Genomic DNA, 56,990 nt, shown 5'->3' with positions numbered 1-56,990 from the left:
CGGCGGCCTGTCCCAGGTCTCCCGCGAGGACGTCATCGAGAAGAACCTCGCGCACTTCGCCGCCGCCGACGCGGACTACGGCAAGCGTGTCGAGGAGGCCGTCCGCGCCCTGCGCGAGGACTGACCACCCAGACTGCGTACGGCACCTGACGGGAGGTCGGTGCCGTACGTGGTCCGGATCGCCGGCCCGGATGAGGGGTGGTCGGCGAACCGGACAAGCGTGAGGACCGCGGCGGCTCCGAGCCAGTGCGGTGGTAAGGACGCCGGGCCCCCTTCTTGACCTGAAGGAAGGGGAACCGCCCCGGCGCCCGTCGGTACCGCCGCGGTCCCAACGCCCCCCTTCCGGGGGATCCCACAGACTCCGCCCGGCGACACGAACGTCCTGTCGCGCCAGCCTCGTGCCGTCGGGCGGTCACAACGGGAGAGCGCGGAACCAGGTTTACGGTCCCTGGTTCCGCGCTCTTCTTCGTTTCCACGGCTCCCCGGCTTCTACGCCTCCACAGCGGATCGCTCGCGCGATCCGGCCCCCCTCCGCTCCGCCCGGGCGAGCAGGAACGTCACCGTGAGCGAGGCGAGGGCGAGCAGCACCATCCCCGCTCGGGGTGACGTGTACTGGGCGAGGGTGCCGGCCAGCGCGGCACTCACCCCCTGGAGGGCGAGCATTCCCGAGGTGTGGAGGCCGAGGGCGTGGCCGCTCAGGTTCTCCGGGACCAGGGTCATGAGCCGCTCCTGGTGCAGCAGGCTCGCGCCGTAGCCGACCGCAGACACCGTCACCAGGACGAGCGCGAGCGGGAGCTCGGGGTTGAAGGCGAACACCAGGAACGGCGCCGCGAGCAGTGCCTGCAGGGGGAAGCGGATGCGGTCGCGCAGGCGTGCCGGTACGAAGCGGCCCACGGCGGTGTCGCCCGCCAGCATTCCGAGCGCGCCGCAGGCGAAGAGGAGCCCGGCGTGCTCGGGGGCGTACGGCACGAAGAGGGACTCGCAGCCGACGATCAGGCCGTTCGGCACCCAGAGTGCGAGGTAGGCGCGGCGGCGGGCGGGGACGGACAGGAGGCGGCCGTTGGTGCGCCAGGTCTCGGCGGCCGAGGGTCGCCCGGCCGCGCGGGGCGGGCGGGCCCCGAGGCCGAGGCGGGCGGTCAGGGCGGAGGCGAGGTAGAGACCCGCGCCCACCAGGACCGTGCCGCGGGGCGAGAGCATCGCGACCAGGAGCCCGCCGGTGGCGAAGCCGCCGATCTGGAAGGCGCCGGTGGCCATGTTCATCACGGAGCGTCCGAGGAGGTACTCCTCGCGCGGGAGGATCTCGTTCAGGAGCCCGTAGCGCACCCCGCCGCCCAGCGAGGCCGCGAGCCCCTCCGCGAGCAGGATCACGAAGACCGCCCAGGTCGGCAGGGCGGGGATCGCCAGGACGGCGGTGCCGAGCGCGAAGAAGAGGGCGATGCCGGAGATCGCGGCGCGCGGCGGCAGCCGGTCGGCGGCGGAGAGCAGCGTCGTCGCGCCGAGGAGCTGGGCGAGCGAGGGGCCGAAGAGGGCGAGGGCCGAGAGGAAGGGGGACCCGGTCGCGCGGAAGACGAGCGTGGCGAGACCGAGCCCGGCGACGGTCTGGGCCGCGGTGTGCGCGGCGCCGGTGAGGAAGAGCGGGGTGAACTCGGGCGTGCGGAAGAGAGCGCGGTAGCGGGGCATGCGGGGAGTCTCGGAGAGTACGGCGAGCACCGGTAATGTTTCGCGGGGAGGCGAAACATGGGCTGGTGGCAGATCGGTACGGACACCCTGGCGGCGAGCTCGTTCGTGCTCTCGCCGCTCGCCGAGACCGTCGCCTCGCTCAAGACCCTCCACTCGGCCGCGTCGGCGCATCCGGGCGAGCGGGCCTGGCTCGCCCGGCATCTGCCCGCGTACCGGGAGCGGCTCGCGGCCGAGCCGCTCGACGCCCTGCTCGTACGGGCGGCGATCGGCCCCACCTGGAACGCGGACTTCCTCACCCCGACCCCGCTGGGCGACCGCGAGCGGAGCTTCGAGGAGGAGGTCGAGGCGGTCCGCTCGGCCGAACCCGCCGACGCCGTCGACCAGTTGGCGGTGGCGGTGGGCGGACCGGTCCCGGAGCCGCTGCGCTCGGCACGGGACCTTCCGGACCGGCTCGCCGGCGTGCTCGGCTGGGTGTGGCGGGAGACCGTGCTGCCGGACTGGGCGCGGCGGCGGCGAGTCCTGGAGGCCGATGTGACGGCCCGGACGGCCCTGTTGAGCCGGGGAGGCTGGGCGGCGGCGCTCGACGAGCTGTGCCCGGGGAAGATGCGCTGGCTCGGCGACGGGCGGCTCCAGGTCAACACCCGTGACTATCCTCCGCGTTCGGTCGACCGGGGGCGGCTGCTCTTCGTTCCGGTGACGCCGTCCAACGGCTGGGTGTCCTGGGAGGGTACGGAGCGCTACGCGGTCGTCTACGCCTGCGCGGGAGCCCTCGCGGACGCGGCCGGCCCGACGGTCCCCGAGGCCCTGGGGGCCCTGCTCGGAACGGCCCGCGCGGGAGTGCTCGTACGGCTCGGAACCCCCCTCTCCACCAGCCAGTTGGTGGCGCTCACGGGGCAGGGGCTCGGCTCGGTCGGCCGCCATCTGAAGGTGCTGCTCGACGCCGGGCTCGTACGGCGGGGGCGGTCGGGCCGCTCGGTCCTCTACGAGTGGACGGCGGCGGGCGCGGTGCTCGTACGGGCGCAGGAAGGCCGAGGTCCGCGGGAAAGGGTGAGGCCCCCGCCCCGGTGCTCCTCGGGGCGGGGGCCGTCTCACGGCTCCGTGATCAGACCTGGAGGGCCTTGATCGCGGTCGGCGCGTGGCCGGGCTCGGTGGCCAGGTCCTCGAACTCGGTGACGTCGCTCATGTCGACCGTCTTGCTCATGGCGATGTTGGTGATGCGCTCCAGGATGGCCTCGACGACGACCGGGACCTGGTGCTCGACGGCCAGCTTCTTGGCCTCCTCCAGTGCCTCGCCCAGCTTGTTCGGGTCCTCGACGCGGATCGCCTTGACGCCCAGGCCCTCGGCGACCTTGACGTGGTCGACGCCGTAGACGCCGATCTCCGGGGTGTTGATGTTCTCGAACTCGAGGTTGACCTCGAAGTTGATGCCGAGGCCGCCCTGCGCCTGCCGGATCAGACCGAGGTAGGCGTTGTTCACGAGGACGTGGACGTAGGGGACCTTGTGCTGGGCGGCGACCGCCAGCTCCTCGATCATGAACTGGAAGTCGTAGTCGCCGGAGAGCGCGACGACCGGGGTCTCCGGGTCGGCGGTGGCGGCACCGATCGCGGCCGGGATCGTCCAGCCGAGCGGGCCGGCCTGACCGCAGTTGATCCAGTGGCGCGGCTTGTAGACGTGCAGGAACTGCGCGGCCGCGATCTGGGAGAGACCGATGGTGGTGACGTAGCGGGTCTCCGGACCGAAGGCCTTGTTCATCTCCTCGTAGACGCGCTGCGGCTTGATCGGGACGTTGTCGAAGTGCGTGCGGCGCTGGAGGGTGGCCTTGCGCTCCTGCGCGGAGGCGGCCCAGGCGGAGAAGTCGGGCAGCGTGCCGGCGGCCTTCCACTCCTTGGCGATCTCGACGAAGAGCTCCAGGGCGGCCTTGGCGTCCGAGGCGATGCCGTAGTCCGGGGCGAAGATCTTGCCGAGCTGGGTGGGCTCGATGTCGACGTGGACGAACTTCCGGCCCTTGGTGTACGCCTCCAGGTTGTAGCCCGTGTGGCGGTTGGCCCAGCGGTTGCCGATGCCGAGGACGAAGTCCGACTCCAGGAAGGTCGCGTTGCCGTAGCGGTGCGCGGTCTGGACGCCGACCATGCCGGCGGCGAGCTCGTGGTCGTCCGGGATGGTGCCCCAGCCCATGAGCGTGGAGATGACCGGGACGCCGGTCAGCTCGGCGAACTCGACGAGGAGGTCGGAGGCGTCGGCGTTGATGATGCCGCCGCCGGCGACGATCAGCGGGCGCTCGGACTCCAGGAGGAAGCTCAGCGCCTTCTCGGCCTGGGCGCGGGTCGCGGACGGCTTGTAGACCGGCAGCGGCTCGTAGGTCTCCGGGTCGAACTCGATCTCGGTCAGCTGGACGTCGATCGGCAGGTCGATGAGGACCGGGCCGGGACGGCCGGAGCGCATCAGGTGGAAGGCCTGCTGGAAGACGCCGGGGACCTGCGCGGCCTCCAGGACGGTCGTCGCGGCCTTGGTGACCGGCTTGGCGATCGTGGCGATGTCGACGGCCTGGAAGTCCTCCTTGTGGAGCTTCGAGACCGGGGCCTGGCCGGTGATGCAGAGGATCGGGATGGAGTCGGCGATGGCCGAGTACAGGCCGGTGATCATGTCGGTGCCGGCGGGGCCGGACGTACCGATGCAGACACCGATGTTGCCGGCCTTGGCACGGGTGTAGCCCTCGGCCATGTGGGACGCGCCCTCGACGTGGCGGGCGAGCGTGTGGCCGACGCCGCCGACGTTCTTGAGCTCGCGGTAGAAGGGGTTGATCGCCGCGCCGGGGACGCCGAACGCCTGGGTGACGCCTTCGCGCTTGAGGATCTCAACGGCCGCTGCGGCGGCGGTCATACGAGGCATGGGAGTGCTCCTGCTTCGGCCGGGCGGATCCAGGCGGGCGGCTCGTCTCGGGAGACCGGCCCGACTGTTTCCGTAATGCGGAAATGCTGTTCTGCTATACGGAAGCAATGTAGGTCGGGGTTCGGAGAGCCGTCAAGAGAAGTCCGCCCGCCGGGATCACGGAAGTGGCCGAACACCCTCCCCCGGGCCGTCGGATGGGTGGACGATGGGGCGGAACGACAGGGGGTTGGGCTGTGGGCGAGTCGGTACCGGTGCGCTGTCCGGAATGCCTGCGCACGCAGGCGTACGCGGCACCCGTCTTCCCCTGCGCGTGCGGGAGCCCGGTCGCGGCGCCGGTCGCGGCGGGGGCCGTCGCGGAAGCGATCACGCACCGGAACTGGGCGGACGAATGGGTCACGGTCCGCTGCGGAGCCTGCGGCCGCGACAACGACTGGCCCCACCCGGAACTGGGCTGCCCGTGCGGGACGGTCCTCCGGGTGCCGGTCCACCTGCCGGCCCCGACGCCGGGAGGGGTGGACGTCGCTTCAAACGACCCGGGGGACGGGGTGGCCGGATCGGACGGGGCGGACGGTCGCGGGGCGGTTGGACCTCGTGCGGGCGGGCCCGGGGCGGGTGGCCGCGGTTCGAGCGGATTCGGTACGGGTGCACCCGGCACCGGCGGGCCCGGCACCGGCAGGCCAGGGACGGGCGGTCCCCGTGCGGACGGGATTCGTCCGGGCGAGGTCGATACGGGCGGCGCGGCCACGGGCCGGGGTGGTACGGGGCACGGCCCCGGGACGGACGGGGCCGGGTCCGGCGGGGCGGCCGGGGGTGCATCCGGCTCCCCCTCCGGGGCCGACGGTGACCGGGCCGGCGAGGAACCCGGTAGTGGCCCCGGCGGGGACGCCGGCGGGCGGGGCGGGAGCGAGGGCCCCCGGAACGGGGCTCCCTCCGTATCGAGCGAGGCCGGCTCCCCGTGGTTCGGACCGGGGCCGAAGGCCGGGGGCGATGCCGGGCGCGGCGCGGGCCAGACCGGCCCGACCGGGCTCGGTACCACCGCGACGGGCCCGGCAGGGCGCGGCGCGGACGGTGCCGGCCCCGGGCGGCCCCGGCCCTTCGCCGAGCGGTATCCCGTGCGGGTGTCCCTGCCGCCCGCCGCACCCCGGCCCGTTCCCCTCCGTGAGGTCTTTCGGCCCGTGACGATCCGGACCTCTCGGGACGCCGTCGCGGCGGCGGCCGGGTATCTGCGGTGGCTCGGGTTCCGGGACGTCGTCCAGCCCGAGGAGCGGTCCTCGTCCGGTGTGGATCTGCGGGCTCCGGGGCTCGTCGCCCAGGTCGACCCGAGCACCCGGCCCACCGGGCTGCGAGCCGTCGAGTGCCTCTGGCTCAACGGGCTGAGCAGGGCCACCGTGAGCGTGTTCTTCTCGCTCGCCGGCTACACCCCGGAGGCCCGCTCCCGCGCCGCCGAGGTCGGTCTCCCCCTGTTCGTCCTGGACCTGACCGGTACCCCGCAGGCCGTCAACCACGCCGCGGCCGAACTCGCGGCCGGCGGCGCCTGAGCCTCACAACTCCTCGGCATCCGAAATCGGCCATTCACGCGTGACGATCACGCTCGGCCGGGCACAACACCCTCGGGGGTGGGCGTGATGCCGACGGGGACGTGGTGGTTCATCGGGGCGGTATGGGGCGAACTGCTGCTCGCCGCCCTGCTGTTGAGGAGCGGCGGAACGCGCAGCGGGGAGGGCGGGGCGGCCGCCGTGCCACCGCCCCAGGCGCTCGCGCTGCTGCGCGGCGGGCGCCGCGCGGCCGTCACCGTGGCGCTCGTGGCGCTGCACCAGCGCGGGGCCGTCGCTGCGGGCCGTAAACGTACGATTCGGGCCAACGGCGGTCCGGGCCGCACCCGTGACCCCGTACAGCTCGGAGTGCACGGGGCCCTGCACCGGGCCCTCGCGCTGCGGACGCTCGCGCAGCGCCCCGAGGCCCGGCGGGCCGTGGACGCATTGCGCGGCGAGCTGCGCGGGGCGGGGCTGCTGCGGCCGCTCGCGCGGCTGTGGACGGCCAGGGTGTTGCTGGGGTGCGTGCCGCTGACCGCGCTGGCGGGACCGTTCGCGACCGGGGCCTCCGGGACGGCCCTCGTCGGCGCGCTCGCGGCCGGGGCCCCGGCGGTCCTCGTCGCCGTGGCGCTGCTGCGGCTGCCGGACACGACGACGGCGGCGCGGCGGCTCCTCACCGGTCTGCGGGAGCGGTATCCGCTGCCGGCGCACCGACGCGAGGTGACGGACGGGTGGCTCGTCCAGCTGTACGTGGCACTGTACGGCGACCCCGCCCTGGCCCTGTTCCTGCCGCGGTTCTCGCGCGACGGCGGGCTGCTCGACCGCCCCCAGGAGGACGACGGCGGTCCCGGTAGGAGTGCGGGCGGCGCCCCCTGCTGAGCCCGCGCCATACTGTCCTATGCGCATCAGAGCGGCCGCTCCGGCCGAACTCCCGCTGCTCCAGGACATCGAACGGGCGGCGGGCGAGCCCTTCCGTTCCCTCGGCATGGCGGCCATCGCCGACGACGATCCGCTGCCCCTGGACGTCCTGGAGACGTACCGCTGCGCGGGCCGGGCGTGGGTGGCGGTGGACGCCGCCGACCGCCCGGTCGCGTACCTGCTCACGGACACGGTCGACGGCGCCGCCCACATCGAGCAGGTGTCGGTGCATCCGGACGCCGCCCGCCGGGGCGTCGGCCGGGCGCTGATCGAGCACCTGGCGGCGGCCGCCAGGGAGCAGGGCCTGGCGGCCCTGACCCTGACGACCTTCACCGAGGTCCCGTGGAACGCCCCGTACTACGCCCGCCTCGGCTTCCGCCCGCTCGCCGACTCCGACCCGGCGCTCACGGACGGCCTGCGCGCGATCAGCCTCGCCGAGGCGGCCCACGGCCTGTCGCTCTGGCCGCGCGTCTGCATGCGCCGGGAGGTGGTCTAGCAACCGCCCGGAACCGCCGGGACCCCTACGAACCGTACTTCTGCCGCAGCTCCACCTTCCGTACCTTCCCGCTCACCGTCATCGGGAACTCGGCCAGGATCTCCACCCTCCGCGGGATCTTGTAGTGGGCGAGCCGGTCGCGGCAGAAGGCGGTGATCTCGTCCAGGGTGGGCGGGGCTGCGGGGTCGCGCGGGATCACGCAGGCCAGGATCTCCTCGCCGTACCGCTCGTCGGGTACGCCGACGACCTGGACGTCCGCGATCTTGGGGTGCCCGTAGAGGAACTCCTCGATCTCGCGCGGGTACACGTTCTCCCCGCCCCGGATGATCATGTCCTTGATGCGGCCGACGATCTGCACGTAGCCGTCGTCCCGCATGACCGCGAGGTCCCCGGTGTGCATCCAGCGGCCGGAGTCGATCGCCTCGGCGGTCTTCTCCGGCTCGTCCCAGTAGCCGAGCATCACGCTGTAGCCGCGGGTGCACAGCTCCCCCGCCGTGCCGCGCTCGACGGTCAGCCCGGTCGCCGGGTCGACGACCTTCACCTCGACGTGCGGCATGACCCGGCCGACGGTGCCGGTACGGCGCTCCAGGTCGTCGTCGCGGCGGGTCTGGGTGGAGACGGGCGAGGTCTCGGTCATGCCGTAACAGATCGACACCTCCGCCATGTTCATCTCGGCGACGACCCGCTTCATCACCTCGACCGGGCACGGCGAACCCGCCATGATCCCGGTGCGGAGCGTGGAGAGGTCGTACGAGGCGAAGTCGGGCAGGTTGAGCTCGGCGATGAACATCGTCGGCACCCCGTAGAGGGAGGTGCAGCGCTCCTCCTGGACCGCCCGGAGGGTGGCCGCCGGGTCGAAGGAGGCGGCCGGGATGACCATGCAGGCACCGTGCGAGGTGGCCGCGAGGTTTCCCATGACCATGCCGAAACAGTGATAGAACGGGACGGGAATGCAGATTCTGTCCTGCTCGCTGTAGGCGATCATCTCGCCCACGAAGTAGCCGTTGTTCAGGATGTTGTGGTGGGAGAGCGTGGCGCCCTTCGGGAAGCCCGTCGTCCCCGAGGTGTACTGGATGTTGACGGGCTCGTCGCAGGAGAGCGGTTCCGGGCGGAGCTCCCCCGGCGTCCGGGCGAGCAGCTCGTCCCAGCTCGGGTCGCCGAAGTAGACCGCCTCGTGCAACTCCGGGCACTCGCCCCGCACTTGCTCGACCATCGCGCGGTAATCGCTCGTCTTGTGGGTGAGCGAGGCGAACAGCAGCGAGATGCCGGCCTGCTTGAGTACGTACTCCAACTCGTGCGCGCGGTAGGCCGGGTTGATGTTCACCATGATGGCGCCGATGCGGGCGGTGGCGTACTGGACGAGCACCCACTCGGCGCAGTTCACCGCCCAGATCCCGACCCGGTCGCCCTTGCGGACCCCGCTGCCGAGCAGCGCGGACGCCAACCGGTCGACGTCCGCGCCGAATTCGGCGTACGTCCAGCGGCGCCCGGTGGGGACGTCGACGAGGGCCTCGCGGTCGGGCCAGGTGGCGACGGCGCGGTCGAGGTTGGCGCCGATGGTGTCGCCGAGGAGCGTCGTCCCGGACACCCCGTGCGCGTACGAGACGGTCATCGCAGGTCCCCTTCCACGTACTCCACGCCGCCGCCCTCCGCCGTCAGCCGGCGCAGTTCGACGCGCCGGATCTTCCCGGAGACCGTCTTGGGCAGGTCGGCGAACTCGATGCGGCGGACGCGCTTGTACGGGGCGAGGACCGCGCGCGAGTGGGCGAACAGGGCCTTCGCGGTCTCCTCGCCCGGCTCCCAGCCCGCCGCGAGGACGATGTACGCCTTGGGGACGGCGAGCCGCAGCGGATCGGGGGCGGGGACGACGGCCGCCTCGGCGACGGCCTCGTGCTCCAGGAGCGCGCTCTCCAGCTCGAAGGGGGAGATCTTGTAGTCGCTCGCCTTGAAGACGTCGTCGGCGCGCCCGATGTACGTGATGTAGCCGTCCGCGTCGCGGGAGCCGATGTCGCCGGTGCGGTAGTAGCCGCCCGCCATCGCCTCCGCCGTACGCTCCGGGTCGCCGTGGTAGCCGGCCATCAGGCCCGCCGGGTTGGCGGCGAGGTCGAGGCAGATCTCGCCCTCCTCGACGTCCGGCGTGCCGCTCACCGGGTCGACGAGGGTGACCCGGAAGCCGGGGCTGGGGCGGCCCATGGAGCCTTCCTTGAGCCGCTGGCCGGGGCTGTTGGAGACCTGGACGGCGGTCTCCGTCTGGCCGAAGCCGTCGCGGATGGTGACGCCCCAGGCGCGCCGCACGGACTCGATGACCTCGGGGTTGAGGGGTTCGCCGGCGGCGACGACCTCGCGCGGCGGGGTCTTCAGCTGGCCGAGGTCTGCCTGGATCAGCATCCGCCACACGGTCGGCGGGGCGCAGAAGCTGGTGACGCCGTTGCGCTCCATCTCGTCCATGAGCCGGGCCGGGTCGAAGCGGGTGTAGTTGTGGATGAAGACGGTCGCCTCGGCGTTCCACGGCGCGAAGAGGTTGGACCAGGCGTGCTTGGCCCAGCCCGGCGAGGAGATGTTGAGGTGCACGTCGCCGGGCTTGAGGCCGATCCAGTACATCGTCGAGAGGTGCCCGACGGGGTACGAGGTGTGGGTGTGCTCGACCAGCTTGGGGCGGGCGGTCGTGCCGGAGGTGAAGTACAGCATCAGGGTGTCGTCGGCGAGGGTGACGCCGTCGGGCTCGAAGACGTCCGACTCCTGGGCGGCGAGCTCGTACCCGAGCCAGTTCACCCCGTTGCCGCCGACCGAGATCCGGGTGTAGTCCCCGGGGACGTCGTCGAACTTGGCGGTGTCCTCGGCGCGCACGATGACGTGCCGGGCTCGGCCACGGTCGACGCGGTCGCGCAGGTCGGCGGGGCCGAGGAGCGGGGTGGCGGGGATGAGGACGGCGCGCAGCTTCATCGCGGCGAGCACGGTCTCCCACAGCTCGACCTGGTTGCCGAGCATCAGGATGATCCGGTCGCCGGCGCGGACGCCCTGGGCCCGGAGCCAGTTCGCGACCCGGTTCGAGCGGGCGGACATCTCGGCGAAGGTGACCCGCGTCTCGGAGCCGTCCTCCTCGACGATGTGCAGCGCCGTGCGGTCGTTGTCCCGTGCGATGACGTCGAACCATTCGAGCGCCCAGTTGAAACGGTCGGGCCGGGGCCAGGCGAAGCCCTCGTAGGCCGTCTCGTAGTCCTCGCGATGCTGCAGCAGGAAGTCCCGGGCGGCCCGGAACCTCTCCGTCGCGCCGGTCGCGCTCGTGGGCGTCATGTGTCCTCCTCATTGCGGGACCTGTCCCGGACATCGTGTAATCGGTGACCCAGGTCTCACTACCCCCGTTCGGGGGTGAAGGAGTGTTTCCGTGCCCGAGATGGTGGAAGCGGTGGAGTTGCGTACGGCGCTGCTGCGGCTGAGGCGCGTCAGCGGGCTGCCCGTCGTCTTCGGCGGACTGCTCCAGGAGGGCCGCACGATGCGGATCGCCCAGCTGAGCGGGGCGGTGACGCCCGCGCTGCGGGGCCTGGCGATCTCGGCGGGCTCCGGTCTGGGCGGGAAGTGCCTGGCGCTGTCGCGGCCGTGCGCGGTCACGGACTATCCGACGTCGCGGCACATCACCCACGAGTACGACGTCCCGGTCTCGGCGGAGGGCCTGCGCTCGGTGATCGCCGTCCCCGTCGTCGTACGGCGCAAGGTGCGCGGCGTGCTGTACGGGGCGCTGCGCGAGTCCCTCCCGATCGGCGAGCGGGTCTTCGACGCGGCGATGGCGGCGGCGCGTGACGTCGAGCAGGCCCTCGCGGTACGGGACGAGGTGCGGCAGCTGATGGCCCCGCCGGCGCCCGGCCCGTCCTGGGAGGAGGTCCGCCAGGCGTACGGGGAGCTGCGGGAGCTGGCGCCGAAGGTCCTGGACCCGGAGCTGCGGGCGCGGCTCCTCGCGGTGTGCGGCCGCCTGGAGACGGCCGCCTCCGCCCCGTCGCCGGCGCCGGGCGTGACCCTCACCCCGCGCGAGACGGACGTCCTCGCGGCGGTCGCCTCCGGCGCGACGAACGCGACGGCGGCGGAGCGTCTGGGCCTCCGTCCGGAGACGGTGAAGGGCTACCTCCGCTCGGCCATGCGCAAGCTGGGCGCCCACACCCGCCTGGAGGCGGTGGTGGCGGCCAGGCGGGCGGGGGCGCTGCCGTGAGCGGCGCCCGGCCGTCACACGAAGTGGTCCCGCGCGTCCTGCCGGGGGCCGCGCAGCAGACAGCTGACGGCCTCGTACGCGTCCGCTCCCAGGAACTGGGGGCCGGTGTGGTGCAGGAGGAAGAAGCGTCCGGTGTCGTCGATGAGGACCATCGCCCCGTCGAACGTCTCGTACCCGACGGGGAAGAGCCTCCTCCCCAGGTCCCCGGCGAGTGCGGCGACGTCCTCGCCGCTCTCCTCGTAGATCCAGTGCGGGGTGAATGCGACGGCGTCCGGCGGCCTGCCCGGAATCACCAGGCGCAGCCCGCCGAACTCCCGGACGAAGTCCCGGGCGGCCCGGAACGGCTCGACGGGATGGCCTTCCCCTGCGAAACGCGCGGTCACGAAGCCGAGGAGCCCGGGCAGCCGCGCCCCGACGTCGCGGCCGCGCGACCAGCCGGCCTCGGTCAGGACGGCCTCGACCTCGGCCGTCGTCATCCGCGGCACGTCAGGCCTCCGTGCCCTTCGCGTGCACGATGTCGTACGGGGTGCCGGGAGGTGTCATCAGCCGGAGGGTGCGCTCGGCCTCGGCTTCGAGGGCGGTTCGCGTCGTGCGCGGCAGTGGTGCGAAGGGTTCGATCGTGAGGGTCGTGCGGTCCTTCGCCTCGTCGAGGCGCCAGGTGCCGGCGAGGAAGCCGTCGACGAGGAACGTGCGGTGGGCCTGGTTGCCGGTCCAGGTGCGGCCGTGGTGCTCGGCGGGGATCACGCGGGTGCGGTCGGCGTGCGAGAGGAGCAGGTTGTCGAACTCGGGCAGGAGGCGGGGCGGCGCCGGGGTGTCCCCGTCGGGGCGGGGCGCGTCGGGGAGGTCGAAGAGCTCGGTGCCCCGCTCGTCCTGGAAGACGAGGAGCTCGGGCCGCAGCCGTTCGAAGGCGGGGCGCAGTCGCGTCAGGCCGCACCACGTCTGCATGTCCTTGACGGAGGCGGGGCCGAAGGCGCCGAGGTAGCGCCGTACGGTCTCGTCGACGTCGGCGGCCTCGTCCTCCTGCCCGTCGAACCAGGCGCGGGTGGTGGTGAGCGCGACCTGCCCGCTGCGGCCCCACAGGCCGCGCGGGGTGACCTGCACCATCAGGAGCAGGCAGCGGGCGGCGATGGTCAGCGCCAGCGGGTCGGCCCCCGGCCACTCCTCGCCGAGATGCTCCCGCAGCGCTTTGGGCGTGCGGGGCCGTTCCTCGACGTACGCGGTCGCGAGGGCGGTGAGCCGGTCGAGGTCGACGCCGTCGAGGCCCTTGCGGAACATCTGCAGTTCCCGGTCGATGGCCCCGGCCTGGACGAGCCGGCGCAGGCCGACGGCGTCGCGGGCCGTGTGGGTGTGGACGGTGGACCGGAGCGAGACGATACGGGCGACCCGCCGGGACTCCATCAGGGCGGACAGGTCCTCGGGCCGGAAGCCGTCGAGCCGGGCGGCGAGCGCGTAGTACGGGGGCTTGGTGTTCTGCGCCTGGAGGCCGACGAGGTGGGCGACGGCCTCCTCGACGCCGAGCGGCGCGGGGCGCAGGAGGAGCTGCCGGTCGAGGGTGGCGCGGTTCAGGGCGCGGCGTCCGAGCACGGGGTGGGTCGTCTTGAGGGCCATGACCGGCACGCTACCGATGATCGCGGACAGTTTCTGTCCTATATGCAGGGGCGGATCGGTCCGACAGATCGATTCGGCGGGTCGGTTCGGCAGATCGGTTCGGCGGATCGACGGGCTGATCGGTTCGGCAGACCGGGGCCGCGGACATTCACCCCATATATCCTGCTATCGGCCCCAGACCGAGGAGGAGGTGAGCGACGATGTCCGACCGCCGCCCCCGCGCGGCCCGGCGCCGCCACCCCGAACCGCCGCCCGAGGCCTCGGCCGGACGGCCGCCCTCGGTGGAGCCGAGCGTGGTGCAGTCGACGCTCTACCGGGACGGCCGCCGGGTCTCCTCCCCCGCCACCCTCGCGGACACCTTCCGCCAGCTGCGCGAGCACCCCGACGGCATGGCCTGGATCGGCCTCCAGCGCCCGACCGAGGAGGAACTCCTCTCCCTGGCAGCCGAGTTCGACCTGCACGAGCTCGCCGTCGAGGACGCGTTGGAGGCCCATCAGCGCCCGAAGCTGGAGCGGTACGGCGACACGCTCTTCGTCGTCCTGCGCGCCGCCCGCTACCTCGACGCCCCGGAGGAGGTCGACTTCGGCGAGCTCCACGTGTTCGTGGGCCCGGACTTCCTCATCACCGTCCGGCACGGCGCCGCCCCGGACCTCTCGGCCGTCCGCCACCGCATGGAGGAGGACCCGGACCTGCTCGCCCTGGGTCCCGAGGCGGTCCTGTACGCGATCCTCGACGCGGTGGTCGACGGCTACGCCCCGGTGGTGGCGGGCGTCCAGAACGACATCGACGAGATCGAGACGGAGGTCTTCGGCGGCGACCCGGCGGTCTCCCGCCGCATCTACGAACTCTCCCGCGAGATGGTCGAGTTCCAGCGCGCCACCCGCCCCCTGGTGGGCATGCTCCACGCCCTGATGGCCGGCTTCGCCAAGTACGGCACGGACGAGGAGCTCCAGCGCTACCTCCGCGACGTCGCCGACCACGTCACCCACACCAGCGAGCGCGTGGACGGCTTCCGCCAGGCCCTGACGGACATCCTCACGGTGAACGCGACCCTGGTCACCCAGCAGCAGAACGCCGAGATGCGCGCCTTGGCGGAAGCCGGCTTCGAACAGAACGAGGAGCTCAAGAAGATCTCCGCCTGGGCCGCGATCCTCTTCGCGCCCACACTCGTCGGGACCATCTACGGGATGAACTTCGACACCATGCCCGAGCTGCACTGGGTGGGCGGGTATCCGTTCGCGATCGGCTTGATGGCGCTCGTCTGCACGAGCCTGTACGTGATCTTCAAGCGGCGGGACTGGCTCTAGGAGCGGTCGTCAGGGAGCGGTCGGCGGGGAGCGGCCGACCCCGCTCGATGTCCGGATCTGACAGAACATGGTCATTGCGGCCGCCGGAGCGGGGCGAAATGATCAGCGCATGCCCCCACCGCACCGAGTCGTCATCGCGGCCTTCCCCGGCGTCGAACTGCTCAACGTCACCGGTCCCGCCGAGGTGTTCTCCGTCGCGACGCGGATCGCCGACACCGACCGGCCCGGTTACACCGTCCGCATCGCCACGGCCCGGGGCGAACCGGTGACCACCTCCAGCGGGGTCCGGCTGATGGCCGACCTGACGCTCGACGAGGTGAACGGCGACATGGACACCCTGCTCGTGTCGGGGGCCGTCCGCGTGCACGACCACCAGGTGGAGCCGGTGCTCGACCGGGGGATCATCGACTGGCTGCGCGAAGCAGGACCCGGCACCCACCGCCTGGGATCCATCTGCTCGGGCGCCCACCTGCTGGCCGCGGCGGGCCTGCTGGACGGCCGTACCGCCACGACCCACTGGCGTACGGCCGCGCGACTGGCCGCCGACCACCCGCTCGTCACCGTCGATCCCGACCCGATCTTCATCCGGGAAGGCCGGCTGTGGACCTGCGCCGGCATCGCCTCGGGGATGGACATGGCACTGGCCATGGTCACCGAGGACCACGGTCCCGAACACGCCCTCGCCACAGCCCGGACGATGGTCATGTACGTCAAACGCGCGGGCGGACAGAGCCAGTTCAGTGCCCCGCTCGCGCCTCCCGCGGCGCCCGGCGACCGGCTGGACGACCTGCGCATGTGGATCGGCGAGCACCTCACCGAGGACCTCTCCGCCGAAGTCCTGGCCGGTCGGCTGCATCTGGGCGTGCGCCACTTCTCCCGGCTGTTCCGCGAGCGTACGGGCACCACTCCGGCCGCGTACGTCGAGTCCGTCCGCCTCGACGCCGCCCGCCGGCTGCTCCAGGACACCGCCCACGGCCTGCCCGAGATCGCCGCCCTCAGCGGCCTCGGTTCCGTGGAGAGCCTGCACCGTTCCTTCCGGCGCCGCCTCGGCACCACCCCCGCCCAGTACCGGCGCCGCTTCCGCTGAACCCCGCCGTACTCACCGACCGCCCGCGAACCGCCGCGCGGCGGAAGTCGGCCATGCCCCAGGAGAGAGCCGTGTCCCGAACCAAGGTCGTCCCCATCCCGGTCATGGGCCGGCACAACATCAACGCGTACCTGCTGCTCGGCCGCCGCCCCGTCATCGTCGACGCGGGAACGCCCGGCAGCGGCCGGAAGATCCACGAGCAGATCGCCGCCCACGGGGTGGACCCCACCGACGTGTCGCTGATCGTCATCACCCACGGCCACATCGACCACTTCGGCTCCGCCGCCGAGCTCCACCGGCTGACGGGCGCGCCTGTGGCGGGCCACGCCGCCGACCTGGGGCCGTACCGCAGCGGCCGGGCCCGCGAACCCTACCTGCCCACCGGGCTCATGGGCCGGCTCATGGCCAGGAACAAGAACCTGCACGTCCGCGCCGAACCGTTCGAACCCGACGTCCTGGTGACCGGCGAGACCGGCCTGGAGGACTTCGGGATCGCGGCGCGCATCATGCCCACCCCCGGCCACACCGCCGGATCGGTCTCCGTCCTCACCGACCGAGGAGACCTCGTCGCCGGCGACCTGATCGCCAACTCCCTCTTCGGTCTCGTCCGGGGCCGGCCCGCCGACCCTCCCTTCCACGACGACCCCCTGCACAACCTCGCCAGCCTGCGCGAGATGCTCGCCCTGAACCCCGCCCGCCTCCACGTCGGCCACGGCACCCCACTGGAACCCGACCGGGTCCGCCGCTGGGCCGACCGGGAACACCGGCGGCTGTCGCGACGCGAAGCGAGGAGGTAGTCGGACCGTCAGCCCTTGCCCGGTTCCTCAAGTACACCGAGGAGGCCGGCGACGGTCTCGGCGTTCACAGCTGCACGGCACCCGGCGCCGGGTCGCCGTCCAGCGCGGCGGCGGCCTGGACCGCCAGGTCGACGGCCACCAGCCGCGCCTCCAGGGGCGGCGGTACGGGCACGGGCACGGGGGTCATCACGTAACGTCCCCGGGAGCGCCCGTGGACGACGGCGGGCAGTTCGATCTCCTCGTACGGCCATCCCTGCCGTTCGAGGTCCCAGATCCAGCCGGGCACCGTCACGCTCCCGTCCGGCTCGAGGCGGGCCGAGTCGCCGGTGGAGGCCCCGTGCACGAAGCGGCACGCCTGGAGGTCCAGTACGTCGACCAGTTCCTGTCGTACCCGCTGGACGACCTCGTCGGCGTCGGTACCGTGCCTGGTCAGGCGCGTGACGCCGTGCAGCCGCTCCAGGTGCGTGGCGTCCGCGAGCGCGGCGCGGCCCAGGGTCCGGCCGCGCGCGGCGAGCTGCGACACGATCAGGCCGACGGCGAGGAGCAGGACGGCCGTCTCGACGTCGGCCCGGTCCTGGATGTGGAAGCTCTGGTACGGCTCGGTGTGGAAGAAGTCGAACCACGCGGCGGCCGAGAGGGCCGCGAGCGCGCCGGCGAACCGGTTGCCGAGCGCGGAGACCGCCACGACCACGACGACGAGCAGCAGCGCGAGGTTCGTGTGGGTGACGCTCGCGCGGAGCGGCAGCAGGGCGAGAGCCGCGAGGAACGGTCCGACGAGACCGGCGAGGACCGCGAACACGTCGCGGGCCGAGAACGTCTCATGGAGCGTGAACGTCTCGCGGACGGAGGACGTCGAGAGCGACGGGAACGTCATGACGCACCTCGCAGAACCTGGCGGCGGGCCCCTGCGTCCAGAGTCCGCCCGGCACGGCGCCGGGGGTGTCGGGCGGAGGGGTCTTTGACGCATCCCTGATGAGACGGATCCCTGACGCACACGGGGATCACGGCCGCCGTCCGGGTCCTGCGCAAGCCGCGTGGGTGTGAGGCATCCGACGCCCGGACCGGGGATCTTGACGCTTCCCTGACGCCTACGGGCGGGTCGACGTGCCCCGGCGTGCTTACGCTGACTCGGCCATCCGTGCGATGGCCGAAACCTTCACCCGAACAGCTCAGGAGCACCCATGGCCACCACGACCGATACGCGCATGCGCAGCGGGCGCTTGCGCGCGTGGATGCTGGAGGGCCTCTCCGACATGGGGAAGGGCAAGCCCTCCCGACCCAAGGAACCGGAGCCGGACGCCGGACACAAGGGCCAGCGCTGGTGGCGGGTGATGTGCCTGACCGGCGTCGACTACTTCTCCACCCTCGGCTACCAGCCCGGCATCGCCGCCCTCGCCGCCGGCCTGCTCTCCCCCGTCGCCACCATCGTCCTGGTGATCGTCACCCTCGCCGGCGCGCTGCCGGTCTACCGGCGGGTGGCGGAGGAGAGCCCGCGCGGCGAGGGCTCCATCGCGATGCTGGCGCGTCTCCTTTCGTTCTGGAAGGGCAAGCTGTTCGTCCTCACCCTCCTCGGCTTCGCGGCGACCGACTTCCTGATCACGATCACCCTGTCGGCCGCCGACGCCTCCACCCACCTGGTGGAGAACCCGCACCTGGAGTCGGCGCTGCACGACAAGCAGGTGATCATCACGCTCGTGCTGATCGCCCTGCTCGGCGCGGTGTTCCTGAAGGGCTTCCTGGAGGCCATCGGCGTCGCCGTCGCCCTGGTCGGCGTCTATCTCGCGCTGAACGCGGTGGTCGTGGTGAACGGGCTGTGGCACGTCATCACCGAGGGCCACGTCGTCACCGACTGGACCACCGCCCTGACCGCCGAACACGGAAACGTCTTCGCCATGATCGGCGTGGCCCTGGTCGTCTTCCCGAAGCTGGCGCTCGGCCTGTCCGGCTTCGAGACCGGCGTGGCGGTCATGCCGCACGTCAAGGGCGACGAGAGCGACACCGAGGAGAAGCCGACCGGCCGTATCCGGGACACCAAGAAGCTCCTCACCACGGCCGCCCTGATCATGAGCGTCTTCCTGATCTGCACCAGCTTCATCACGACCGTGCTGATCCCGGCGAAGGAGTTCGAGTCCGGCGGCAAGGCCAACGGCCGCGCGCTGGCCTACCTCGCGCACGAGTACCTGGGCAACACCTTCGGCACCGTCTACGACGTCGCCACCATCGCGATCCTCTGGTTCGCCGGCGCCTCGGCCATGGCCGGGCTGCTCAACCTGATGCCGCGCTACCTGCCCAAGTACGGCATGGCACCCCATTGGGCCCGCGCCGTACGCCCCATGGTCATCGTCTTCACCCTCGTCGCCTTCCTCGTCACGTGGATCTTCGACGCCGACGTCGACGCCCAGGGCGGCGCGTACGCCACCGGCGTCCTGGTCCTGATCTCCTCGGCGGCCATCGCCGTGACGATCGCCGCCCGCAAGGCGGGGCAGAAGGGCTGGACCATCGGCTTCGGCGCCATCTCGGTGGTCTTCCTCTACACCACCGTCGTCAACATCATCGAACGCCCCGACGGCGTGAAGATCGGTGCCTGCTTCATCGCCGGCATCATCCTCATCTCGCTCCTCTCCCGCCTCGGCCGCGCCTTCGAGCTGCGCGTCACCCACGTCGAGCTCGACGAGATGGCCGAACGCTTCATCCAGGACATCTCCCGCCGCACCCCCCGCTTCATCGCCAACGAACCCGGCGCCCGCGACGCCGACGAGTACCGGGCGAAGAAGGACCAGATCCGCGCCGACAACGACGTCCCCGGCGCCGAGGACTTCGTCTTCGTCGAGGTCACCGTCACCGACCCCTCCGAGTTCGAGTCCGGCCTGACCGTGAAGGGCGAGGTCCTCCACGACCGCTTCCGCGTCCTGACCGTGGAGTCCTCCTCGATCCCCAACGCCCTCGCGGCCCTCCTGCTCCACGCCCGCGACCTCACCGGCGTCCGCCCCCACATCTACTTCGAGTGGACCGAGGGCAACCCCTTCGCCAACTTCTTCCGCTTCTTCCTCCTCGGCCGCGGCGAGGTCGCCCCCACCACCCGCGAGATCCTCCGCGAGGCCGAACCCGACCGCGACCTCCGCCCCCGCGTCCACGTCGGCTAGCCAGGCGCCGGCCCGCGAGGGTGCCCTCGGTGAGGACGTACTCGTCGCCGTCGCCGGGCAGGAAGCCCGTGGCGGCGGGGGCGATGTCCGGCGGCATGTCCACGTCCTCGGCAGCGCGCTCGGCGACTCCGCCGCGACCGGGTACGGCGCGGCCCCCGACCGCACCTTCGAGTTCGGCCTGGACGCGATCCTCGACGGCTTCGAGGCACGGCCGGCGAGGACGCTCTAACAGCGGGCTCCGAGCCGGAACCTCAGCCGGCAGACCACGGCGTCCGTGTCCCGGCGTACGGCGTGGGCGACGACCGCGCCCCGCTGGTTCTGCAGCAGCCGCTGCCACAGGTGCTCCGGCTCCGCCTCCGGTACGAGCACGGTGACCCGGGTGTCCGGCTCGGTCTCGCGCAGTGCGCGTACGTACGCGGTGATCGGCCGGCCGAGGGAGCGCCGCTCGGAGGGGAGCCGGACCAGGGGCACACCGGGGTTCCAGAGCGCCCAGTCCCGCTCCAGTGCCCCGGTCTGGGCGAGGTCCTCCGGGTCCGGGTGGCAGACGGTGACCGCGCGGACCTCGTCGCCGAGGGAGACGGCTGCGGTGAGGGCCTCGCTGGTGAGGCGGGTGAGCGAGGAGACCGGGACGAGGACGAGCGAGCGCTCGCGGTGCGGAGCCTCGGGTATCCGGCCGATGCCCAGGCGCTCGTCCAGCCTGCCGTACGCCCGGTGGACGGCCTCGAAGGCCAGGACGAGGACGGGCAGGGCGATCACGATGAGCCAGGCGCCGTCGTGGAACTTGGCGGCGGTGACGACCACCGCGGACACCCCCGTGAGCAGCGCGCCCAGGCCGTTGAGCAGGGCCTTGCCCCACTGCCGGCGGGCCCGCCGGTGCAGCACCATGCCGGTCTGGGCGATGGTGAAGCCGATGAAGACGCCGATCGCGAAGAGTGGGACGAGGGTGTTGGTGTCACCGCCGGAGAAGACGAGCAGGGCGGCGGAGACGACGGCGAGCCACACCACTCCGTGCCGGTGCACCTGCCGGTCGGCCTTGAGGCCGAAGACGTGCGGGACGTAGTTGTCACGGGCCAGCAGCTTCAGCAGGACCGGCAGGCCGCCGAACGACGTGTTCGCCGACAGGGCGAGCAGCACCATGGTCGCGAACTGGACGACGTAGAAAGCGGCGTTGTGGCCGAGGGAGGCGTCGGCGAGCTGGGCGAGGACGGTGACGCCCTCGACGGGCTGGAGGCCGAAGCGGGAGATCAGTACCGACAGGCCGATCAGCATCACACCGAGCAGAGCGCCGAGCGCGACCTCCGCGCGCATCGCCCGCCGGGCGGCGGGGGCGCGGAACGACGGCACGGCGTTGGCGATGGCCTCGACGCCGGTGAGCGCCGAGCAGCCGGACGCGAACGCCTTCAGCAGGAGCAGAGCGCCGACGGCGGTGGCGTTGTCCGCCAGGACCGAGGCGTGCCCGGCCGAGGCCTCGGTCGAGACCGGGGCCTCGCGGAAGAGACCGGCCACGATCAGGACCAGGATCGCGCCGACGAACACGGCGGTGGGCACGATGAAGGCGCGGGCCGAGTCGACGATGCCGCGCAGGTTGATGGCCGTGATGAGCACGAGGACGGCGAGGCAGATCCACAGCCGGTCGTCGTAGAGGCCGGGGAAGGCGGAGGTGAGGGCGGCGACGCCCGCCGTGACGGCGACGGCCACGTTGAGCACGTAGTCCAGGACGAGGGAGCCGGCCGCCACGAGGCTGGTGCGGCGGCCGAGGTGCGTCCTGGCGACGGCGTAGGAGCCGCCGCCGTCCGGGAAGGCGGCGATGACCTGCCGGTACGAGGCGACGAGCACCGCGAGCAGACCGGCGATGGCGAGCGTGACCGGCAGCGTGAAGCCGAGGCCGTGACCGCCGGCGGCGGCCAGGACGAGGACGATCGCCTCGGGGCCGTACGCCACGGAGGCCATCGCGTCGAGCGACAGCGCGGCGAGACCGGTGACGGCGGTCAGCTTGTGCCGCGCGCCGGTATCGGGAGGCTCTTCGGTACCGGGAAGGGCGTCCTTCTCGGTGGTCGGGGCGGTCGTCATGCGGGCGGACTCCTTCGGACTCAGGTCCGCTCAGCGTGCGCCCCGGCCGGAACGGCCTCCGCCGTTCCTGGCGGGATCTTTGCGCCCGTACGCCCGCTCTTCACGCGTTCCTGACGCGCGGGGACGTCGTGTCAGCCCTTCTCGAAGCCGACTTCCCCGAGGAAGCGGCGTGCCGGGTAGTAGACGGAGGGGTCCCCGGCCGCCTTGGCCAGGCGGAGGGCCTGCTTCCAGGAGTGCGACGCCTGCTTCGCCTGGCCGCTGTCGCGCAGGGCGAGGCCGAGGGCGAGCAGGGCGGAGACGCGTCCGGCGTCGTCATGGGCGGCCAGGGCCAGTTCGGCGGCGCGCCGTGCGGCGTCGGCCGCCTGGTCCGGCCGGCGCAGGTTCTGGTGGGCGTAGGCCGCGGTGGTCAGCGATCTGCCCGCGTCGAGGGGGAGGCCGGCCGCTTCCAGGAGCTCGGCGGCCTCGCGGCAGCGGCCGGCGGCCTGAGCGAAGTCACCGCGGGCCAGGGCGACTTCGCCAAGGCCGGCGAGGGACCTCCCCTGCCCCGGCAGGTCGCCGAGGGCCGTCCGGATGTTCAGGGCGTGACGGTGACTGGCCCACGCGTGCTCATGGGCGCCGTGGCGGAGGGCGATGTCGCCCAGGTCCTCCCAGAGACGCGCTTGGGCGGACTTGTCGTCGATGCGGCCGTACGCCTCCACCGCGTTCGTGAAGGCCCGTACGAACCCCGTGAGCACCGTGTCCGTCTCGTCATCGGTGGCAACGCGACCGGCGGTGAGAGAGGCGCCGTCGGCGGCGGTCAACCGCCTGGGGAAGGCCGCGATCACGTCGCAGACCTCGCGCCACGCGTCTCGTTCCTCCGGTGCCGGATCCGGCGGCATCACGCGCAGAGCGCGTAATTGCCAGCGATACGCGGCGTCCGCGTCCGTGATGTCGAGAGGTTCCACCAGCGCGAGACGGGCACAGGCCAGAGCCTCGGGACGGACCTTTCCTGCGCGGTGGCTCAACGCGACGGCTTCGCGCAGGGCCGTCGCGCTCACGGATCGATCCAGACCGGTCGCCGCATCGGCGATCTCCAGGAGGAGGTCGTACGCGGCGTGCCCGGGGCCGTCCTGGTCGAGGACGGGCCTCGCCTCGACGACCGCGCGCAGGGCGTCGCGCAGCGGACCCGTCGCCGTGGTGTACGCCGGTTGCCGGGGCTGCGAGCGTTCCTGCGCCCGCGTCGGCCGCGAGCCCTCGGGGCCACGCGTCGCCTCCCGTACGAGGTCGCGGCGGAACTCCCGTACGACGTCACGGTGAAAGAGGATCAGCTCCAGTGCCGTCGCGGCCGCTTCGTCGTGTCTCCCCGACTCCTCCAGGGCACGGGCCAGATTGCTCATGGCCCAGCTCTTGCCGTCGGAGTCCCGTTCCCCCTCCGCGAAGCGCAGCGCGGTGCGCGCGGCCGACTCCCACTCGGTGAGCCTGCCGTGATGGGCGTGCATGGCGACGACGGCCTCCTGGAGCCGCAGGGCGCCGTCGCTGTCGCCGAACGTCGCGGCCATCGAGACCACGGCCTGGATGTTGGGCTGTTCCCGTTCGAACCACTCCAGTGCCCGGTCCACGTTCTCGAACGCCGCGGAGGGGCCGCCGGTGCCGCGGAGGGTCCGTACCGCCGCGGCCGACCGGATGACGTAGTGGTCGACGAGTTGGTTCGCGGCGGCGTCCTGGTCGTCCTGGTGCCGGCCCAGGAGTTCGATGGCGAAGACGCGCATCAGGTCGTGCTGGCGCCACATGCCGATTCCGGCCCGTTCGACGACATGGGCTCTGCCGAGCTGCTGCAGGAGCCGTCTGGTCTGCGGGGCCGGGCGGCCGATGAGGCGGGCGGCGGTGTCCGCGGTGATGTGCGGTCCGGGGTTGACGGGGAGAAGCCGGAAGAGTCTGGCCTGGTCGTCCGTCAGACGCCGGTAGGAGAGCTCGAAGGTGGCGCGCACGGCCCGCTCGCCGTCGTCGAGGACGTCGAGCCTGCTGTGCGCCCCCTCCAGATCGTCGGCGAGCGAGCCAGGAGTCTGTTCCGGGTCGGCCGCCAGAAGTGCGGTGGCGATGTGGAGGGCCAGGGGAAGACGTCCGCAGAGCCGGGCGAGGCGCACGACCCCTTCCTCGTCGTCCCGGGTGCGGGTGTCACCGGGGCGCAGGAGGGCGAGCTGTTCGGTGATCAGATCCGTCGAGTCGGCTTCGGTGAGGGAGCCGAGTTCCAGGGTGCGTGACCCGCGCACCGCCAGGGTGTGGCGGGACGTGACGACGGCCCGGTGGATCCGTGAGCGCGGCAGCAGGTCGGCCACCTGGGCCGTGGCGCCGGCATTGTCGAGGACGACGAGTACGGGACGTCCTTCGGCCGCGCGATCGGCGAGGAGCCGGTGGTACTGGGCGGCCTGGCCGCGCGGATGGCCGTCCACCGGGCCCTCCCACCCCAGCGCGTGCAGCATCGGGGCGAACGCGTGCTCGGGCTGGACGTGCTCGGCGGGGTCGGGGGCGTAGCCGTTGAGGTCGACGAAGACGGCGCCGCCCGGATACCAGCCCCTCGACACGGCCTCTGCCGCGCACGACCGGGCGAGTGCGGTCTTCCCGATGCCTCCGAGCCCCGCGACCGCGGAGACGACGACCATCGCGGAGGCGTCGTTCGCCGGGTCGATGATCCCCAGCACCGCGTCCGATTCGGTGCTCCGGCCGACGAAGACGTCCCGGACGGCTTCGTCGGCCGGCAGGACGGGCTCGACGACGGCGACGGGTCCCGTGGGTTCCGCGTGCTGATGGAACTCCGACACGTGCAGGTCCCGGCCCGCCTGGACGATCCGCGCCGCGCCCGACGCGCGCGCGTCCATGCGGGGGTCCACCATGCGCCCCATGGTGAACTGCCGTGGTGCCGTTCACAAGAGAGCGGGCGCCTCTTCCGCGATGGCCGGCGGGCGCCTCAGGCCAGGAGCCTCCGCAGGTCCACGACCGCCGGGGCGCCGTCGACCGTGCCGTCGACGTGGCGGTAGATCCGGCAGGACAGGCTCGGTACGGAGCCGGGCGGGGCGAACGGGTCGGTGCCGTCGAGGAGAAGTGTGGGCGAGCCGGTCATCCCCTGCCGGACGGCCTCGTCCTCGTCCGTCACCTCGATCCACTCGACGGGCACCGTCCGCCCCTGGAGCGCTTCGGCGATCCGCTCGCGGACCAGTCGGGCGTTCGGGCAGTCGGGCACGGTCAGCACCGTGATGCGGGTCGTCCCGGGGCTGCTCATGACGTCCTCCCTCGTTCCATGGACCCACCTCGACCGCGCGCGGGCAAGCGGGGCGCGGTGCCGCAGGGGGCGGGCGTGTGTGGGCCGGTATGTCGTCCTCGGGAAGCTGTCGAGGAAGCCGGAGAGGAAGGAGCGGTGGGTCATGGGTGACCTCCTCCTGATCCGTCACGGGGAGACGGAGTGGAGTGCCGCCGGGCGGCACACCGGACGGACCGATCTGCCGCTCACCCCGGACGGTGAGGCGGAGGCGCGCTCGCTCGCGCCGTCCTTCTCCGGCCGGTCGTTCGCCTTCGTGCTCACCAGTCCGCTGCGGCGGGCCCGGAGCACGGCCGAGCTGGCCGGGCTGCGGGGTGCGGAGACCGACGAGGACCTGTGCGAGTGGGACTACGGCGGGTACGAGGGGTCGACCACTGCCGGCATCCAGGAGGACCGGCCGGACTGGTCGCTGTGGCGCGACGGCGTGCCTCCGCATCCCGACGGGCGCCCGGGCGAGTCCGCCGAGGACGTGGGGCGGCGGGCCGACCGGGTCCTGGCCCGCGTCGCGCCCGTCCTCGCGGGCTCCGGGGACGACGGTGTGGTGGTGGCGCACGCGCATCTGCTGCGGGTCCTCACCGCCCGGTACCCGGGCCTGCCGGCGGCCGACGGGCGGCTGTTCCTCCTGACGACGGCGACGGTCGGACGGCTTTCGACGGAGCACGGGCTGCCGGTGGTCGCGGGCTGGAACCAGCGACCGTTCCCCGCCTCCTGATCCTCGCGGCCGGTTCCCCTCCGCCCGCTCTCCGGCTCCTGGTCTCCGGGCCGTCAGATGCTGTCCAGGGCGGAGACCAGGCTCGCGACCGTGACGGTGTTGAACACGAACGCGATGCACGCGTTGACCGTCACGGTCCGGCGCATCTCCCGGGACGTCACGTTGACGTCGGTCGTGCCGAAGGTCGTCATGACCGAGAGGGCGAAGTACACGTAGTCGGCCCAGACCGGGTTCTCCTCGTCGGGGAACTCCAGCGCCCGCTGGTCCTCCACGAGGTTGTCGGCCTGGAAGGCGACCGCGAAGGACACGGCCACGCAGACCCAGGCGAGGGCGACCAGGATGAGCGCCACCACGGCCCGGCCGACCGGTTCGAGCGTGGTGCCGATGTGCCCGGGCCGCCACACCACGGCCACCCCGAGCGCGGCGGCCGAGATGAGGATCGACACCCCCGGCCCGGGCGCCGTGCCGTACACGTACCGCTGGAGCACCGTGCCCCGCGACTCGCGGTCGGCCCAGTCGCGGACCCGTTCCGGGGACGCGGTGGAGAAGGCGACCACGGTGAGCATGAGGTACGGGAAGAGGTAGGTGAGCAGCAGCAGTACGCAGACGTCCGCCCCGGAGACGTCGGCCCCGCTGCTGTCGAGGACGAGGAGGAGCGCCGCCGTTCCCGCGGCGATGAGCCCGCTGACCGCCCCCCGGCGACGCTCGGAGAGCCAGCGGCTCCGGCGACGCCGGGAGGCCGGTTCGGGCTCCGTCACGGAGAGGACCCGGCGGGCCGCTCCGTGCGGCCGAACGCGAGGTCGAAGATCCGGCGCCACCGCACGGCCGGCACCGGTGCGGGGACGCCCGGGCGGTCGCGGGGGACGAGGACGCGCAGGGCGCCGGGGCGCAGCGTGCACACGACCGGCGTCGGCATCCGCAGCGCCTCGCCGTCGACCGCCACCGGGATCTCCTCCGCGTCGGAGTCCACCTCGACGCGGTGTGCGGTCAGGACGGTGAGACCCGTGGACTGCGAGCCCCGTACGGCCAGGTCGGCGGCCTGGGCCGCGTCCTCCACCCTGATCCCGACCACCCCCAGCTCGCCGTCGTCGAGACTGGGCCGGCGGCCGGCTCCGCCGAGCTCGTCGGGCGAGACGTACGGGTTGTTGCTGACGAGCAGGGCCTGCTGGGACGAGAGCGTCGTGTCGTCGACCCGTGCGTCGAGCCGTCGCACGCCCTCGCCGAGCAGCAGGTCCGGCATGACGGTGAGGATCGTGCCCGCCTTGGCGTCGCGGTACTCGGGGCGCTGGACCACGTCCGCGTACACCCCGAAGGACACGGTGTTGACGAAGGGCCGGCCGGCGACGTCACCGAGGTCGATCCGGAGCTCCTCGCCGTCGGTCAGCGCGTCGAGGCAGCGCGACGGGTCGGTGCGGTCGAGGCCCAGGTCCATGGCGAAGTGGTTGCGGGTGCCGGCCGACACGACCAGGAACGGCAGGTCGTGCTCGGCGGCGACGGCCGCGACCAGGGCCTGGGTGCCGTCGCCGCCCGCGACGCCGAGCAGGTCCGCTCCCTCGGCCACCGCCCCGCGGGCCAGTGCGGCGACGTCGGCGTGGACGGACGGGTCGAGCAGGATCACCCGGGCGCCGAGCGCCTCCGCCCGCTCGACCAGTCCGAAGCGGCCGACCTTCCCGCCCCCGGACTTCGGGTTCATGATCAGGACCGGTCGCCTCGGCGGGGGCGCCACGACCGCCGCCTGTTTCGACCGCTCCGGGCGCGATCTGCGCAGCGCCTGCCGCGCGCAGGCCAGGGCCACGGCCCAGCACACGGCCAGGACCAGCGCCAGCAGCCAGAGGCCCTCGTACGCGAAGAGGACGAAGACCCCGACGGGTGCGGCGACCGCGAGAAGCGCCCCGAAGAGGCGCGTCACTCCGCGGTGCGCGACGAACCACCAGATGCCGGCGGCACAGAGGACGAGGCCGAGGAACCCTGCCACGACCACGATCAGGCCGCCGTCCCCCACCGCGAGGAGGAGCACGACCAGTGAACCGGCGGCCGCGAGCACGGCCAGCCGGGCCAGCAGCCGCGCGGCCGGACTCCCTGCGGGGCCTGACCCTTCCATGCCGTCCTCTCCCCTGCCGTCTGCGACCCCGAGGCCGGCGACCGCGAGATCGGATGACCCCGAGGCCGGGCGACTCGGAAGTCGAGCGACCGCCGAAGCCAGGCGCCCCTCAGGCCGTTCGACCGCCAGGCCGCTGGGCCGCCACGCGACCGTGCGGTCCCGTGCCTCGTCCGGGGTACCAGCCTGACCGCTCCCGGCGCCGAAGGCATCCGGACGCGGCCGTTCGGGCTCCCCGGACGCACGCGCGCGCGTGCCCCGGGGAACCCGGCCGGCCGTCAGGCGCGGCAGTGCAGGAGCTCGAAGGGCGGGTTGGCGAGGCAGTCCGCCCAGAAGTCCGCGCCGTACTCGCGGACGCCGGCCTCGGACACATCGAGCGGCACCCAGGTCAGCTCGCTGAAACCGGCCGCCCGCAGGGACCCCTCGTAGACCTCGCGGCGCGGGCAGGCGCCCACGAACGAGATCGGCGGGTCGAGCAGCGCCGTGATCCGGACGCGCGGCCCGGTCTCGATCTCCTCGCCGGTCGCCTCGCAGAGGAAGCCGTACTTCTCCAGGGACGGCCCGTCGAAGCGGTAGTCGGGCTTCTGGGCGAGCACGAAGAACTCGCCACCGGGCCTCAGGCTGCGGTGCACGTTGCGGCACATCCGCTCCATGGCCGCGACGTCCGGGGCGTAGTTGAGCAGCTGGACGCCCAGCGCGAGGTCGAAGGGCTCGTCGAGCTCGCGCAGCTCGGCCACGTCGCCCACCTCGTAGCGCACGCCCAGCGGCTCGCTCTCCTCGAACACCCGTGCGGCGGCGACCATCTCGCCGGAGATGTCGATGCCGAGCACCTCGGAGGCCCCGCGCCGCTTGAGCTCCCTGCTGTAGAAGCCGGTGCCGGAGGCGAGGTCGAGCACCGACCTGCCCCGTACGTCACCGACCATGGCCAGGAAGCTGGGCACCTCCCCGTACTTCGTCAGCGGCAGGGACTTGAATCCCTCGAACGCCTCACCGATCTCGTCGTACAGCTGCACGCTCATCGCGCTGCCCTCCCCGTGCTCGGTCGTGCTCCTGATGATCAGTCGCGCCTCGGCAGTCTTGCCGGACAGCCGCGGTACTCCGTACTGGCAGATCCCACGAAGTCCGGGACCCCGCGATGGCCTCCCGTACGGGAGGGCGTACGGTTCCGTCCGGCCGACGCGGATTCCGGATCTCCTCCGCCGATTCCTGTTATCGGGCCCGCTCCCGGTGATCTCCCCTCATGTTGGCCGTCGACGACAGCGGGAACGGACAGGGTGATTCGAGGCATGGGCGCACAGCACGGTACGGAACTGGTCAGAGCGGCACAGAGTGGAGATCCGCGGGCGCAGGACCGGCTCATCGCGCTCCACCTGCCGCTGGTCTACAACATCGTGGGCCGGGCGATGAACGGGCACCACGACGTCGACGACGTCGTGCAGGAGACGATGCTGCGGGCGCTCGCCGGACTCGGCGACCTGCGGTCCCCGGACAGTTTCCGGTCCTGGCTGGTCGCCATCACCATGAACGGCGTCCGGGCCCACTGGCACCGGCAGCAGCAGGCGGGCTTCCCCGCGGACGACCTCGACGACGCCCGCGAGATCCCGCAGCCGGGGTCCGATTTCGTCGAGCTGGCCGTGGTCCGGCTCAACCTGTCCGGCCAGCGGCGCGAGACCGCCGAGGCGACCCGCTGGCTGGAGCCGGACGACCGGGACCTGCTGTCCCTGTGGTGGCTGGAATGCGCCGGCGAGCTGAGCCGCCACGAGGTGGCGGCCGCGCTTCAGCTGTCCCCGCAGCACACCGCGGTGCGGGTCCAGCGGATGAAGGAACGGCTGGAGACCGCGCGGGTCGTCGTGCGGGCGCTGTCGCAGAACCCGGCCTGCGAGACGCTGCGGTACGAGACCGGCACCTGGGACGGCCGTCCGTCCGCCCTGTGGCGCAAGCGCATCGCCCGGCACGCGCGCGCGTGCGCGTACTGCGCCGGGATGTGGAGCGGGCTCGTACCGGCGGAGGGTCTCCTCGCCGGGCTCCTCCTGGTGCCCCCGGCCGCGCTGCTCCTCGCCGACGTCCGCGAGCGGGCCGGCTTCGGGACGACCGGGGCCGAGACGGCCGGTTTCGAGACGGCGGCGGCCACGACCACGACCGCTCCGCTCGGTACCCCGCTCGCCTCACCCCGCCCCGGGGGCGGAGCCGGGTCCGGCTCCGGGCCGGGTGGAGCGTCCGCCGGCCGTGGCGCCCGGAGCACCCGTGCCACCCGCCGTCGGCGGCGGCAGCGGCGGGGCCGCAGGCGCGCCGTCGTCGCCGCGGGCATAGCCGTGGTGACGGTCGCCGGCGGCGCGTTCCTGCTGACCACGGGCCCTGAGGAGGGTACGGAGACCAGGGACACGACCCTCGCCACGACGACCGACACCGGCCTGCCCACCCCGCAGGAGACCACCACGGCGCCGGTGGCGACCTCCTCCTCGGCCACCCCTTCTCCGTCGCCGTCCAAGACCCCCCGCAAGACCCCCAAGCCGTCGCGCCCCACGCCGACCGCCACCCGCACCTCGCCGCCGGCACCGCCCCGCCCGACGCGTACCACCGCGTCCGCGACCGCACCCGCGCCCCGGCCCACCGGCACGAGCAGCGGCTCCGGTTCCGGTTCCGGTTCCACCGCGCAGCAGGTGATCAGCCTGGTGAACTCGGAGCGCGCCAAGGCGGGCTGCGGACCGCTGACCGAGAACTCCCTGCTCACCAAGGCCGCCCAGGGGCACTCCGACGACATGGCCGCGCGGGACTTCTTCGACCACACCAACCCCGACGGCGACGGCCCCGGCGAGCGGATCACGGCCGCCGGGTACGCGTGGTCGTCGTACGGCGAGAACATCGCGAAGGGCCAGACCACCGCGGCGCAGGTGATGGAGTCGTGGATGAACAGCCCCGGCCACCGGGCGAACATCCTGAACTGCGGTTTCAAGGAGATCGGCATCGGGATCCACACCTCCGGCGGCCCCTACTGGACGCAGGCCTTCGGCAGCCGCTGAGGCCGGAGGCATCAGGTGTTCCGTACGAGGACGGCGTCCGAGAGGGGGATCTTGCCGCCTCCGTGACACGTGACCCGGGGATCCGGGGCATATGTGCTGTTCAGGCTCGCACGGCCGTCCATCCGGCGGCCGGGGGCCGACAGCCGGGTCGACCGCCGCGTCGACACCCGCCCACACCTCAGGGACATCCGATGGCCGCCACGAACGACGCCCGCTCCGGACGCCTGCGTGCGTGGATGCTGGAGGGCCTCTCCGACATGGGGAAGGGCAAGCCCTCCCGCCCCAAGGAACCGGAGCCGGACGCCGGACACAAGGGCCAGCGCTGGTGGCGGGTGATGTGCCTGACCGGCGTCGACTACTTCTCCACCCTCGGCTACCAGCCCGGCATCGCCGCCCTCGCCGCAGGGCTCGTCTCCCCCATCGCGACCATCGTCCTGGTGATCGTGACGCTGGCCGGCGCGCTGCCGGTCTACCGGCGGGTGGCGGAGGAGAGCCCGCACGGCGAGGGCTCCATCGCGATGCTCTCCCGACTGCTGTCGTTCTGGAAGGGCAAGCTGTTCGTCCTCACCCTCCTCGGCTTCGCGGCGACCGACTTCCTGATCACGATCACCCTGTCGGCCGCCGACGCCTCCACCCACCTCGTCGAGAACCCCCATCTCGAGGAGGCACTGCACGACAAGCAGATGATCATCACGCTCGCGCTGATCGCCCTGCTCGGCGCGGTGTTCCTGAAGGGCTTCCTGGAGGCCATCGGCGTCGCCGTCGTCCTCGTCGGGATCTACCTCGCCCTGAACGCGGTCGTCGTGGTCAGCGGCCTGTGGCACGTCATCACCGAGGGCCACGTCGTCACCGACTGGACCACCGCCCTGACCGCCGAACACGGCAACGTCTTCGCCATGGTCGGAGTCGCCCTGCTCGTCTTCCCGAAGCTCGCGCTGGGTCTCTCCGGCTTCGAGACCGGCGTGGCGGTCATGCCGCACGTCCAGGGCGATCCGGACGACACGGAGACCGAGCCCACGGGCCGCATCCGGGACACCAAGAAGCTCCTCACCACGGCCGCCCTGATCATGAGCGTCTTCCTGATCTGCACCAGCTTCATCACGACCGTGCTGATCCCGGAGCAGGAGTTCGAGCCCGGCGGCAGCGCCAACGGCCGCGCGCTGGCCTACCTCGCGCACGAGTACCTGGGCAACACCTTCGGCACCGTCTACGACATCTCGACGATCGCGATCCTCTGGTTCGCGGGCGCCTCGGCCATGGCCGGGCTGCTCAACCTGATGCCGCGCTACCTGCCCAAGTACGGCATGGCGCCGCACTGGGCCCGTGCCGTACGCCCCATGGTGATCGTGTTCACCCTGGTCGCCTTCCTGGTGACCTGGATCTTCGACGCCAGTGTCGACGCCCAGGGCGGCGCGTACGCGACGGGTGTCCTGGTGCTGATCTCCTCGGCCGCGATCGCCGTGACCATCGCCGCCCGCAAGGCCCGCCAGAAGAACTGGGCCATCGGCTTCGGCGTCATCTCGGTGGTCTTCCTCTACACCACCGTCGTCAACATCATCGAACGCCCCGACGGCGTGAAGATCGGCGCCTGCTTCATCGCCGGCATCATCCTCATCTCGCTCCTCTCCCGCCTCGGCCGCGCCTTCGAACTCCGCGTCACCCACATCGAGCTCGACGCCATGGCCGAACGCTTCATCCAGGACATCTCCCGCCGCACCCCCCGCTTCATCGCCAACGAACCGGACAAGCGGGACATCGTCGAGTACCGCGACAAGATCGAGCAGATCCGCGCCGACAACGATCTGCCGACCACGGAGGACTTCGTCTTCATCGAGGTGACGGTCACCGACCCGTCCGAGTTCGAGGCGGGCCTGACCGTGCGCGGCGAGGTCCTGCACGAGCGCTACCGCGTCCTCACGGTCGAGTCGTCCTCCGTCCCCAACGCCCTGGCCGCCCTCCTGCTCCACGCCCGCGACCTCACCGGCGTCCGCCCCCACATCTACTTCGAGTGGACCGAGGGCAACCCCTTCGCCAACTTCTTCCGCTTCTTCCTCCTCGGCCGCGGCGAGGTCGCCCCCACCACCCGCGAGATCCTCCGCGAGGCCGAACCCGACCGCGACCGCCGCCCCCGCGTCCACGTCGGCTGAGTCGCCGCGCGATCTCACACCCGGCCGGGCCGGTGCGTGCGGCGGGTGTAACGCCGGGGGCGTCCGAGGTGTGACGGACCGAAATTCGATCTTCCTACGGTGCTGTTCACGGGCCTGTTCCGTCGCGGCGGACCGGCCCCGTCTCTGGACGGTACGCGCACCGTGAGGTGGGATTTCGGTGGGATCTGGCTCGAACGCGGACGTGGGCGACGGCAGCGTCCGCACCGTCTGCTCCTACTGCGGGGTCGGCTGCGGGATCGTCCTGGACGTACGCCGTGACCCCGCCACCGGCCGCCGCCTCGCGGTGAAGGCGACCGGGGACCGGGCACACCCCGCCAACGCGGGCCGCCTCTGCACCAAGGGGGCGACGAGCGCGGACATGCTGGCCGCGCCCGGGCGGGCCGAGAAGGCGCTCGTACGGCCCGAACGGGGTGCGCAGCCGGTCGAGACGGACGTGGACGAGGCGATCGCGTCGGTCGCCGCCCGGCTGAAGCAGGTCGTGGACGAGCACGGTCCCGACGCGCTGGCCTTCTACGTGTCGGGGCAGATGTCCCTGGAGGCGCAGTACCTGGCGAACAAGCTGGCCAAGGGCTTCGTCCGCACCAGCAGGATCGAGTCGAACTCCCGGCTCTGCATGGCCTCCGCCGGGTCCGGCTACAAGCTGTCGCTGGGCGCGGACGGCCCGCCCGGCTCGTACCAGGACTTCGACCACGCGGACGTGTTCCTCGTGATCGGCTCCAACATGGCGGACTGCCACCCGATCCTGTTCCTGCGGATGATGGAGCGGGTCAAGGCCGGCGCCAGGCTGATCGTCGTCGACCCGCGCCGCAGCGCCACCGCCGACAAGGCGGACCTCCACCTGCCGCTCAGGCCCGGCACCGACCTGGCGCTCCTCAACGGCCTGCTGCACCTGCTCGTCGAGAACGGTCACACCGACGAGGAGTTCATCGCCGAGTTCACCGAGGGCTGGGAGCAGCTGCCCGGGCTCCTCGCCGACCATCCACCGCATCGTGTCGCGGAGATCACCGGCCTCGCCGAGGCCGACATCCGGGAGGCCGCCCGGTGGATCGGCGAGGCCGGTGCCTGGACGAGCTGCTGGACCATGGGCCTGAACCAGTCCACGCACGGCACCTGGAACACCAATGCCCTGGTGAACCTGCACCTCGCCACCGGCGCCATCTGCCGCCCCGGGGCGGGCCCCTTCTCGCTGACCGGCCAGCCCAACGCCATGGGCGGGCGCGAGATGGGCTACATGGGGCCCGGTCTGCCCGGACAGCGGTCGGTCCTCGTCGACGAGGAGCGGGCGTTCGTGGAGCGGCTGTGGGACATACCGGAGGGCTCGCTGCGCACGGAGGCGGGAAGCGGCACCGTCGAGATGTTCGAGCGGATGGCCGCGGGCGAGATCAAGGCCTGCTGGATCATCTGCACCAACCCGGTCGCCTCCGTCGCCAACCGGAAGACGGTCATCGCCGGCCTGGAGACCGCCGAACTCGTCGTCGCCCAGGACGTGTTCACCGAGACTGAGACGAACGCGTACGCCGATGTCCTCCTCCCGGCGACGCTGTGGGCGGAGTCCGACGGCGTCCTGGTCAACTCCGAGCGGAACCTCACCCTCGTCCAGGGGGTCGTCGACCCGCCGGGGCAGGCGCTGCCCGACTGGGAGCTGATCGCCCGGGTCGCCCGCGCCATGGGGTTCGCCGACGCCTTCGCGTACTCCTCCGCCGAGGAGGTCTTCGAGGAGCTCAAGCAGGCGTGGAACCCCGCGACCGGCTGGGACCTGCGGGGCGTCTCGTACGAACGGCTGCGCGCCGCGCCGGTCCAGTGGCCGGCCCCCACGGCCGGAGGACCTGACCGCAACCCGATCCGGTACCTCAACGACGGCGTCAGCCAGACCCTCCTGGAGCGCGCCGACGGCACCCGTCCGCGCCTCGCCTTCCCGACCCCGAGCGGCCGCGCCCGCTTCTTCGCCCGCCCGCACCTGCCGGCCGCCGAACTGCCGGACGACGACTACCCGTTCGTCCTCAACACCGGTCGCCTTCCGCATCAGTGGCACACCATGACGAGGACCGGCAAGGTTCCGAAGCTGGCCAGGCTCCACCCGGGCCCGTTCGTCGAGATCCATCCCGGGGACGCGGAGGGCCTCGGGATCGCGGAGGGCGACCACGTGGAGATCGCGTCCCGTCGCGGGCGCGCCGTCCTGCCCGCCGTCGTCACCGACCGGGTCCTGCCCGGGAACTGCTTCGCCCCCTTCCACTGGAACGACCTGTTCGGCGAGTACGTCAGCATCAACGCCGTCACCCACGACGCCGTCGACCCCGTCTCCTCCCAGCCCGGGTTCAAGGCCTGCGCCGTCACCCTGACCAGGACGACCGCGCCGACGACGGCGGATGTGCCCGAGGTCGCGGCCCCCGTCCCCGCGGTCGCGGAGCCCGTCCCCGCACTCGCCGCGCTGTTCGGGATCGACGACCTCGCCCCCGTGGCGCTCGCCGGACCGGAGCGCCGCTACCTCGCCGGCTTCCTCTCGGGGCTCGCCCTCGCACCGGCCGACGGGCGCGTGCCCGTGCTGCCGCCCGACGCGCCGTTCGCCCCGGAACCCGCCTCCTGGGTCAACGGCGTGCTCGCCGGCATGTTCTCCCGTACGACCGCGCCCGTGGTGGCCTCCCCCGGAGCACCCGAGGCACCCGCCCGCCGCCTGCTGATCCTCTGGGCCTCGCAGACCGGTACCGCCGAGGAGTTCGCCGCCACCGCCGCCGCGCGCCTGACCGCGGCCGGCCGGCTCCCCGAGCTGCTGCCCATGACGGACATCGCCCCGGCCCGGCTCGGCCCCGGCACCGATCTGCTCGTCGTCACCAGCACGTTCGGCGACGGGGACGCCCCCGACAACGGCGCCGGGTTCTGGGAGGCGCTGTCCGCCCCGGACGCCACGCCCCTGGAGGGCGTCCGGTACGCCGTGCTCGCCTTCGGCGACACCGCCTACGACGACTTCTGCGGGCACGGCCGGCGCGTCGACGAACGGCTCGCCGCGCTCGGCGGGACCCGCCTGGTCCCTCGTACGGACTGCGAACCCGACTTCGAGGAGGCCGCCGAGAGGTGGCTCGGCCAGGTGGTCACGGCCCTGGACGCGACCGGGGAACGGCAAGCCGCCTCCACCCCCACCACGAGCACGAGCACAACCACGGCCACGGCCACGGCCACGGCCACGGCCACCAAGACCTCTCCCTTCGCCACCCTCCTCGTCGGCAACAGGCTGCTGAGCCTGCCCGGTTCGCAGAAGGAGGTACGGGAGTTCGCCTTCGACACCCGGGACGGCGAGCTCGCCTACGAGGCCGGTGACGCGCTCGGCGTGTGGCCGGTCAACGGCGCCGGGCTCGTCGCCGAATGGCTGGCCCTCACCGGCCTCGACCCCGCCGGGCCCGTGGACCTCGGGGACGGTCCGCTGCCCTTCGAGGAGGCGCTGCGCACCCGCCTGGACATCTCCCGCATCAGCTCCGAGCTGCTGCGGTTCCTGGCTGCGCGCACCGGCAGCCAGGAGCTGAAGCGGCTCCTTCGTCCGGACAACAAGGAGGCGCTGGCGAAGTGGAGTTGGGGCCGGCAGGCAGCCGACGTCGCCGCCGCGTTCCCCGTCCGGGCCCCGGCCGCGGAGTGGGCGGACGCGCTCGGGCGCCTGCGGCCCCGGTTGTACTCGATCTCGTCCAGCCCCCTCGCGCACCCCGGCGAGGTGCGGCTCACCGTCTCCGTGGTCCGCTACACGAACGACCTCGGCCGGGACCGCAGGGGCGTGTGCTCGACGTATCTGGCGGACTGCGCCGACGACGGCCCGGTGCAGGTCTTCGTGCGGCGCTCGCCCGGCTTCCGGCCGCCCGCCGACCCGTCGACGCCCATGGTCATGGTCGGTCCCGGCACGGGCGTGGCCCCGTTCGTCGGTTTCCTCCAGGACCGTCTCGCCCGCGGCCACACCGCCCCCAACTGGCTGTTCTTCGGCGAGCAGCGCGAGGCCACGGACTTCTACCACCGGCGGGAGCTGGAGGCGTACCTGGAGTCGGGCCACCTCGCCCGTCTCGACCTGGCCTTCTCGCGGGACCAGCGGAACAAGGTGTACGTCCAGGACCGGATGCGGGAGAACGGCGCCCGTCTGTGGCAGTGGCTCCGGGACGGCGCCCACTTCTACGTGTGCGGCGACGCGGAGCGCATGGCCAAGGACGTCGACCGGGCGCTGCGGGAGGTCGTCGCCGCCCATGGGGGCATGGACGACGACGAGGCCGCCGCCTACGTGAGACGGCTCGCCGCGGACAAGCGCTACGTCCGGGACGTGTACTGAGGTCTGCCGAAGGGTCCGGTCAGGGGAGCTGGACGATCTGGATGAGGTTGCCGCAGGTGTCGTCGAGGACCGCGATGGTGACCGGGCCGGCCTCCGTCGGCTCCTGGGCGAAGCGGACGCCGAGGGCGCTCAGCCGCTCGTACTCCGCGCGGACGTCGTCGACGGCGAAGGAGGTGGCGGGGATGCCGTCGTCGAGCAGGGCCTTCGCGTACGCCTTCGCCGCCGGGTGCGCGTCGGGCTCCAGGAGCAGTTCGGTGCCGTCGGGGGTCTCCGGGGAGACGACCGTCAGCCAGCGGTAGTCACCGAGGGGGACCTCCGTCTTCTTCACGAAGCCCAGCTTCTCGGTGTAGAAGCCGAGGGCCTTGTCCTGGTCGTCGACGAAGACGCTGGTGACGTGGATCCGCATGAGCATTCTCCTACCCGTTCAAGTGCGTACAGAAAGGTGCGACCGAGATCAGAGGCGGATCTCCTTCGCCTCGAAGCGGCCGTCGCCGAGGACGAGGACGAAGGAGATCTGCTGCCCTTCGGAGACCGTCCGCTCGGCGCTCTCGATGTCGTCGGCGCTGAAGTACACCTGTTCCTCGGAGCCCACGGGGACGACGAAGCCGTACCCGCCGAGACGGTTGAAGGACTGCACGAACCCGTTGCTTCTGCCTTCCACTGCGGCCTCCTCGTCGTGTCCGGGCCTCAGGGGAGATGTACCCCGTCCGTCCGGCCTCCGCCACCGCGTGTACGGATCACCTCCGACGATCTCGTACAATGTTCAACAGAGGCCTGCTGTCGGAGATCCCCCGTGTCCGCCAGCAGGCCTCGCCCCTTTCCCGGGGCCCACGCCCCGGGACACACATCCCGAGGCGCGCGCCTCAGTCGCGGCCGCCGCCGCCCGGGTAGGCGATCCGCGCCGTGATCCGGGCGATGCGCCGCGCCGACTCCTCCGGCGGGGCCACCGGCTGGACGATGTGGCTGACGGTGAGCCGCACGATCGTCTCGACGGCGAGTCCACGGGACTCCTCGTCGACGTCGGGCCAGGCATCGATCGCGTACGCGTCGAGCATCGCCATCGCCGTGCCGAAGACCGGTTCCGGGCGGGTCGTGAGGTAGGCGAGCAGATCGTCCTCGCCGCCGCGCGCCGCGAGCAGGACGCTCTTGATGAGGGGGTTGTCCACGGCCTGCTGGAGCGTGTAGCCGACGCCGGCCGCGGCCGCCGCCTCCAACTCACCCCGGTGGTCGTCGAGTTCGCGCTGGATGCCGACCAGGAAGCCCTCCAGCTCGCGCTGGATCAGGGCCTGGCCGATGGCCTCCTTCGAGCCGAACTCGTTGTAGAGCGTCTGGCGGCTGATGCCGGCGGCCCGCGCGATGCCGGCCATGCGCAGGACGCCCCAGCCGTCGGCGGCGACGAGCCGGTAGGCGGCGTCGAGCACCTGCTCGCGCAGGAGGGACCGAACACTCTCGCGGAAACGTGTCATCGTGCCCCCACTTTATCCACCGGACACCGTCCAGAGCATTGACGCTCTACCGTCATTCCGTCTATGAACTGGACAGTAGGCATGTGAAGTGTCCAACATCCCGAGGAGCCGGTCTTGGCCCTGCACAGCGACTCCCCCGAAGCCCCCGCCGCCTGGCGCGACCCCAAGCGCCGGCTCTGGCTGTTCGGCCTGCTCATCCCGGCCTTCCCCTTCCTCTCCTGGGGGCTGGTGGCCGCCACGGGGCTCCGTGTCTTCTGGTGGACCGGGATCCTCGTCCTGTACGTGGCCTTCCCGGTCGTCGACCACCTCATCGGCAAGGACTCCGCCAACCCCCCGGACAGTGCGATCGCCCACCTGGAACAGGACCGCTACTACCGCTGGTGCACCTATCTCTACCTCCCCCTCCAGTACGCCGGGCTCGTCCTCGGCTGCTGGCTGATCACCCGGGGCGACCTCTCGCCCGTCGACCGGATCGGGCTGACCTTCACCCTCGGCGGGGTCGCCGGCATCGCCATCAACACCGCCCACGAGCTGGGCCACAAGACGGAGTCCCTGGAGCGCAGGCTCTCCCGGATCGCGCTCGCCCAGACCTGGTACGGCCACTTCTACGTCGAGCACAACCACGGCCACCACATCCGCGTCGCCACCCCGGAGGACCCGGCGAGCGCCCGGCTCGGCGAGAGCTTCTGGCGCTTCCTGCCCCGGACCGTCCTCGGCAGCCTCACCTCGGCCTGGCGCCTGGAGAAGCGCCGGCTCGCCCGCCGCGACCGGTCCGTGTGGAGCCTCCACAACAGGGTGCTCGGCTCCTGGGCGCTGTCGTTCGTCCTCTTCACGGGACTCGCGCTCGCCTTCGGTCCCGGGGTCCTGCCGTACCTGGCGGTCCAGGCGGTCTTCGGCTTCTGCCTGCTCGAGGTCATCAACTACACCGAGCACTACGGCCTCAAGCGGGAGCTCACGGCGAGCGGACGGTACGAGCGCTGCGCCCCGCGCCACAGCTGGAACAGCGACAACGTCGCCTCGAACGTCTTCCTGTACCACCTCCAGCGGCACAGCGACCACCACGCCCACCCCACCCGCCGCTACCAGTCGCTGCGCCACTTCGACGAGGCCCCCGAGATGCCGACGGGGTACGCGGGGATGATCGTCCTCGCGTACGTCCCCCCGCTCTGGCGCCGGGTCATGGACCACCGCGTCCTCGCCCACTACGACGGCGACGTGACCCGTGCGAACCTCCAGCCGTCCCGCCGGGCCCGGCTGCTCGCCCGGTACGGGACGACGTCCTGACCGTGCCGGGTCAGGGTCCCGAGGCGACGCTCGGGTCCGGATCGAGGCCGGCGGTCCCGCCACCGAGGACATCGCCCCCGAGCACACCGCCGTCGAGGACCTCTCCGGGGAGGACGTCACCGGAGAGGACGTCGTCCCTCGGGCCGGCGCCGCCGAGGGCGACGGCCTGACGGAGGGTCTCCGTCAGGTTCTGCCGGTCGACGGCGGGCCGGGTGTCGTGGCGGCCCAGGATCAGGGAGGCGTTCCAGCGCATCCGGGGCACGCCGTGCAGGGGGCGCAGGCCGCCGGCCTCCTCGTGGTCGGCGGCGAGGGCCGAGGGGAGCATCGCGCAGCCGAGACCCGACTGGGCGGCGGCACGGACGCCCGCCATGGAGCCGAGCTCGTGGATCTCGGGCGGGCTGTCGCAGCGGAGCCGGAGGAACTCGGGCAGCCAGCGCTGGGAGGGGCAGTCGGGGTCGGCGACGGCGACCTGCCGGGGGTCGCCGGGGCGCCGGCCGGCCCCGGTGACGGGGACGAACTCCACGTCCTGGAGCCGGATCTCGGTGAGCTCGTCGGAGCGGTCGCTGTACGGCTGGTCGGCGAGCAGCTCGGCCGGATCGTCGGCGTCGAGGACGGTGAGGACGAGCGCGCCGTCGATCGTGCCGGCCCGGAAGGCGTCGTGGACCTCGGCCGTCCCCATGACGCGCAGGGCGAGCTGGACTCCGGAGAGCAGCCGCCGCCCGACGTGGGTGACCCGGGCGAGCTGCTGTCCGTACGCGAGGGCGGGGACGATGCCGATGGTGAGGCGCGGCGGGTTGGCCGCGGGCCGGCGCAGGGCGGTCTCCATCTCGCCGACGAGGGTGAGGATCTGGCGGGCGTAGTCACGCAGGACCGATCCGGCCTGGGTGAGCCGGACGCCGCTGGGGAGCCGCTCGAAGACGGGTTCGCCCACCTGCCGTTCCAGGGCGCGCATCTGTGCCGTGACGCTGGACTGCGAGTATCCGAGGCGGCGCGCCGCCTGGGTGAACGAGCCGGTGAGCGTCACCTCTCTGAAGGTCCGCAGGGTTCTTGCGTCGATGTCCACGTGAATTCCCCCCTGCCGCGCGGGCGGCAGTGTCCTCGCACGGGGTGGTTGGTCGTCCACCCGTTTCGATCGCCCCGGTCGGCCGGAAAGCCGCAGGGGTGCCGGTCGCGTCCTCGCGCCCGGCACCCCTGCTCGGCCGCAAGGACTCTACTCGGCGAGCTGGGCCGGGACCAACGGAAAGTCCAAGTCCGGCTGCGCGACGTGGTTGAAGAAGTTCGACAGCACGTTGAGCGCGACGTGGCCGACGACCTCCGCGATCTCGGCGTCGGTCACGCCGGCGGCGCGGGCGTCGGCGAGGGCCTCGTCGGTGACGCGGCCGCCGGTCTCCATGACGGCGCCGGTGAACCGGAGGACCTGGTCCATGTGCGGGTCGCCGGCGTCGCCGCCGCGGCGGGTGTCGAGCAGCTGCTGCTCGCTCAGGCCGACCTTGCCGCCGCGCAGGGTGTGCGCGGAGACGCAGTACGTGCAGTCGTTGCGCTGCGCGATGTAGAGCGCGAGCTGCTCACGCTGCCGGGCGCTGAAGCTGCCGCCGACGAGGGCTTCGCGCATGGCGAGGTAACCGCGGAGCGCGGCGGGCCCGTTGGCGAGGGAGGCGTACAGGTTGGGCAGCTTGCCGAGCTGCTTGAGGGTGCCTTCGAGCAGCTCGCGCTGCTCCTCGTTCGCGGTCTCCACGGTCAGCTGGGGCAGACGGGGCATCGTGCTCTCCTCGGGCGTGAACAAGACGGAACTGATCGGTACCATCAGGACGGTACCGATCGGTTCCGTCCGGCGCAACGGGAAGGCTCCGCTCCGCCCCTCCGCATCGGAATCCCTGATACGGCACCGAGTGGTACCGTCTCGTATGGCCACGAACGCGAAAGAGCGGCTCCTCAGCGCGGCGGAGCGGCTTTTCTACGAAGAGGGCATCCGGGCCGTCGGGATCGAGCGGATCCTGTCCGAGTCCGGAGTCGGCCGCGCCTCCTTCTACCGCCACTTCCCCAGCAAGGACGACGTCGTCGTCGAGGTCCTGCGGCGCCGCGACACCCTCTGGCGCAGCTGGCTCGACGACCGGATCACGGCCAGCGGGCGCTCCCCCGAGGAGCTGCCGCTCGCGCTCTTCGACGGACTCGCGGAGCGGTTCTCCGCGAACGACTTCCGCGGCTGCGCCTTCATCAACACGATGGTCGAGACCGCCGACCCCGACAGCCCCGCGCACCGCGTGGCCGCCGCGCACAAGGAGAAGGTCATCGAGGTCCTCGACCGGCTCCTCGCCCAGGCCGGCTACCGCGACCACGAGCGCCTGGCCCGCCAGCTGGCCCTGCTGGGCGACGGCGCCATCGTCACGGCCGTGCGCGAGGGCACGCCCGAGGCGGCGGTACGCGCCGGGGGCGTGGCGAAGGTCCTGCTGCGCGCGGCGGACCGGGAGCCGGTCAGACACTGACGGGCCCGGATCCCGGGCTCAGCTCGCCCCGGCGCACCTTGCCGGAGCGGGTGCGGGGCAGCCGGGGGACGACGTCGACGCCCCGGGGGACGAAGACGGGCGCGAGCCGCCCGGCGGCGAGGGCGAGGAGTTCGGCTCCGACCCGCGGGTGCCGGGCGGCGGGCGGTTCGGCGCCCTCCTCGTGGAGTTCCACCACGGCGTACGGAGCCAGGCCGCCGTCCGGGTCCGGGCAGGGGATCACCGCCGCGTCGGCGACCTCCGGGTGGGTGCGCAGGACCGCCTCGATCTCCGGCGGGGAGACCCGGTGGCCGTGGGACTTGAAGACCTCGTCCATCCGGCCGAGCAGCCGGATGGAGCCGTCCGCGCACCGCTCCCCCCGGTCGCCCGTGCCGTAGAGGCCGTCGGCGAAGGCCTCCGCCGTGCGTGCGGGCAGGTCGGCATAGCCCCGCATGAGGCCGGGCGGGCGGTCCGTCAGGTCCACGCACACCTCCCCGGCCTCGCCCGTCTCGCCCGTCTCCGGGTCCCGCAGCACGATCCGGTAGCCGGGCAGCGGGTGCCCGAGCGGGGCGAGCGGGGCGGGGCCGCCGGGGGCGCGGCCGATGAGGGCGGTGGCCTCGGTCTGGCCGTACCCGTCGCGTACCCGTACGCCCCACGCCGCCTCGACGCGGTCCGCCGTCTCGGCGGTCAGGGGCTCCCCCGCGGCCGTCGCCTCGCGCAGCCGCGGGGCGTCCGCTCCCCCGGTGACGTGCGGGAGCATCGCCCGCCAGGCGCTGGGCGGCGCGCAGAAGCTGGTGACGCCGTGCGCGGCGAGAACTCGGGGCAGGACGGCCGGCGGGAGGCCGCCGTCGGGTGGTGCGAGGACGGTCGCCTCGGCCGCCCAGGGCACGAAGAAGCTGGACCAGGAGTGCTTGGCCCAGCCGGGGGCGGAGAGGTTGAGGTGCCGGTCGCCGGGGCGCAGCCCGCTCCAGTACAGGCTGGAGAGGTGTCCGACGCCGTAGCCGGCGTGGCTGTGCTCGACGAGCTTCGGCAGGGAGGTCGTCCCGGAGGTGAAGTAGCAGAAGGAGGGGTCGGCGGCGCGGGTGGGCCCGTCGGGGACGAAGGGCGGCCGGCCGGGACCGCGCGTGTCGGGGTACGGGGACCAGCCGGGCCGGTCGGCGCCGGGCGCCGTCCGGAGCCCCGGCACCGGCAACTCGTCGAGCATCGGGACGAGTTCGGGCGCGCAGACCACGTGCCGGATGCGGCCGCGGGTGATCCGGTCGGCCGCCTCGTCGCGGGTGAGGTCCTGGTAGGCGGGGACGACGACCGCGCCGAGCTTGACGCAGCCGAGCAGGGTCTCCCAGAGTTCGGTCCTCGTCCCGAGCAGGACGAGGACGCGGTCGCCCCGGGCGACCCCCCGCTCCCGCAGAGCGGTCGCCAACGCACTGGAGCGCGCGGAGAGTTCGGCGAAGGAGACCCGGTCGACGACGGGGACGGCGCCGTCCGGGTCCGGGTGGCCGAGGAGCTCCAGGGCCGGCCGGTCGTTGCCCTCGGCGATCACGTCGAACCAGTCGAGGGCCCAGTTGAAGTGCTCGGCCCGCGGCCACCGGAAGGCGGCGCGGGCCGCCTTCCGGTCGCCGCGCAGCCGGAGCAGCAGGTCGCGGGCGGCCCGGTACTCCTCGTGGGCGGGCGTTCGGACGGTGCTCACGCGGCACCACCGGCGAGGAGGGCCTCCGCGATCGCGTCGGCGTCCCGGGTGAAGGAGCCCCAGGGGCCCGGCCGGCCGCTGCCGACCTGGGTGAACCAGCGGGTGTGCTCGCTGGGGATGCCGAGCACGTGCGTGGTGAGGTCCACCGAGCCGTCCGCCCGGACCGGGTGGAACGGCGCGTCCGTGCAGTCGAGACCGCCGGTGGCGAACTCCCCTGCTCCCTCCGCCGCGTTGGTGAACGTGCGGATCTCGCCGTCGACCATGAGGCCCCGGATCAGCGGGTCCCGGTCCGCCGCAAGGTCGGTGCCCGGCACCCGGGCGTCGACGAGGACGTCCAGGGCGGTCCAGGAGTTCTCGACCTGCGCGGACTCCACGGCGAACCGGCCCTCGACGGGGTCGGCCTCGAAGCGGGCGCCGGGTCCGACCGGTTCGAGGACCCCGGCGGCGAGCAGGGCGAGGAACTGCCGCGAGCGAAGCTGCGGCGGTCCCGTCGAGACCACCGCGGCGACGGGGCCGAACTCGGCCAGGAACCAGCGGTGCGAGTCGGGGGTGAGCCCGCCGAAGTCGACCACGGAGCGGATCGTCTGCCGGACGTCCCGCAGCACGTCGGCGGCCGCCTTGAGGGGTCCGTCGGCGTTGCCCCGGCGGGCCTCGGCCAGGTCGGCGCGGAGCCACTCGGTGAGCACCTTGTGGTACTCGGCCGTGGAGCCGAAGCGCCGGCCGGCGAACGGCCGGGCGAGCGCGTCGAGCCCGGTGAGCGGCCGCGGGTCGACCCGGTAGCCGTAGCCGGCGGCGAGCGGCTCCAGCAGTCGCGGGCGGGGGTCGGAGCGGTCGGCGAGGAGGGCCACGGCCCGCTCGGTGAACTCCTCGGCCGCCGCCGTGCCGTGGAACCGGCGGATGCGGGTGGCGAGGAGCACCAGGTTCACCTCGGCGAGCAGCCAGGGCAGGACGGTCCGCTCGAAGTCGAGCGGCGCCTCGGCCGCCCTGAGCTCGGCCATCCGCTCGGGGGTGAAGAGCCGTGCCCGGTAGCGGTGTTCGGGTCCCTTCTGGTTGGCGCCCCGGGTGAGCAGCGGCACTCCCCCGCGTGAACCGGCCAGGATCCGGGGCTCCTTGCCGCTGGGCAGGTAGAGCAGTCCGTCCTCGCCCTCGGTGAAGGTGCCGCCGCGCCCGAGGGTGAGCTCGGTGAGGACGTCGTAGAAGGTGAGGCCCATGCCGAGGACGCCCACGGTCGCGCCCGCCGGGATGTGGCAGAGCGGCATCTCGCCGGCGGAGCCGCCGGCCACGTACCGCACGGGCCGGGCGGGGGTGCTGTGCTCGCGGGCGAACCGCTGCCAGGCGCGCTGCTCCGGGTCGAGTTCGGTGAGGGGGTGTCCGGTGGCGAGGACGAGCCGGTCGACGGTGAGGACGTCGCCGGTGTCGAGTCGCAGCCGGTGCGCTCCCGCGTCCGGCCCGTCCTCCTCGCGCGTCCGGTCCGCGCAGATCACCCGGGCGGGGACCCGGTGGACGGTGAGCCGGGACGGCAGCATGGCCTCGATCCTCGCCATGACGTACGTCAGGTAGCGGCCGTAGACGGCGCGGGGCGCGTACCCGTCGGGTTCGGCGGCCGCCGGGTCGTCCTGCGCCCACCACTCGCCGAGCGTGGGTCCGGCGCCGGGCCGGTGGGGTCCGTCGTCGGCCGGCCCGGAGAACATGGTGACCTCCTGGGCGGGGGTGTTCATCAGGAACCAGGGCGACTGGTCCGTACGCCAGATCCGCCCGGCCCCCGCCTCGTACGGATCGACCGCGAACACCTCCACGGGTCGCGCGGGCTGCTCCTCGGCGCAGCGGGCGGCGAGCCGTTCCAGTACGGAGAGGCCGCGCGGGCCCATGCCGGCGAACGCGACCCGCAGGGGTGCGGTCGTCGGCGGCGGGGTGGCCGGGGGCGCCGGGTCGGGGGTCGGATGGGTCTCGCCCAGCCGGTCGTGCTCGCGGGCGACGCGGCCCAGCATTCCGGAGAGCTGTCGTGAGGTCATCGGAACGGTCCTCCTGCTGGTGGTGAGCAGCGGCAGCGCGCCCAGGTCGGTCCACCGCAGGCGCCCGTCGGGTGCGACGGTGGACCGGACGGCGCCCCGGTTGTCCGGGTGCAGGCAGAACGGCACGTCGAGGAGGCCCCGGTCGAAGGCCTTCAGGAGGGCGGTGCCGAGGTCGTCGGAGAGCGCGAGGACGGTGGTGACCAGGGTGCGGGCCTCGGCGTACGTGTCCTCGGCGTCGGTCCCGGCGACGAGGCGGGTGCCGTGGGCGCCGCGGGCCGCTTCGGCGGCGATCCGCAGGGCGGTGAGGTTCTCGTGGACGGTGGGGATCCGGTGCGCCTCGGTCTCGGTCTTCACGATGAGGCGCTGCGCCCCGCCGTGCACGGCGAGTTCGGCGCTGCGGCGCAGCAGCAGCCGGGCGCCCTGCACGGTCTTCGGGTACACGCCCATGTACGTGTAGAGCACGATGTGCCGGTCGACGGCCGGCGGCAGGAACTCGTCGGCGAGTCTCCGCATCGCGGTGAGGGCTCCCGCGTCCTGGCCGGGGTGGGTCTGCTGGGTGTAGCTGAGGGAGACGCTGGTCGCGCCGTTGGCGACGAAGAAGAGGCATTCGAGGACCGAGACGGCGACGAGCAGCGAGGGCGGGCAGAGCTGGCCGAGCAGGCAGCCGCCGAAGGATTCGAGGTGGGCCCGGCGGCCGTGCGTACGGCTCTCCTCCGTGAGGAACTGGACGGAGTCGCGCCAGGCGGCGACGGATTCGGCGAGCGGGGTGCGGCCGTAGGGCAGGCAGTACGAGACGGGGCCGCCCTCGGAGGCGGCGAGCCCGGCGGCGGTCATGGTGCGGAAGATGGCCATCGGGTCGGCGGAGCCGTGCCGGACCTGGACGGGGGTGCCGCGGCCGGCCGCGGCGGCGACCTTCGCGCCGGTCCTCGGACCGTGGCTGACCAGTGGGAAGCCGTTGAGGGGGCGTCCGGCGCGGAGGGCGGCGGTGGCGGCGGCGTGGTCGCCGACGCGGGTGTAGCTGTCGATGGTGAGGGTGGCGACGGTCCGTTCGGGCAGGGCGGCGACGGCGGCGACTCCGCGGGCCATGTCCCCGGGGCCCGCCATGCCCATGCGGGGCTGGACGACCAGCTCTCCGGCGTCGGCGGACTGCTGGACGAAGGCGCCGAGGTCTCCGGGTGCGATCGGGGGCGGCGTCGGAGGCCGCGTCGGGGGCGGGGCGAGGACGGTCACGCCGCTGCCCTCCCTCTACACGCGCCGTCGAGGCCGGCGAGCCGGCGGAGCAGCGCGGTGGGCGGGGTGCCGTCCGCGTACACCTCGTCGTATCCGGCGTCGAGGAGTTCGGCGGTGCGGGTGGAGGCGCCCTCCGGGGAGATGCCGAGGAGTCCGCCGATGACCATCGGAACGGAGCGGGTCCGGTCGTCGGCGCGCAGGGCGCGGGCGGCGCGCAGGCCGTCCTGGTGGCCGTGGCCGTTGACGGAGGAGAAGACGACGAGGTCGGGGTCGGTCATCCCGACGGTGTCGACGAGCAGCTGCTCGGGGACGCAGGGGCCGAGGTTGAGCACGGAGTGCCCGTGCTCCTCCAGAAGGAGCTGGAGGTGGACCAGGTTCCAGGTGTGGGCGTCGGAGGAACCGGTGGTGAGCAGGACCCGGCGGGAGGGCTGGGGACTGCGCAGGGACTGAGGCCGTGCGGACGGTGTCATGGCGTCTCTCTCCGGAAGGGGGCGGGGACGGGCGGGCGCGGGTACGGAACGAGGCCGCCGGGCCTGCGCGAAAGCGCCCGGCGGCCTCGGGGCGTTCGGTCAGGCGGCGGCGCCGACGCCCGTGGTGATCTCGCCCGGCTTCGGGGTGCGGGCGGCGGCGGGGCGGGCGCGGACGGCGAGGACGGTGCAGCCCTCGGTGCTGGACATCTGGTGGCGGGTGCCGGGCTCCTCGACGACGAGGTCGCCGCGGTGGAAGCGGCGCCCGTCGCTGTGGTCGAGGGTGCCGTCGAGGACGAGCATCAGCTCGTGGCCGAGGTGCTCGTGGAAGTCGCCGTGCGCGCCGGGCGGGAAGCGCAGCAGGAGGGAGGCGGAGTCCTGGTCCTGGGCGGGATCGGGGCCCCACAGCACGACGTACTCGACGCCGACGCGGCCGGGTTCGGTCCAGGGCACCCAGGGCAGGTCGGTCTGGTCGAAGCCGTTGCGGAGCACGTTGCGGAAGACGGTGACGTCAGGCATGGGCGGGGACCTCCGGGGCGCGCTGGGCGACGAGGGACGGGATGCCGTCGGGGCCCCACGGCTGGGGGCCGTTGACGATGGGGGCGCCGATGAGCGAGCCGAACTCGCGCCAGGCGCCGTCGTAGTTGCGGACGTCGGGAAGCCCGAGGAGCTCGCTGAGGACGAACCAGCTGTGGGCGGAGCGCCAGCCGACCCGGCAGTACAGGACGGTGGGGGCGTCGGTGCGGACGGCCGCGTAGGCGGCGGCCAGCTCCTCCTGCGCGCGGAAGGTGCCGTCGGCGCGGACGGCGGTGTTCCACGGGATGTGTTCGGCGGAGAGCGCGTGCCCGCACCGCACGCCGAGGTCCTCGGGCACGCCGGGCGGGGTGTTGCTCCGCCCGAGGTACTCCTCCAGGGAGCGGACGTCGAGGAGTTGGTGGCGGCCGATGTGGTCGAGCATGTCCTCGCGACGGGCGCGGACGGTCTCGTCGACGGCGGGTACGGGGTAGGTGACGGGCGCGCGCTCCGGGACCTCCCCGGTGAGGGGGCCGCCGAGCGCCTGCCAGCGGGCCCGGCCGCCGTCGAGGAGCCGCAGCTCCCGGTGGCCGTACAGCCGGAACTGCCAGTATCCGGCGGCGGCCCACCAGTTGTTGTTGCCGCTGAGGAAGACGACGGTGTGATCGGCGGTGATGCCGTGCCGGCCGAGGAGCGCGGCGAAGGCCTCGGGGCCGATGAGGTCCCGGCGTACCGGGTCCTGGAGGTCGGCGGTCCAGTCGAGGCGGACGGAGCCGGGGATCCGGCCTCCTGAGCCGCCGCCGTCGGTGATCTCGACGACGACCGTGCGCTCGTCCCCGGTCGTCGGGTTCCGCAGCTGCTCCATGAGCTGCTCGCAGCTGACGAGCAGTCTGTCTCGGTTCATGGTGGCTCCGTTGAGGGTGTGGGCGGGAGGGGGGCGGGGGTCACCACCAGTACGACGGGTACTTGCCGATCGCGCCGAGCCGCGAGGCGACGAGACCTACCAGGACGAGCAGGGCGCTGCCGACGGCGAGCAGGACGAGGAAGCGCAGGGGCGCGGGGTCCTGGAGGACGGCGAGGACGGCGGTGGCGGCGGCGGGCGCGTGGACGGCCCGCAGCAGCAGCATCAGTCCGACGCCGAGGCCGGCGGCGAGGGCGGCCACCCACAGGGAGCGGCCGAGGACGGCGACCGCGACGAGGCCGAGGGCACCGGAGCCGAGCTGGCCGAGGAGGACGCCCCGGGGCTGGGCCGGGGGCAGGGCGGGGGTGCTGCAGATGATCATTGCGGTGGCGGCGAGCGGGGCGATCATCAGGAGGTGGCCGGTGGCCTCGCCGAGCGCGACGAGGATCAGCAGCGACACGACGGTGGCGAGGCTGCCGAGCACGGCGGGCCGGGGGCCGGGGAAGGGCGGGGCGCCGCCCGCCCATCGGCTCGGGGCGGGCGGGGCCGCCGCACCCGCGGGGGTCTGGGTCTGGTTGCTCACGGTGTACTCCTCGTGCGACGGGCGGGGGCGGATCGACGGCGGTCGGCTCAGCGGTGGGAGCCGTTGAAGTAGCGCATGGCCTTGCGGTGGACGACCTCGCCGATGCGGTGGCCCATCTCGATGCCGGGCTCGTTGTCGAAGCTCCAGTGCATGCCGCCGTACACGCGGGAGATGCCGGCCTGGTGGGCGGCCTCGCTGAAGGTGGCCCAGTGCAGGACGACGTCGGTGCGCGGGGTGAGGCCGGGCTCGACGGTGGAGGCGCCCGCCTTGAAGCGGTACGAGTCGCCGAAGGAGTCCGAGCCGGTGAAGCGGCGGAGGAACTCGGAGGCGGCGCCGGAGAACGTGCTGTGCCCGGAGACGGTGGAAGGGAACGGCGGAACGGCCACGTACGCCTGCCAGTCGACGCCGTCCATGGTGACGGTGCCCTGTCCGGGGCCGCCCCAGGCGCGGATCCGCTGCCCGCGCCGGTCGTACGGGACGAGGGTGGAGGGCCGCGCGAAGTTGTACTTCGCCTTGACCGCCCAGGAGCCGATGGCGGCGTCGCACTCGGCCATGTTGAGGCCGAAGAAGAGCCGGGCGTCCTCGTCGACGCCGTGGCCGTCGCGGGCGGAGACGTACCGTCCCCACATCTGCTGCGCGCCGGGCGGGGTGACGTCGTCGTTGAGCCAGAACTCGGCTATCGCCTTGTGCTCGTCCGTCAGGTTGGCGCTGATGTCGAGGAGTTCCTCGATGGCGGCCGTCATGCGGACGGAGGGGTACGCGGGCGGGGCGGGGACCGTGAACTGGTCGGGGCTGCTCAGCGCGAAGGGCTGCATCACCGCGAACTGCGGGGTGAGGTACTTCTGCGTCTTGCCGTTCACGATCAGCGGGGTCCAGTGCGCCGGGTCCGTGACCGTGGCCGGGTCGAAGGCGCCGGCGATCTGGGGGCTGTTGCGCGGCTGGTAGCCGGTGGTGTCGCCGTACGCGGGGGTGCCGAGCTGGTTGGCGCCGTCGGCGTGCCGGTACTCGAGGACGGCGCGGGCGGTGCGGAGCCCGATCCAGGCGGGGCTGTACGGGCGGGGGTCCGTGAGCTCGGGGTCGCCGCCGAGGCTGCGCAGCATCGAGTCGATGGCGACCTTGTACTCGGGGTACAGGTCGAGCAGGGCGAGGTGCGCCGCGTAGCTGATGGCCTCGTTCTTGTTGTCGAGGGTCCGCTCGGCACGGGGGCGGCGCAGGGAGCCGCCGAAGCGGGTGCCGACGGCGTGGCGGTCGTAACAGGCCCAGGCGTCGTAGATGGCGTTGTGGACGACCGCGAGGGCACGGGCGTTCACGGTGGCGGGGCCGAAGCGGTTGCCGGCGGCGTGGTAGCGGCCGAGGATCGCGTCCATCGCGGCCTGGTTCCAGCGGACGACGACGCTGGGGTCGGCCACGGCGCCGGGGGCCCGGCGGCCGGTGCGGGTCTCGGCCTCGAAGCTGGTGGGAACGGCCCGGGCGGCGGTGCCGGTCAGGGCGAACGCGCCGGCCGCGGCGGCGGTCGTGGTGAGCACCCGGCGCCGGGTGAGCGGGGTGCGGGCGGGGGTGGCGGGGCGGTGGGTCATCCGGGGGTTCCTTCGCAGACGGGCGCAGACGGGCCGGGGAGTGGACGGACTCGGGGTCCGGGCCTGTGCATCAGCCCCGGACCGGCCGGAGATCAAACACAAACTCGAACGGTCTTCAGGCTGGCGAGATCCGATCGGGCCCGGCAACGGCCGATCGACTTCTTCCATCGCGGGCATGCAAGGAAGCGATGGGCGTCGCCGGGGGCCTCGGAAGCTCGTTAGCGTGGGCCCACGGCGTCCACCCCTCCGGCCGCGATTTCGGCGTGATCCGAACGGTCCGCCCGCCCTGCCCCGCCCCGGCCGGGCCTCTGACCGCCCTGCCCGGCTCGCCCCGTCCGGCCTCGATCCGCCCCGTCCGGCCCCGCGTCGACTCGTGTTGGAGATGCCCGCCCATGACCGTTTCCTCGGAACTCTCGCCTCCCGTCACGCCCACCGCTCCGCCGCCACCGCCGCCCCGCACCGGTGCCTTCGACCGGCTCGCGCCACGGCTGCACCGGTACGGCCTGGGCATGCTCCGGGCCGGCCTCGGCGGGGTGTTCGTCTGGTTCGGCGTGCTCAAGGTCATCGGGCTGAGCCCGGCGGCCGCGCTCGTCGTCGCCGTCCTGCCGTTCCCCGCCGGGAGCTGGTTCGTGCCCGCGCTCGGCTGGGCGGAGATCGCCCTCGGCGTCTGGCTGATGTCGGGCCGCGCCCGCGCCGCCGCGCTCCCGGTGCTCACCGCCCACCTCAGCGGCACCTTCGCGGTGCTCGTCCTCACCCCGGCGGTCGCCTTCGCCCACTCCAACCCGCTGCTGCTCACGCTGGTGGGCGAGTTCGTCGTCAAGAACGTGGTGCTGCTCGCCGGCGCGGTCGTGGTCCTCACCCGACCGAGGCGTCCGGAGGCCGGGTTCACCGAAGCGCCCTGAAGGCGCATCAAGGCACATCAAAGCCCCGTACAATACCGCTCAGTCGGTTTGACGTCGGCACGGGGGCTACTGGAGCCAGAGGTGACCAAACAAGAGCGGGCCACACGGACCCGTGACGCGCTGATCAGTTCGGCGGCCAGGGAGTTCGAGCGGCACGGCTACGCCCTGGCCACCCTGTCCGCCATCAGCTCGGGAGCGGGCGTGAGCCCCGGGGCGCTCCACTTCCACTTCGAGAACAAGGCCGCGGTCGCCTGCGCCGTCGAGGACGAGGCCTGCGCCACCCTGCGCCGGGCCGCCCGGATCGTGTACGGGCGACGGTCGAACGCCCTGCAGAACCTGGCCGACACCTCGCACGCCCTGGCCGGGCTGCTCCGCGACGACGTCGTCGTCCGCGCCGGGTTCCGGCTCAGCTGCGCCGACGACTCCCGTACGGAGCTCAATCTGCGCCAGGAGTGGCAGAGCTGTGTGCAGCAGCGGCTCGCCGAGGCGGCCGACGAGGGCCTGCTCGCCGCCGGCACCGGGCGCCAGCAGGACCTCGCCCGCATGATCGTGGCCGCCACGATCGGCCTGGAGGCCCTCTGCCGCGACAACGACGAATGGCTCTCGCCCCGTTCCGTCACGAGCCTGTGGCGGACGCTGCTCCCGATGCTGGCGGACCCGGGGGCGCTCGCCGGGCTCGAACCCGCGGGCAGCCCGGCCGTGACCGGTCTCGTGCACGCGCCCGTCGGCTGAGCGTCCGGCCCGGTCAGAGCTTGTAGCCGCCCGACACGTCCACGCACTGGCCGGTGATCCAGCGCGCGTCGTCGGAGACGAGGAAGGCGACCACGTCCGCGATGTCGGCCGGCGTCCCGAGCCGGTTGAGGACCGAGTGGGCCGCGAGGGCGGCACTCGCCTCCGGCGTCGTGCGGCGGTGCGCGTTCATGTCCGTCGCGACATACCCGGGGGCCACGGAGTTCACCGTGATCCCCCGGGGCGCCAGTTCCTTCGCGAGGGCCGGGGTCATCGTGTCGACGGCCCCCTTGGTCATCACATAGGTGACGGACTCGGGGAAGGCGCGCTTCGTCGCGGCCGAGGAGATGTTGACGATCCGGCCGCCGTCGCTCAGCCGGTCGAGACCCCGCTGGACGAGGAAGAGCGGGGCCTTGACGTTGATCGCGAAGAGCCTGTCGAAGACCTCGCCGGTCAGCTCGTGGATCCGTCCCGAGCCGCTCGCCGCCGCGTTGTTGACGAGGATGTCGAAATCCGGACCGGCGCCCTGCTCCGCGAGACCCGCGTCCAGGGCGGCGTAGAACGCGTCCAGGGCGTCCGGCTTCTCCAGTTCCGCCTGGACCGCGAAGGCACGGCCGCCCGCCTCCTCGATGGCCCGCACCGTCTCGCGGGCGGCCGCCTCGCTGCGGCCGTAGTGCACGGCGACCAGGGCGCCGTCCCTGGCCAGCCGCTCCGCGATGCCTCTTCCGATGCCTCGGCTCGCCCCGGTGACGATCGCGGTCTTTCCGGCCAGCGCGGACATGTCGGTGGTGCCTTCTTTCCGTTCGGATCTGCTGTGCGGGGAGGTTCCGGGTCAGGAGGGGTCGATGTTGTCGCGGTACCACGGCAGGTGGTCCGCGATCGTCGCGGTGAAGCCCGGCCCCGGCTCCCGGCCCCACTCCCGCCAGGGGCGGTCGTCCTCGAACCAGTGGTCGGTGGCGAGCATCGCGAGGTGGTGCTGCGCGAAGGGGAGGTCCGCGAGCAGTTCCCGGGCCTCGGCGATGTCCACCGCCGGCCCCCGGGTCCCGGCCCGCCCGTCGAGGAGCGTCTCGGCGACCGCGAGCAGTTCCGCCACCGGAACCGGATCCGGGTGGTTGACGTAGTGGGCGCCCGGCCGCGTCCGCGGGGAGAGCGCCGCGCCGAGCAGGGCCCCCGCCAGGCTGTCCACGTCGACCAGGGAGTGCAGCGAGGAGCCCCCGTCGAGCGGGCCCGGGAGCGCGGCGAGCAGCCGGACGATGCCGGCCATCAACTGCCGGTCCCCCGTGCCGTACACGAGGTGGGGGCGCAGGACGGTCCCGCCCGCGTCCAGGACGTACCGCTCCCCCGCCGCCCGGGTGCGGCTGGTCGCCGAGCCCGGGGCGAGCGGCAGGGTGCCGGGCGCCGCCGCGCGGAAGGGGCCGCGGCCGTGGACGGAGGCGGTGCTCAGGGAGACGATCCGGGTCACCCCGGCGCGTACGGCCGCGTCGACCAGGGCCCGGGTCCCCTCGTCGTTGACGGCACGGGACAGGTCCTCGTCCGCGCCGATCGCCGAGGCGCAGTGGATCAGCACGTCGGCGCCCTCGCAGGCGCGGCGCAGCGAGTCGGGGTCGCGGAGGTCGCCCGGGGCGACCTCGACGCCCGGGACCGCCGGCGGGGTGAGCGGGCGGCGGGCGAGCAGCCGTACGCGCGCCGGCTCGGCCGAGGCCGCGGCCGACGCCGCCACCCGGCCGCCGATGAATCCGGTCGCGCCGGTGATCAGTATGCGAGGCCCCATGGTTCCGTTCTGTTCTGTTCCGTTGCGGTCCTGCTCAGCCGGTCAGGCAGGTGCCGAGGCCGGCTCCGGCCACCGCGAGGTCCCGGGACGGGGCGGTGAGCGTGCAGAGGAAGACGGGCTCTCCGTCCTGCGCGCCGCTGACGCGGACGGTGGCCGCCTCGGGGTCGGAGCCGGGCAGGACCTCGGCCTCGATCCAGCAGGGGCTGTCGAGTTCGACGTACCGCGAGAACGACACGTCCATGTCGGTCGGCAGGTACGCCCGGCTGCCGAGGGTCGCCGTGGCCGCCTGCCGGGCGGCTTCGACGAGCAGCATGCCGGGCACGTGGTCGTTCGGGCGCCGGAAGAGAGTGGAGTGCCCGGTGTTGATGCGCAGCTGCCACTGGCCGGGGCGCGTCCCCGGGGCCAGGACGACGTCCTTGGCGTGCTCCCGGCCGACCAGCTGGGGCGCGACGGCCGGGAGCAGCGGGACGGGCCGGCCGAGCGCGGCCATCCGCTCGCCCCGGATCCTGCGGTAGGCGAGGGCGGAGGTGCAGCGTGCCTGGGTGCCGCCGGTGGCGAGGTGCCGGCCGTCGCGGGTGAGCACCATGGTCGTACGGATGTTCCGCAGGCTGCCGCGACGGATGTCGAGGTCCGAGCAGATGACGTCGACGGTGACGTCGGAGGAGGGGCCGTCGAAGGCGAGGGCCTCGGCGTCGGCCGTGTAATGGAGGCCCCACATGACGAACTGATCCTCGACGGGTACCGCGAATTCGGCATGAGCGAGCAGCATGGTCGTCTGGCGTATCGTCTCGGCCACCAGTACGGGGTCGTGCCGGTCCCCTGCCACCGGAGAGAAGAAGGGATGTGCGGCGAGCCAGCGAGCGGAGACGAAAAACCGGTTCTCCGTCAACCGGGTCCACCCCGTGGGGATGATGTCCGTGGGATCCGATCGGTGAACGAACTCCCCGGGGACGCGTGTCGACGTCGCTCCTCGAAAGTTCTGATCCATGGATCCCCCTAGCGTCCCCGCGCCCCTGGGCGGCGCGTCCGCCCGGATTAGAATACGTACAGCCCGGTTTTCTTTTCAATGCTTCACGTCACACGACGAGCACAGACAGCGATACAGCGGGAGGCGCCTTGGCGCAGCAAGCGCGCGCGATAAAGACCCGGCAGGCGATCCTGCAGTCGGCTGCGGCCGTCTTCGCCGAGCGGGGCTATGAGCGCACGACCATCGGAGAGATCCTGGTTCGCGCGGGGGTGACCAAGGGAGCTCTTTATTTCCACTTTGCTTCCAAGGAAGACCTCGCCCTCGGAGTGCTCGACGCGCAGATGCTCGACATCCCGCTGCCCCCGCAGGCGATCAAGCTCCAGGAGCTCGCGGACCAGGCGTTCCTGCTGGCCCACCGGCTGCAGCGCGACGCGCTCGTGCGGGCCAGCGTCGCCCTGGCCCTCGACAGTGGCGCCACGGGAGTCGACCGGGTCGCCCCGTTCCAGGCGTGGATCGATCAGGTCTCGGAGATCCTGATGGTCGCGAAGGCGCGCGGCGAGCTGCTCGTCCACGTCGACGTGACGGACACGGCCTCGCTGTTCTCGGGCGCCTTCTCCGGAGTCCAGGCGATGTCCCAGATCCTGTGCGACCGCAAAGACCTGATCCACCGCGTATCGGTCCTGCTCCAGCACTTCATGCCGAGCATCTGTACGCCGGCGCTGCTGACCGGACTCGGCCTGACGGAGGAGTACGGACGGAAGCTCGGCGCCGATTACGACGCGGAATGGCGACGTAGAGACGCGGCGAACTCCGCGGAAACCGAAGATTAAGAAAACCGACTGACCGGTTCTTCGAGTGGCCCCACCACAGATGCGCGTGGCCCCTCGGAGAACAGAGCGCCCCGACACAGAACAGTGTCGGGGCGCTCTGGCGTATATGGCACTGAGTGTGTTTTGCTGAGGGTACTCAGTGCCACAAGCGTCTAGGGGAGCTCCATCATGGGTAAGGACTTCGACCTGTATCGGCCCTCGGAGGAGCACGACATGCTCCGGGAGTCGGTGCGTGCCCTCGCCGAGGCGAAGATCGCTCCGTTCGCCGCGGCGGT

General features: G+C 72.8%; 47 protein-coding genes (1 of these 47 running past the window's edge). 19 read left to right on the top strand and 28 right to left on the bottom strand.

What is annotated here, in order from left to right:
- Positions 1-124, top strand: partial view of a catalase gene (locus ACFYX3_RS34475; RefSeq protein WP_382651902.1) — the final stretch only. Its footprint begins 1,334 nt before the window's first position; 124 of the gene's 1,458 nt are visible here — the last part of the coding sequence; its start codon lies beyond the left edge, outside the window; its stop codon occupies positions 122-124.
- A gap of 365 nt (positions 125-489) precedes the next feature.
- Here the strand turns inward: ACFYX3_RS34475 and ACFYX3_RS34470 are convergent, their stop codons facing one another.
- A complete protein-coding gene (locus ACFYX3_RS34470) occupies positions 490-1,680 on the bottom strand; it encodes an MFS transporter (RefSeq protein WP_389022151.1) in 1,191 nt (396 codons plus the stop codon).
- 57 nt (positions 1,681-1,737) lie between these two features.
- On the opposite strand from ACFYX3_RS34470, the gene ACFYX3_RS34465 reads away from it, so the two are divergent.
- Positions 1,738-2,802 (top strand): ArsR family transcriptional regulator, encoded by a 1,065-nt coding sequence (locus tag ACFYX3_RS34465; RefSeq protein ID WP_389022146.1) that lies wholly within the window; start codon positions 1,738-1,740, stop codon positions 2,800-2,802.
- Here ACFYX3_RS34465 and gcl read toward each other — a convergent pair.
- The gene (gene gcl, locus ACFYX3_RS34460) at positions 2,783-4,570 is read right to left on the bottom strand and encodes a glyoxylate carboligase (protein WP_389022143.1); all 1,788 of its coding nucleotides are present in this window, start codon (positions 4,568-4,570) and stop codon (positions 2,783-2,785) included. The genes ACFYX3_RS34465 and gcl overlap by 20 nt on opposite strands.
- A gap of 1,175 nt (positions 4,571-5,745) precedes the next feature.
- On the opposite strand from gcl, the gene ACFYX3_RS34455 reads away from it, so the two are divergent.
- From ACFYX3_RS34455 to ACFYX3_RS34445, 3 genes are all read left to right on the top strand, one after another.
- Entirely contained in the window at positions 5,746-6,108 is a 363-nt protein-coding gene (locus ACFYX3_RS34455) for a hypothetical protein (protein WP_382651893.1), read from the top strand.
- 87 nt (positions 6,109-6,195) lie between these two features.
- A complete protein-coding gene (locus tag ACFYX3_RS34450; RefSeq protein ID WP_389022138.1) occupies positions 6,196-6,981 on the top strand; it encodes a TIGR04222 domain-containing membrane protein in 786 nt (261 codons plus the stop codon).
- 19 nt (positions 6,982-7,000) lie between these two features.
- Entirely contained in the window at positions 7,001-7,516 is a 516-nt protein-coding gene (locus tag ACFYX3_RS34445) for a GNAT family N-acetyltransferase (protein WP_389022135.1), read from the top strand.
- 25 nt (positions 7,517-7,541) lie between these two features.
- Here ACFYX3_RS34445 and ACFYX3_RS34440 read toward each other — a convergent pair whose 3' ends face one another.
- Positions 7,542-9,128: an AMP-binding protein gene (locus ACFYX3_RS34440; RefSeq protein ID WP_389022132.1), complete on the bottom strand. Its 1,587-nt coding sequence runs from the start codon at positions 9,126-9,128 to the stop codon at positions 7,542-7,544.
- Complete coding sequence (locus ACFYX3_RS34435) at positions 9,125-10,810, bottom strand: AMP-binding protein (RefSeq protein ID WP_389022129.1); 1,686 nt, start codon at positions 10,808-10,810, stop codon at positions 9,125-9,127. The genes ACFYX3_RS34440 and ACFYX3_RS34435 overlap by 4 nt, the downstream gene beginning before the upstream one ends.
- A gap of 91 nt (positions 10,811-10,901) precedes the next feature.
- Here ACFYX3_RS34435 and ACFYX3_RS34430 point away from each other — a divergent pair, with 91 nt between their 5' ends.
- Entirely contained in the window at positions 10,902-11,717 is an 816-nt protein-coding gene (locus ACFYX3_RS34430) for a response regulator transcription factor (protein WP_389022126.1), read from the top strand.
- Between the two features lie 14 nt (positions 11,718-11,731).
- Here the strand turns inward: ACFYX3_RS34430 and ACFYX3_RS34425 are convergent, their stop codons facing one another.
- Complete coding sequence (locus tag ACFYX3_RS34425) at positions 11,732-12,193, bottom strand: SUKH-3 domain-containing protein (RefSeq protein ID WP_389022334.1); 462 nt, start codon at positions 12,191-12,193, stop codon at positions 11,732-11,734.
- Between the two features lie 10 nt (positions 12,194-12,203).
- On the bottom strand, positions 12,204-13,325 hold the full coding sequence (locus tag ACFYX3_RS34420) for a winged helix DNA-binding domain-containing protein (protein WP_389022122.1): 1,122 nt from the start codon (positions 13,323-13,325) through the stop codon (positions 12,204-12,206).
- 200 nt (positions 13,326-13,525) lie between these two features.
- Here ACFYX3_RS34420 and ACFYX3_RS34415 point away from each other — a divergent pair, with 200 nt between their 5' ends.
- From ACFYX3_RS34415 to ACFYX3_RS34405, 3 genes are all read left to right on the top strand, one after another.
- Complete coding sequence (locus ACFYX3_RS34415; protein ID WP_389022119.1) at positions 13,526-14,632, top strand: magnesium and cobalt transport protein CorA; 1,107 nt, start codon at positions 13,526-13,528, stop codon at positions 14,630-14,632.
- 109 nt (positions 14,633-14,741) lie between these two features.
- The gene (locus ACFYX3_RS34410) at positions 14,742-15,719 is read left to right on the top strand and encodes a GlxA family transcriptional regulator (protein WP_389022115.1); all 978 of its coding nucleotides are present in this window, start codon (positions 14,742-14,744) and stop codon (positions 15,717-15,719) included.
- Between the two features lie 71 nt (positions 15,720-15,790).
- Positions 15,791-16,516: an MBL fold metallo-hydrolase gene (locus tag ACFYX3_RS34405; RefSeq protein ID WP_389022112.1), complete on the top strand. Its 726-nt coding sequence runs from the start codon at positions 15,791-15,793 to the stop codon at positions 16,514-16,516.
- 64 nt (positions 16,517-16,580) lie between these two features.
- Here the strand turns inward: ACFYX3_RS34405 and ACFYX3_RS34400 are convergent, their stop codons facing one another.
- Positions 16,581-17,390, bottom strand: coding sequence for a DUF4118 domain-containing protein (locus tag ACFYX3_RS34400; RefSeq protein WP_389022109.1), 810 nt, complete (start codon positions 17,388-17,390; stop codon positions 16,581-16,583).
- Positions 17,391-17,697: 307 nt separating this feature from the next.
- On the opposite strand from ACFYX3_RS34400, the gene ACFYX3_RS34395 reads away from it, so the two are divergent.
- On the top strand, positions 17,698-19,659 hold the full coding sequence (locus ACFYX3_RS34395; protein WP_389022106.1) for an amino acid transporter: 1,962 nt from the start codon (positions 17,698-17,700) through the stop codon (positions 19,657-19,659).
- 225 nt (positions 19,660-19,884) lie between these two features.
- On the opposite strand, the gene ACFYX3_RS34390 is transcribed toward ACFYX3_RS34395, so the two are convergent.
- The 3 genes from ACFYX3_RS34390 to ACFYX3_RS34380 all read right to left on the bottom strand — a co-directional run bounded on the left by ACFYX3_RS34390 (position 19,885) and on the right by ACFYX3_RS34380 (position 24,985).
- On the bottom strand, positions 19,885-21,729 hold the full coding sequence (locus ACFYX3_RS34390; RefSeq protein ID WP_389022103.1) for an APC family permease: 1,845 nt from the start codon (positions 21,727-21,729) through the stop codon (positions 19,885-19,887).
- 131 nt (positions 21,730-21,860) lie between these two features.
- On the bottom strand, positions 21,861-24,599 hold the full coding sequence (locus tag ACFYX3_RS34385) for an ATP-binding protein (protein ID WP_389022101.1): 2,739 nt from the start codon (positions 24,597-24,599) through the stop codon (positions 21,861-21,863).
- Positions 24,600-24,673: 74 nt separating this feature from the next.
- Positions 24,674-24,985 (bottom strand): alkylmercury lyase, encoded by a 312-nt coding sequence (locus ACFYX3_RS34380; RefSeq protein ID WP_389022098.1) that lies wholly within the window; start codon positions 24,983-24,985, stop codon positions 24,674-24,676.
- A gap of 142 nt (positions 24,986-25,127) precedes the next feature.
- On the opposite strand from ACFYX3_RS34380, the gene ACFYX3_RS34375 reads away from it, so the two are divergent.
- Positions 25,128-25,733 carry a histidine phosphatase family protein gene (locus ACFYX3_RS34375; protein ID WP_389022095.1) on the top strand — a complete coding sequence of 202 codons (606 nt, stop codon included), beginning with the start codon at positions 25,128-25,130 and terminating at the stop codon, positions 25,731-25,733.
- A 53-nt stretch (positions 25,734-25,786) separates the two neighbouring features.
- Here ACFYX3_RS34375 and ACFYX3_RS34370 read toward each other — a convergent pair whose 3' ends face one another.
- The 3 genes from ACFYX3_RS34370 to ACFYX3_RS34360 form a co-directional block, all read right to left on the bottom strand.
- A complete protein-coding gene (locus ACFYX3_RS34370) occupies positions 25,787-26,491 on the bottom strand; it encodes a DUF1345 domain-containing protein (RefSeq protein ID WP_389022092.1) in 705 nt (234 codons plus the stop codon).
- Positions 26,488-27,834 carry a diacylglycerol/lipid kinase family protein gene (locus tag ACFYX3_RS34365; protein WP_389022089.1) on the bottom strand — a complete coding sequence of 449 codons (1,347 nt, stop codon included), beginning with the start codon at positions 27,832-27,834 and terminating at the stop codon, positions 26,488-26,490. The genes ACFYX3_RS34370 and ACFYX3_RS34365 overlap by 4 nt, the downstream gene beginning before the upstream one ends.
- A gap of 275 nt (positions 27,835-28,109) precedes the next feature.
- Complete coding sequence (locus tag ACFYX3_RS34360; protein WP_389022086.1) at positions 28,110-28,850, bottom strand: class I SAM-dependent methyltransferase; 741 nt, start codon at positions 28,848-28,850, stop codon at positions 28,110-28,112.
- 267 nt (positions 28,851-29,117) lie between these two features.
- Between ACFYX3_RS34360 and ACFYX3_RS34355 the strand changes: the two genes are divergently transcribed.
- From ACFYX3_RS34355 to ACFYX3_RS34345, 3 genes are all read left to right on the top strand, one after another.
- The gene (locus ACFYX3_RS34355) at positions 29,118-30,851 is read left to right on the top strand and encodes a sigma-70 family RNA polymerase sigma factor (RefSeq protein ID WP_389022083.1); all 1,734 of its coding nucleotides are present in this window, start codon (positions 29,118-29,120) and stop codon (positions 30,849-30,851) included.
- A 191-nt stretch (positions 30,852-31,042) separates the two neighbouring features.
- Positions 31,043-32,998, top strand: a complete 1,956-nt coding sequence (locus ACFYX3_RS34350) for an APC family permease (protein ID WP_389022080.1) — start codon at positions 31,043-31,045, stop codon at positions 32,996-32,998.
- Positions 32,999-33,176: 178 nt separating this feature from the next.
- Positions 33,177-37,316: a molybdopterin-dependent oxidoreductase gene (locus ACFYX3_RS34345; protein WP_389022077.1), complete on the top strand. Its 4,140-nt coding sequence runs from the start codon at positions 33,177-33,179 to the stop codon at positions 37,314-37,316.
- Between the two features lie 19 nt (positions 37,317-37,335).
- Here ACFYX3_RS34345 and ACFYX3_RS34340 read toward each other — a convergent pair whose 3' ends face one another.
- The 3 genes from ACFYX3_RS34340 to ACFYX3_RS34330 form a co-directional block, all read right to left on the bottom strand.
- Positions 37,336-37,722 (bottom strand): VOC family protein, encoded by a 387-nt coding sequence (locus ACFYX3_RS34340; protein ID WP_389022073.1) that lies wholly within the window; start codon positions 37,720-37,722, stop codon positions 37,336-37,338.
- 48 nt (positions 37,723-37,770) lie between these two features.
- On the bottom strand, positions 37,771-37,977 hold the full coding sequence (locus ACFYX3_RS34335; RefSeq protein ID WP_116158170.1) for a cold shock domain-containing protein: 207 nt from the start codon (positions 37,975-37,977) through the stop codon (positions 37,771-37,773).
- A 202-nt stretch (positions 37,978-38,179) separates the two neighbouring features.
- Complete coding sequence (locus ACFYX3_RS34330) at positions 38,180-38,782, bottom strand: TetR family transcriptional regulator (protein ID WP_389022068.1); 603 nt, start codon at positions 38,780-38,782, stop codon at positions 38,180-38,182.
- Between the two features lie 114 nt (positions 38,783-38,896).
- Between ACFYX3_RS34330 and ACFYX3_RS34325 the strand changes: the two genes are divergently transcribed.
- Entirely contained in the window at positions 38,897-40,066 is a 1,170-nt protein-coding gene (locus tag ACFYX3_RS34325) for an alkane 1-monooxygenase (RefSeq protein ID WP_389022064.1), read from the top strand.
- 10 nt (positions 40,067-40,076) lie between these two features.
- Here ACFYX3_RS34325 and ACFYX3_RS34320 read toward each other — a convergent pair whose 3' ends face one another.
- Positions 40,077-41,129: a LysR family transcriptional regulator gene (locus tag ACFYX3_RS34320; RefSeq protein ID WP_389022061.1), complete on the bottom strand. Its 1,053-nt coding sequence runs from the start codon at positions 41,127-41,129 to the stop codon at positions 40,077-40,079.
- A gap of 147 nt (positions 41,130-41,276) precedes the next feature.
- The gene (locus ACFYX3_RS34315) at positions 41,277-41,825 is read right to left on the bottom strand and encodes a carboxymuconolactone decarboxylase family protein (RefSeq protein ID WP_246532783.1); all 549 of its coding nucleotides are present in this window, start codon (positions 41,823-41,825) and stop codon (positions 41,277-41,279) included.
- Between the two features lie 145 nt (positions 41,826-41,970).
- Here ACFYX3_RS34315 and ACFYX3_RS34310 point away from each other — a divergent pair, with 145 nt between their 5' ends.
- The gene (locus tag ACFYX3_RS34310; protein WP_389022057.1) at positions 41,971-42,549 is read left to right on the top strand and encodes a TetR/AcrR family transcriptional regulator; all 579 of its coding nucleotides are present in this window, start codon (positions 41,971-41,973) and stop codon (positions 42,547-42,549) included.
- On the opposite strand, the gene ACFYX3_RS34305 is transcribed toward ACFYX3_RS34310, so the two are convergent.
- The 7 genes from ACFYX3_RS34305 to ACFYX3_RS34275 all read right to left on the bottom strand — a co-directional run bounded on the left by ACFYX3_RS34305 (position 42,539) and on the right by ACFYX3_RS34275 (position 51,516).
- Positions 42,539-44,233, bottom strand: a complete 1,695-nt coding sequence (locus tag ACFYX3_RS34305; RefSeq protein ID WP_389022054.1) for an acyl-CoA synthetase — start codon at positions 44,231-44,233, stop codon at positions 42,539-42,541. The genes ACFYX3_RS34310 and ACFYX3_RS34305 overlap by 11 nt on opposite strands.
- Positions 44,230-47,475, bottom strand: coding sequence for an FAD/NAD(P)-binding protein (locus tag ACFYX3_RS34300; protein WP_389022051.1), 3,246 nt, complete (start codon positions 47,473-47,475; stop codon positions 44,230-44,232). The genes ACFYX3_RS34305 and ACFYX3_RS34300 overlap by 4 nt, the downstream gene beginning before the upstream one ends.
- Positions 47,472-47,945: a cobalamin B12-binding domain-containing protein gene (locus ACFYX3_RS34295; protein WP_389022048.1), complete on the bottom strand. Its 474-nt coding sequence runs from the start codon at positions 47,943-47,945 to the stop codon at positions 47,472-47,474. Before ACFYX3_RS34295 ends, ACFYX3_RS34300 begins: the two co-directional genes overlap by 4 nt.
- Before the next feature lie 99 nt (positions 47,946-48,044).
- Positions 48,045-48,461, bottom strand: a complete 417-nt coding sequence (locus ACFYX3_RS34290) for a cupin domain-containing protein (protein WP_389022045.1) — start codon at positions 48,459-48,461, stop codon at positions 48,045-48,047.
- Positions 48,454-49,359, bottom strand: a complete 906-nt coding sequence (locus tag ACFYX3_RS34285; protein WP_389022042.1) for a sulfurtransferase — start codon at positions 49,357-49,359, stop codon at positions 48,454-48,456. Before ACFYX3_RS34285 ends, ACFYX3_RS34290 begins: the two co-directional genes overlap by 8 nt.
- A gap of 40 nt (positions 49,360-49,399) precedes the next feature.
- A complete protein-coding gene (locus ACFYX3_RS34280; RefSeq protein ID WP_389022039.1) occupies positions 49,400-49,939 on the bottom strand; it encodes an HPP family protein in 540 nt (179 codons plus the stop codon).
- Between the two features lie 47 nt (positions 49,940-49,986).
- The gene (locus tag ACFYX3_RS34275; protein ID WP_389022036.1) at positions 49,987-51,516 is read right to left on the bottom strand and encodes a vanadium-dependent haloperoxidase; all 1,530 of its coding nucleotides are present in this window, start codon (positions 51,514-51,516) and stop codon (positions 49,987-49,989) included.
- Between the two features lie 392 nt (positions 51,517-51,908).
- Between ACFYX3_RS34275 and ACFYX3_RS34270 the strand changes: the two genes are divergently transcribed.
- Positions 51,909-52,418 (top strand): hypothetical protein, encoded by a 510-nt coding sequence (locus ACFYX3_RS34270; RefSeq protein ID WP_389022033.1) that lies wholly within the window; start codon positions 51,909-51,911, stop codon positions 52,416-52,418.
- An 81-nt stretch (positions 52,419-52,499) separates the two neighbouring features.
- On the top strand, positions 52,500-53,150 hold the full coding sequence (locus tag ACFYX3_RS34265) for a ScbR family autoregulator-binding transcription factor (RefSeq protein WP_389022030.1): 651 nt from the start codon (positions 52,500-52,502) through the stop codon (positions 53,148-53,150).
- A 13-nt stretch (positions 53,151-53,163) separates the two neighbouring features.
- Here ACFYX3_RS34265 and ACFYX3_RS34260 read toward each other — a convergent pair whose 3' ends face one another.
- From ACFYX3_RS34260 to ACFYX3_RS34250, 3 genes are read right to left on the bottom strand one after another with little or no spacing between them, the layout of a single operon-like run.
- Positions 53,164-53,928 carry a glucose 1-dehydrogenase gene (locus ACFYX3_RS34260; protein WP_389022027.1) on the bottom strand — a complete coding sequence of 255 codons (765 nt, stop codon included), beginning with the start codon at positions 53,926-53,928 and terminating at the stop codon, positions 53,164-53,166.
- A 51-nt stretch (positions 53,929-53,979) separates the two neighbouring features.
- Positions 53,980-54,918, bottom strand: a complete 939-nt coding sequence (locus ACFYX3_RS34255; protein WP_389022024.1) for an NAD-dependent epimerase/dehydratase family protein — start codon at positions 54,916-54,918, stop codon at positions 53,980-53,982.
- A 34-nt stretch (positions 54,919-54,952) separates the two neighbouring features.
- Positions 54,953-55,906 carry a ScbA/BarX family gamma-butyrolactone biosynthesis protein gene (locus ACFYX3_RS34250; protein WP_389022020.1) on the bottom strand — a complete coding sequence of 318 codons (954 nt, stop codon included), beginning with the start codon at positions 55,904-55,906 and terminating at the stop codon, positions 54,953-54,955.
- A 128-nt stretch (positions 55,907-56,034) separates the two neighbouring features.
- Between ACFYX3_RS34250 and ACFYX3_RS34245 the strand changes: the two genes are divergently transcribed.
- On the top strand, positions 56,035-56,715 hold the full coding sequence (locus tag ACFYX3_RS34245) for a ScbR family autoregulator-binding transcription factor (RefSeq protein ID WP_382651795.1): 681 nt from the start codon (positions 56,035-56,037) through the stop codon (positions 56,713-56,715).
- Positions 56,716-56,990: the final 275 nt, after the last annotated feature.

Source organism: Streptomyces sp. NPDC002463 (assembly GCF_042889835.1).
GTDB lineage: Bacteria > Actinomycetota > Actinomycetes > Streptomycetales > Streptomycetaceae > Streptomyces > Streptomyces nymphaeiformis.
This window is presented reverse-complemented; position numbering and strand designations above follow the sequence as displayed.

Bases quoted from the DNA above. Each gene is read 5' to 3' on its own strand.
- ACFYX3_RS34260 (WP_389022027.1), bottom strand. From the start codon at position 53,928: ATGTCCGCGCTGGCCGGAAAGACCGCGATCGTCACCGGGGCGAGCCGA.
- ACFYX3_RS34350 (WP_389022080.1), top strand. From the start codon at position 31,043: ATGGCCGCCACGAACGACGCCCGCTCCGGACGCCTGCGTGCGTGGATG.
- ACFYX3_RS34390 (WP_389022103.1), bottom strand. From the start codon at position 21,729: ATGACGACCGCCCCGACCACCGAGAAGGACGCCCTTCCCGGTACCGAA.
- gcl (WP_389022143.1), bottom strand. From the start codon at position 4,570: ATGCCTCGTATGACCGCCGCCGCAGCGGCCGTTGAGATCCTCAAGCGC.
- ACFYX3_RS34410 (WP_389022115.1), top strand. From the start codon at position 14,742: ATGCCCCCACCGCACCGAGTCGTCATCGCGGCCTTCCCCGGCGTCGAA.
- ACFYX3_RS34375 (WP_389022095.1), top strand. From the start codon at position 25,128: ATGGGTGACCTCCTCCTGATCCGTCACGGGGAGACGGAGTGGAGTGCC.
- ACFYX3_RS34290 (WP_389022045.1), bottom strand. From the start codon at position 48,461: ATGCCTGACGTCACCGTCTTCCGCAACGTGCTCCGCAACGGCTTCGAC.
- ACFYX3_RS34355 (WP_389022083.1), top strand. From the start codon at position 29,118: ATGGGCGCACAGCACGGTACGGAACTGGTCAGAGCGGCACAGAGTGGA.
- ACFYX3_RS34255 (WP_389022024.1), bottom strand. From the start codon at position 54,918: ATGGGGCCTCGCATACTGATCACCGGCGCGACCGGATTCATCGGCGGC.
- ACFYX3_RS34420 (WP_389022122.1), bottom strand. From the start codon at position 13,325: ATGGCCCTCAAGACGACCCACCCCGTGCTCGGACGCCGCGCCCTGAAC.
- ACFYX3_RS34445 (WP_389022135.1), top strand. From the start codon at position 7,001: ATGCGCATCAGAGCGGCCGCTCCGGCCGAACTCCCGCTGCTCCAGGAC.
- ACFYX3_RS34340 (WP_389022073.1), bottom strand. From the start codon at position 37,722: ATGCGGATCCACGTCACCAGCGTCTTCGTCGACGACCAGGACAAGGCC.
- ACFYX3_RS34285 (WP_389022042.1), bottom strand. From the start codon at position 49,359: ATGAACCGAGACAGACTGCTCGTCAGCTGCGAGCAGCTCATGGAGCAG.
- ACFYX3_RS34435 (WP_389022129.1), bottom strand. From the start codon at position 10,810: ATGACGCCCACGAGCGCGACCGGCGCGACGGAGAGGTTCCGGGCCGCC.
- ACFYX3_RS34415 (WP_389022119.1), top strand. From the start codon at position 13,526: ATGTCCGACCGCCGCCCCCGCGCGGCCCGGCGCCGCCACCCCGAACCG.
- ACFYX3_RS34360 (WP_389022086.1), bottom strand. From the start codon at position 28,850: ATGAGCGTGCAGCTGTACGACGAGATCGGTGAGGCGTTCGAGGGATTC.
- ACFYX3_RS34450 (WP_389022138.1), top strand. From the start codon at position 6,196: ATGCCGACGGGGACGTGGTGGTTCATCGGGGCGGTATGGGGCGAACTG.
- ACFYX3_RS34465 (WP_389022146.1), top strand. From the start codon at position 1,738: ATGGGCTGGTGGCAGATCGGTACGGACACCCTGGCGGCGAGCTCGTTC.
- ACFYX3_RS34250 (WP_389022020.1), bottom strand. From the start codon at position 55,906: ATGGATCAGAACTTTCGAGGAGCGACGTCGACACGCGTCCCCGGGGAG.
- ACFYX3_RS34295 (WP_389022048.1), bottom strand. From the start codon at position 47,945: ATGACACCGTCCGCACGGCCTCAGTCCCTGCGCAGTCCCCAGCCCTCC.
- ACFYX3_RS34270 (WP_389022033.1), top strand. From the start codon at position 51,909: ATGACCGTTTCCTCGGAACTCTCGCCTCCCGTCACGCCCACCGCTCCG.
- ACFYX3_RS34400 (WP_389022109.1), bottom strand. From the start codon at position 17,390: ATGACGTTCCCGTCGCTCTCGACGTCCTCCGTCCGCGAGACGTTCACG.
- ACFYX3_RS34470 (WP_389022151.1), bottom strand. From the start codon at position 1,680: ATGCCCCGCTACCGCGCTCTCTTCCGCACGCCCGAGTTCACCCCGCTC.
- ACFYX3_RS34365 (WP_389022089.1), bottom strand. From the start codon at position 27,834: ATGGAAGGGTCAGGCCCCGCAGGGAGTCCGGCCGCGCGGCTGCTGGCC.
- ACFYX3_RS34395 (WP_389022106.1), top strand. From the start codon at position 17,698: ATGGCCACCACGACCGATACGCGCATGCGCAGCGGGCGCTTGCGCGCG.
- ACFYX3_RS34275 (WP_389022036.1), bottom strand. From the start codon at position 51,516: ATGACCCACCGCCCCGCCACCCCCGCCCGCACCCCGCTCACCCGGCGC.
- ACFYX3_RS34425 (WP_389022334.1), bottom strand. From the start codon at position 12,193: ATGACGACGGCCGAGGTCGAGGCCGTCCTGACCGAGGCCGGCTGGTCG.
- ACFYX3_RS34310 (WP_389022057.1), top strand. From the start codon at position 41,971: ATGGCCACGAACGCGAAAGAGCGGCTCCTCAGCGCGGCGGAGCGGCTT.
- ACFYX3_RS34315 (WP_246532783.1), bottom strand. From the start codon at position 41,825: ATGCCCCGTCTGCCCCAGCTGACCGTGGAGACCGCGAACGAGGAGCAG.
- ACFYX3_RS34380 (WP_389022098.1), bottom strand. From the start codon at position 24,985: ATGAGCAGCCCCGGGACGACCCGCATCACGGTGCTGACCGTGCCCGAC.
- ACFYX3_RS34440 (WP_389022132.1), bottom strand. From the start codon at position 9,128: ATGACCGTCTCGTACGCGCACGGGGTGTCCGGGACGACGCTCCTCGGC.
- ACFYX3_RS34385 (WP_389022101.1), bottom strand. From the start codon at position 24,599: ATGGTGGACCCCCGCATGGACGCGCGCGCGTCGGGCGCGGCGCGGATC.
- ACFYX3_RS34330 (WP_389022068.1), bottom strand. From the start codon at position 38,782: ATGACACGTTTCCGCGAGAGTGTTCGGTCCCTCCTGCGCGAGCAGGTG.